48 protein-coding genes and 1 riboswitch are annotated in these 43,640 nt (G+C 71.9%); of the genes, 19 read left to right on the forward strand and 29 right to left on the reverse strand.

Annotated elements, in window-relative coordinates:
- Together KK087_RS15355 and KK087_RS15360 are read left to right on the forward strand one after the other, a co-directional pair.
- On the forward strand, nucleotides 1–872 hold an 872-nt coding region (locus KK087_RS15355; RefSeq protein WP_214566462.1), incomplete at its 5' end, for a cryptochrome/photolyase family protein.
- A complete protein-coding gene (locus tag KK087_RS15360; RefSeq protein ID WP_214566464.1) occupies nucleotides 869–2,338 on the forward strand; it encodes a serine hydrolase domain-containing protein in 1,470 nt (489 codons plus the stop codon). The genes KK087_RS15355 and KK087_RS15360, both read left to right, overlap by 4 nt.
- An 18-nt stretch (nucleotides 2,339–2,356) precedes the next feature.
- Here the strand turns inward: KK087_RS15360 and KK087_RS15365 are convergent, their stop codons facing one another.
- Nucleotides 2,357–3,328 carry a carbohydrate kinase family protein gene (locus tag KK087_RS15365; RefSeq protein WP_214545144.1) on the reverse strand — a complete coding sequence of 324 codons (972 nt, stop codon included), beginning with the start codon at nucleotides 3,326–3,328 and terminating at the stop codon, nucleotides 2,357–2,359.
- Between the two features lie 148 nt (nucleotides 3,329–3,476).
- On the opposite strand from KK087_RS15365, the gene KK087_RS15370 reads away from it, so the two are divergent.
- A complete protein-coding gene (locus KK087_RS15370) occupies nucleotides 3,477–4,058 on the forward strand; it encodes a TetR/AcrR family transcriptional regulator (protein ID WP_214566466.1) in 582 nt (193 codons plus the stop codon).
- A gap of 144 nt (nucleotides 4,059–4,202) precedes the next feature.
- Here the strand turns inward: KK087_RS15370 and KK087_RS15375 are convergent, their stop codons facing one another.
- The 5 genes from KK087_RS15375 to KK087_RS15395 all read right to left on the reverse strand — a co-directional run bounded on the left by KK087_RS15375 (nucleotide 4,203) and on the right by KK087_RS15395 (nucleotide 10,428).
- Nucleotides 4,203–4,817, reverse strand: a complete 615-nt coding sequence (locus KK087_RS15375; protein WP_214529612.1) for a superoxide dismutase — start codon at nucleotides 4,815–4,817, stop codon at nucleotides 4,203–4,205.
- Nucleotides 4,818–4,861: 44 nt separating this feature from the next.
- Nucleotides 4,862–5,371 carry a flavin reductase family protein gene (locus KK087_RS15380; RefSeq protein WP_214529613.1) on the reverse strand — a complete coding sequence of 170 codons (510 nt, stop codon included), beginning with the start codon at nucleotides 5,369–5,371 and terminating at the stop codon, nucleotides 4,862–4,864.
- A gap of 295 nt (nucleotides 5,372–5,666) precedes the next feature.
- A complete protein-coding gene (locus KK087_RS15385) occupies nucleotides 5,667–7,190 on the reverse strand; it encodes an MFS transporter (RefSeq protein WP_214566468.1) in 1,524 nt (507 codons plus the stop codon).
- A gap of 215 nt (nucleotides 7,191–7,405) precedes the next feature.
- Entirely contained in the window at nucleotides 7,406–8,413 is a 1,008-nt protein-coding gene (locus tag KK087_RS15390; RefSeq protein ID WP_214545146.1) for a LacI family DNA-binding transcriptional regulator, read from the reverse strand.
- The gene (locus KK087_RS15395; RefSeq protein ID WP_214566470.1) at nucleotides 8,392–10,428 is read right to left on the reverse strand and encodes an aldo/keto reductase; all 2,037 of its coding nucleotides are present in this window, start codon (nucleotides 10,426–10,428) and stop codon (nucleotides 8,392–8,394) included. Before KK087_RS15395 ends, KK087_RS15390 begins: the two co-directional genes overlap by 22 nt.
- Before the next feature lie 155 nt (nucleotides 10,429–10,583).
- Here KK087_RS15395 and KK087_RS15400 point away from each other — a divergent pair, with 155 nt between their 5' ends.
- Both KK087_RS15400 and KK087_RS15405 read left to right on the forward strand, forming a co-directional pair.
- A complete protein-coding gene (locus KK087_RS15400) occupies nucleotides 10,584–11,132 on the forward strand; it encodes a TetR/AcrR family transcriptional regulator (protein WP_214545148.1) in 549 nt (182 codons plus the stop codon).
- A gap of 66 nt (nucleotides 11,133–11,198) precedes the next feature.
- Nucleotides 11,199–11,369 (forward strand): hypothetical protein, encoded by a 171-nt coding sequence (locus KK087_RS15405; protein WP_017888559.1) that lies wholly within the window; start codon nucleotides 11,199–11,201, stop codon nucleotides 11,367–11,369.
- Nucleotides 11,370–11,463: 94 nt separating this feature from the next.
- Here KK087_RS15405 and ribH read toward each other — a convergent pair whose 3' ends face one another.
- From ribH to KK087_RS15430, 5 genes are all read right to left on the reverse strand, one after another.
- The gene (gene ribH / locus KK087_RS15410; protein WP_214529624.1) at nucleotides 11,464–11,943 is read right to left on the reverse strand and encodes a 6,7-dimethyl-8-ribityllumazine synthase; all 480 of its coding nucleotides are present in this window, start codon (nucleotides 11,941–11,943) and stop codon (nucleotides 11,464–11,466) included.
- Entirely contained in the window at nucleotides 11,940–12,629 is a 690-nt protein-coding gene (ribB, locus tag KK087_RS15415) for a 3,4-dihydroxy-2-butanone-4-phosphate synthase (protein WP_214566472.1), read from the reverse strand. The genes ribH and ribB overlap by 4 nt, the downstream gene beginning before the upstream one ends.
- Nucleotides 12,629–13,282: a riboflavin synthase gene (locus tag KK087_RS15420; protein WP_214545149.1), complete on the reverse strand. Its 654-nt coding sequence runs from the start codon at nucleotides 13,280–13,282 to the stop codon at nucleotides 12,629–12,631. The genes ribB and KK087_RS15420 overlap by 1 nt, the downstream gene beginning before the upstream one ends.
- Nucleotides 13,283–13,376: 94 nt before the next feature.
- A riboswitch (FMN riboswitch) is annotated at nucleotides 13,377–13,511 on the reverse strand.
- Between the two features lie 239 nt (nucleotides 13,512–13,750).
- On the reverse strand, nucleotides 13,751–15,460 hold the full coding sequence (locus tag KK087_RS15425) for a chaplin family protein (RefSeq protein WP_214566474.1): 1,710 nt from the start codon (nucleotides 15,458–15,460) through the stop codon (nucleotides 13,751–13,753).
- An 87-nt stretch (nucleotides 15,461–15,547) separates the two neighbouring features.
- Nucleotides 15,548–16,831 (reverse strand): hypothetical protein, encoded by a 1,284-nt coding sequence (locus KK087_RS15430; RefSeq protein WP_214566476.1) that lies wholly within the window; start codon nucleotides 16,829–16,831, stop codon nucleotides 15,548–15,550.
- A gap of 111 nt (nucleotides 16,832–16,942) precedes the next feature.
- Between KK087_RS15430 and KK087_RS15435 the strand changes: the two genes are divergently transcribed.
- Complete coding sequence (locus KK087_RS15435; protein WP_214566478.1) at nucleotides 16,943–17,374, forward strand: GNAT family N-acetyltransferase; 432 nt, start codon at nucleotides 16,943–16,945, stop codon at nucleotides 17,372–17,374.
- A 27-nt stretch (nucleotides 17,375–17,401) separates the two neighbouring features.
- Here KK087_RS15435 and KK087_RS17980 read toward each other — a convergent pair whose 3' ends face one another.
- Both KK087_RS17980 and KK087_RS17720 read right to left on the reverse strand, forming a co-directional pair.
- Nucleotides 17,402–17,929, reverse strand: coding sequence for an Lrp/AsnC family transcriptional regulator (locus tag KK087_RS17980; RefSeq protein WP_017888554.1), 528 nt, complete (start codon nucleotides 17,927–17,929; stop codon nucleotides 17,402–17,404).
- 9 nt (nucleotides 17,930–17,938) lie between these two features.
- On the reverse strand, nucleotides 17,939–18,505 hold the full coding sequence (locus tag KK087_RS17720) for a TetR/AcrR family transcriptional regulator (protein ID WP_214566480.1): 567 nt from the start codon (nucleotides 18,503–18,505) through the stop codon (nucleotides 17,939–17,941).
- Between the two features lie 119 nt (nucleotides 18,506–18,624).
- Between KK087_RS17720 and KK087_RS15450 the strand changes: the two genes are divergently transcribed.
- Nucleotides 18,625–20,100 (forward strand): MFS transporter, encoded by a 1,476-nt coding sequence (locus tag KK087_RS15450; RefSeq protein ID WP_214566489.1) that lies wholly within the window; start codon nucleotides 18,625–18,627, stop codon nucleotides 20,098–20,100.
- 176 nt (nucleotides 20,101–20,276) lie between these two features.
- The gene (locus KK087_RS15455; RefSeq protein WP_214566491.1) at nucleotides 20,277–20,726 is read left to right on the forward strand and encodes a phage holin family protein; all 450 of its coding nucleotides are present in this window, start codon (nucleotides 20,277–20,279) and stop codon (nucleotides 20,724–20,726) included.
- An 18-nt stretch (nucleotides 20,727–20,744) separates the two neighbouring features.
- Here KK087_RS15455 and KK087_RS15460 read toward each other — a convergent pair whose 3' ends face one another.
- Nucleotides 20,745–21,251 (reverse strand): hypothetical protein, encoded by a 507-nt coding sequence (locus KK087_RS15460; protein WP_214545290.1) that lies wholly within the window; start codon nucleotides 21,249–21,251, stop codon nucleotides 20,745–20,747.
- Nucleotides 21,252–21,291: 40 nt separating this feature from the next.
- A complete protein-coding gene (locus KK087_RS15465) occupies nucleotides 21,292–21,681 on the reverse strand; it encodes a DUF5997 family protein (protein ID WP_017888549.1) in 390 nt (129 codons plus the stop codon).
- Nucleotides 21,682–21,714: 33 nt separating this feature from the next.
- Here KK087_RS15465 and KK087_RS15470 point away from each other — a divergent pair, with 33 nt between their 5' ends.
- Entirely contained in the window at nucleotides 21,715–22,533 is an 819-nt protein-coding gene (locus KK087_RS15470; RefSeq protein WP_214529640.1) for a LysR family transcriptional regulator substrate-binding protein, read from the forward strand.
- The gene (locus KK087_RS15475) at nucleotides 22,530–23,000 is read left to right on the forward strand and encodes a GNAT family N-acetyltransferase (RefSeq protein WP_214566493.1); all 471 of its coding nucleotides are present in this window, start codon (nucleotides 22,530–22,532) and stop codon (nucleotides 22,998–23,000) included. Before KK087_RS15470 ends, KK087_RS15475 begins: the two co-directional genes overlap by 4 nt.
- Here KK087_RS15475 and KK087_RS15480 read toward each other — a convergent pair.
- From KK087_RS15480 to KK087_RS15490, 3 genes are read right to left on the reverse strand one after another with little or no spacing between them, the layout of a single operon-like run.
- Nucleotides 22,997–23,692 (reverse strand): DJ-1/PfpI family protein, encoded by a 696-nt coding sequence (locus KK087_RS15480; RefSeq protein WP_214545287.1) that lies wholly within the window; start codon nucleotides 23,690–23,692, stop codon nucleotides 22,997–22,999. The genes KK087_RS15475 and KK087_RS15480 overlap by 4 nt on opposite strands.
- 59 nt (nucleotides 23,693–23,751) lie before the next feature.
- On the reverse strand, nucleotides 23,752–24,372 hold the full coding sequence (locus KK087_RS15485; protein ID WP_214545286.1) for a DNA-3-methyladenine glycosylase I: 621 nt from the start codon (nucleotides 24,370–24,372) through the stop codon (nucleotides 23,752–23,754).
- 37 nt (nucleotides 24,373–24,409) lie between these two features.
- Complete coding sequence (locus KK087_RS15490) at nucleotides 24,410–24,826, reverse strand: VOC family protein (RefSeq protein WP_214529648.1); 417 nt, start codon at nucleotides 24,824–24,826, stop codon at nucleotides 24,410–24,412.
- A 94-nt stretch (nucleotides 24,827–24,920) separates the two neighbouring features.
- Here KK087_RS15490 and KK087_RS15495 point away from each other — a divergent pair, with 94 nt between their 5' ends.
- Nucleotides 24,921–25,451 (forward strand): DUF3800 domain-containing protein, encoded by a 531-nt coding sequence (locus KK087_RS15495; RefSeq protein ID WP_214566495.1) that lies wholly within the window; start codon nucleotides 24,921–24,923, stop codon nucleotides 25,449–25,451.
- A 221-nt stretch (nucleotides 25,452–25,672) separates the two neighbouring features.
- On the opposite strand, the gene KK087_RS15500 is transcribed toward KK087_RS15495, so the two are convergent.
- Nucleotides 25,673–26,008: a hypothetical protein gene (locus KK087_RS15500; RefSeq protein ID WP_214529652.1), complete on the reverse strand. Its 336-nt coding sequence runs from the start codon at nucleotides 26,006–26,008 to the stop codon at nucleotides 25,673–25,675.
- A 22-nt stretch (nucleotides 26,009–26,030) separates the two neighbouring features.
- Nucleotides 26,031–27,701 (reverse strand): sodium:solute symporter family protein, encoded by a 1,671-nt coding sequence (locus KK087_RS15505; RefSeq protein WP_214529653.1) that lies wholly within the window; start codon nucleotides 27,699–27,701, stop codon nucleotides 26,031–26,033.
- 143 nt (nucleotides 27,702–27,844) lie between these two features.
- On the opposite strand from KK087_RS15505, the gene aroQ reads away from it, so the two are divergent.
- Nucleotides 27,845–28,288, forward strand: a complete 444-nt coding sequence (aroQ, locus tag KK087_RS15510; protein WP_214566497.1) for a type II 3-dehydroquinate dehydratase — start codon at nucleotides 27,845–27,847, stop codon at nucleotides 28,286–28,288.
- Nucleotides 28,289–28,485: 197 nt separating this feature from the next.
- Here the strand turns inward: aroQ and KK087_RS15515 are convergent, their stop codons facing one another.
- The gene (locus tag KK087_RS15515) at nucleotides 28,486–29,082 is read right to left on the reverse strand and encodes an NAD(P)H-dependent oxidoreductase (RefSeq protein ID WP_214529655.1); all 597 of its coding nucleotides are present in this window, start codon (nucleotides 29,080–29,082) and stop codon (nucleotides 28,486–28,488) included.
- A gap of 88 nt (nucleotides 29,083–29,170) precedes the next feature.
- On the opposite strand from KK087_RS15515, the gene KK087_RS15520 reads away from it, so the two are divergent.
- Complete coding sequence (locus tag KK087_RS15520) at nucleotides 29,171–29,638, forward strand: MSMEG_6728 family protein (RefSeq protein WP_214545283.1); 468 nt, start codon at nucleotides 29,171–29,173, stop codon at nucleotides 29,636–29,638.
- 3 nt (nucleotides 29,639–29,641) lie between these two features.
- On the opposite strand, the gene KK087_RS15525 is transcribed toward KK087_RS15520, so the two are convergent.
- From KK087_RS15525 to KK087_RS15555, 7 genes are all read right to left on the reverse strand, one after another.
- Complete coding sequence (locus KK087_RS15525) at nucleotides 29,642–29,932, reverse strand: hypothetical protein (RefSeq protein WP_214529657.1); 291 nt, start codon at nucleotides 29,930–29,932, stop codon at nucleotides 29,642–29,644.
- Between the two features lie 218 nt (nucleotides 29,933–30,150).
- A complete protein-coding gene (locus KK087_RS15530) occupies nucleotides 30,151–30,417 on the reverse strand; it encodes a hypothetical protein (protein WP_146249020.1) in 267 nt (88 codons plus the stop codon).
- A gap of 79 nt (nucleotides 30,418–30,496) precedes the next feature.
- Nucleotides 30,497–31,630 carry a cysteine desulfurase family protein gene (locus KK087_RS15535; protein ID WP_214566499.1) on the reverse strand — a complete coding sequence of 378 codons (1,134 nt, stop codon included), beginning with the start codon at nucleotides 31,628–31,630 and terminating at the stop codon, nucleotides 30,497–30,499.
- Between the two features lies 1 nt (nucleotide 31,631).
- Nucleotides 31,632–32,537, reverse strand: coding sequence for a carboxylating nicotinate-nucleotide diphosphorylase (gene nadC / locus KK087_RS15540; RefSeq protein WP_214566501.1), 906 nt, complete (start codon nucleotides 32,535–32,537; stop codon nucleotides 31,632–31,634).
- The gene (locus tag KK087_RS15545) at nucleotides 32,534–34,270 is read right to left on the reverse strand and encodes an L-aspartate oxidase (RefSeq protein WP_214566503.1); all 1,737 of its coding nucleotides are present in this window, start codon (nucleotides 34,268–34,270) and stop codon (nucleotides 32,534–32,536) included. The genes nadC and KK087_RS15545 overlap by 4 nt, the downstream gene beginning before the upstream one ends.
- Nucleotides 34,271–34,301: 31 nt before the next feature.
- Nucleotides 34,302–35,573, reverse strand: a complete 1,272-nt coding sequence (nadA, locus tag KK087_RS15550; RefSeq protein ID WP_214566505.1) for a quinolinate synthase NadA — start codon at nucleotides 35,571–35,573, stop codon at nucleotides 34,302–34,304.
- 8 nt (nucleotides 35,574–35,581) lie between these two features.
- Nucleotides 35,582–36,289, reverse strand: coding sequence for an NUDIX hydrolase (locus tag KK087_RS15555; RefSeq protein WP_214529663.1), 708 nt, complete (start codon nucleotides 36,287–36,289; stop codon nucleotides 35,582–35,584).
- Between the two features lie 143 nt (nucleotides 36,290–36,432).
- Here KK087_RS15555 and KK087_RS15560 point away from each other — a divergent pair, with 143 nt between their 5' ends.
- The 3 genes from KK087_RS15560 (at nucleotide 36,433) to KK087_RS15570 (ending at nucleotide 39,707) form a co-directional block, all read left to right on the forward strand.
- Nucleotides 36,433–36,714: an acylphosphatase gene (locus tag KK087_RS15560; RefSeq protein WP_214529664.1), complete on the forward strand. Its 282-nt coding sequence runs from the start codon at nucleotides 36,433–36,435 to the stop codon at nucleotides 36,712–36,714.
- 155 nt (nucleotides 36,715–36,869) lie between these two features.
- A complete protein-coding gene (locus KK087_RS15565; RefSeq protein WP_214566507.1) occupies nucleotides 36,870–38,351 on the forward strand; it encodes an MDR family MFS transporter in 1,482 nt (493 codons plus the stop codon).
- Nucleotides 38,352–38,459: 108 nt separating this feature from the next.
- A complete protein-coding gene (locus KK087_RS15570) occupies nucleotides 38,460–39,707 on the forward strand; it encodes an FAD-binding protein (RefSeq protein WP_214566509.1) in 1,248 nt (415 codons plus the stop codon).
- Nucleotides 39,708–39,731: 24 nt separating this feature from the next.
- Here KK087_RS15570 and KK087_RS15575 read toward each other — a convergent pair whose 3' ends face one another.
- Nucleotides 39,732–40,241: a 2'-5' RNA ligase family protein gene (locus tag KK087_RS15575; protein ID WP_214566511.1), complete on the reverse strand. Its 510-nt coding sequence runs from the start codon at nucleotides 40,239–40,241 to the stop codon at nucleotides 39,732–39,734.
- Nucleotides 40,242–40,418: 177 nt separating this feature from the next.
- On the opposite strand from KK087_RS15575, the gene KK087_RS15580 reads away from it, so the two are divergent.
- Genes KK087_RS15580 through KK087_RS15590 form a run of 3 tightly spaced genes read left to right on the forward strand, consistent with a single transcriptional unit; the run spans nucleotide 40,419 to nucleotide 43,140 of the window.
- Nucleotides 40,419–41,369 carry a MetQ/NlpA family ABC transporter substrate-binding protein gene (locus KK087_RS15580; protein ID WP_214566513.1) on the forward strand — a complete coding sequence of 317 codons (951 nt, stop codon included), beginning with the start codon at nucleotides 40,419–40,421 and terminating at the stop codon, nucleotides 41,367–41,369.
- Entirely contained in the window at nucleotides 41,369–42,469 is a 1,101-nt protein-coding gene (locus KK087_RS15585; RefSeq protein ID WP_214566515.1) for a methionine ABC transporter ATP-binding protein, read from the forward strand. Before KK087_RS15580 ends, KK087_RS15585 begins: the two co-directional genes overlap by 1 nt.
- Nucleotides 42,466–43,140, forward strand: a complete 675-nt coding sequence (locus tag KK087_RS15590) for a methionine ABC transporter permease (RefSeq protein ID WP_214529670.1) — start codon at nucleotides 42,466–42,468, stop codon at nucleotides 43,138–43,140. The genes KK087_RS15585 and KK087_RS15590 overlap by 4 nt, the downstream gene beginning before the upstream one ends.
- Nucleotides 43,141–43,640 lie beyond the last annotated feature (500 nt).

Genomic DNA, 43,640 nt, shown 5'->3' on the forward strand with positions numbered 1-43,640 from the left:
TCCCGCTCGACGGCGCCGTACCGACGGTTCCAGTACACGGCGTCCGCTCCGGCATCGGCGACGCGCTCGACGACTGGGCACTGCTGCCGACGAAGCCCGACTGGGCGGGCGGGCTCCGCGATGCCTGGACCCCCGGTGAACACGGTGCACACGAGCAGCTCGAGCACTTCGTCGAGCACGCGCTCGAGGACTACGACCAGCGCGACGAGCCCGCGATGGCCGCCACGAGCAGCCTGTCCCCGTTCCTGCGGTGGGGCGAGATCAGCCCGTACCAGGTGTGGCACCGGTTGCACGAACGACTCGAGCCCGCGCAGCGGCAGAACGCCGCCGCGTTCCTCCGGCAGCTGGCCTGGCGCGAGTTCAACTGGAACGAGTACTTCCACTGCGACGACATCGCCACCGTCAACGTCCGGCGGAACTTCGACGCGTTCCCGTGGCGCGAGCCGTCGGACGACGAGCTCGACCGCTGGCGGCAGGGCCTGACCGGCTTCGACCTGGTCGACGCCGGCATGCGCGAGCTCTGGCACAGCGGGGCGATGCACAACCGGGTGCGGCTGGCGGCCGGGAGCTTCCTGGTGAAGAACCTGCTCGTCGACTGGCGCGTCGGGGAGCAGTGGTTCTGGGACACGCTGGTCGACGCCGACCCGGCGAACAACGCCGCCAACTGGCAGTGGGTCGCGGGCTCCGGCTTCGACGCTGCGCCCTACTTCCGGGTCTTCAACCCCGACCGGCAACTCGAGCGGTTCGACCCGCACCGGGAGTACGTCCACCGCTGGGTCCCAGCCGACGAACTCCGTCCGGAGCCGATGGTCGACCTGAAGGCCTCCCGGCTGCGGGCGCTCGACGCCTACGAGCAGATGAGGCGGTCATGACCGATCACCACCCCGCGTTCGCCACCGTCGTCGAACGGATCGACGCCGTCTTCCGTGCGCGCGTCGAGCAGGGCGTGGCCCCGAGCAGCGTGTGGGGCGTGTTCGACCGCTCCGGCCTCATCGCGTCCGGCGGGCACGGCGACCGCGGTGACGGCCTCCGACCCGACCCCGACACCGTGTACCGGATCGCGTCCTGCACCAAGAGCGTCACGGCCGCGACCCTGCTCACCCTCAGCGCGCAGGGCCTGCTCGACCTCGACGCTCCGATCACCGAGTTCGTGCCGGCCTTCGGCGCCGTCGCGCTGCCGACGGCGGACTCACCCGTCCCGACGGTGCGGATGCTGTTGACGATGTCGGCGGGCTTCCCCACCGACGACCCCTGGGCCGACCGGCAGGAGTCGATCTCCGACGCCGAGCTCGACGACGTCCTGCGCGGCGGTCTGCTGTTCGACTCACTCCCCGGCACCCGGTTCGCCTACTCGAACCTGGGGTACGCGCTGCTCGGGCGGGTCGTCGCCGTCATCGCGGGCCGACCGTTCACCGAGGTCGCCGCCGACACCGTGCTCCGTCCCCTCGGACTCACCGACACCGTGTTCAGCGCCGACGATTCCCGCGGGTTCGTCGTGACCGGCGTCCGACCGTACGAGGGCGACTGGGAACCCCTGCCGATGACCGGCCCCGGTGCGTTCTCGTCGATCGGCGGATTGTTCTCGACCGTTCGTGACCTGGCACGCTGGGCAACGCACCTCGGTTCGGCGTTCTCCGCCGCACCGGAACCCGGCCCGGTCTCCCCCGCCGATCGCCGGCTCATGCAGCAGGCGATGCGGGTCGTCCCACCGGCCGTCGTACCCGGCTCGGCCCGCGCGACGGCCTACGGCTTCGGGCTGTTCGTCGAGCAGGACGACCGATTCGGCGAACTCGTGTCGCACTCCGGCGGCTACCCGGGGTTCTCCGCCCACATGCGGTGGTCCGTGCGGGACGGCCTCGGGGTCGTTGCGTTCGAGAACGCCACGCAGGCCAAGGTCTCCGCCGCGGCCCAGCAGGCACACGACCTCGTGCTCGACGCTGCGCTCGCAACGGTCTCGGGATCGCCCGCTCCGGCGACGGACGCGACCGACGCGAGCACCGGGGTGGCGGCGACCAGCCGTGCGACGCGAGCCGCCCAGGCCGCCGTGACGCGCCTCCTGGCCGACTGGCGCGACGACATCGCAGACGCGATCTGCACCCCGAACGTGGCCATGGACGTCCCCTACGACCGCCGGCGGCGCGCGGTGGCCCAGGCCGTCGCGGCGGTCGGTGCGGACCTCGCGGCAGCCCCGGTCGCCGAGCACTCGGCGACACCGTCACACCTGCGCTGGTGGCTCCCGGGGACGTGCGGGCGTCTGCGCGTGGAGATCCGGCTCGCCCCCTCCGCCGCGGGACTCGTCCAGACCCTGAACGTCGTCGCCGAGCCGTCCGAGCGCTGACCACCACCGATCGGGCGCTCAGACCGGCGGCCGACCGCCCACGAACCCGAGGGCGCGCGCGGCGACCCGGGTGCCCTCGCGCACCGCGGCCCCGACCCGTACCGGGTCCGTCGCCCAGGCACGCACGAACCCGGCGACGAAGGCGTCGCCGGCCCCGATCGTGTCCACGACGGCCGCCGGTGTCGCGGGGACGCGCTGGACGCTCCGGCCCCGGCGCCCGATCAGCGCGCCGTCGGCTCCGGCTGTGACGACGACGAGGGGGACGTGCTCGGTGAGCCGACGCACGGCGGCGTCGAGATCGTCACCCCCTGCGAGTGCGAGCGCCTCCTGCTGGTCGGGGAAGAGCACGTCGACCCCGCGCAGGGCGTCGAGGAACCGGGCCGCGCCGACGGTCTCGATCACCGCCGCCGACGAGGGATCCACCGCGACGCGTGCCGGTCCGGTCCGGGCGCACGCCACGAGCTCGGCGAGCCGGTCGGCCCCACCACCGAGCATGGCGGCACCGGTGAGGTGCACGATGTCGGCGCGCGCGACGACCGAGGGCGGGACGTCGGCGGCGCTGATCTTCCCGCTCGCGGCCGGGTCCGACATCGCGGTGCGCCCGTGGTCGTTCCGGACGGAGACGACGACCCCGGTCGACGTCATCGCGTCGTAGCGCAGGTGTGCTCGGACCCCGGCGTCCTCGAGGGCGCGCTCGTGCCGGTAGACGTCGTCCACCCCGACCCTGGAGACGACGTCGACCTCGGCTCCGAGCCATCCGAGCCACGTGGCCGTGTTGCCACCGGCTCCGGTCGGCCGGTGCCGGATCTCCGCGGCGGGGTCGTGCACACCGATCCGGTGCGCCGTGGTGTGCACGAGCACACCGTCCAGGACGTCGCCGACGACCAGGAAGCGTTTTCCGGCTCCACGACGGCGGCCCGCGACCACCCGTCCGGCGCGGGTCCCCTCGGGCCGAGACGGCGGCAGTGCGCCCTCGTACGGCATGGACATCCGGAACAGTGTACTCGGAGCCGAGTTTTACTCCGTTTTTATGGGTGAAGACGGAGGTTGCACGCGGACCTTCCCGACGTGGTGCCGCTGATATACCGGCTGCTAGTATGTGGGCGGTCGCGACCACCGCCACGACGACGGAGATGTGATGCCCAGGAAGCCCGACCCCACCCGCAAGCCGGCGATCCTCGAGAAGGTCGTCGACCACTTCGGTGACACCAAGATCGAAGACGTCACCGTCAGGGGACTCGGCCGCGTCCTCGGGACGAGCGCGTACCCGGTCGTGTACCACTTCGGCTCGCGCGACGCCCTGATCGACGCGGTCGTCGAACACCTCGCGACCGCGTCTCCACCGGCACCCCTCGACCCGGCGGCCGACGCGGACGCCCTGGCCGACCACCTGGTCGCGACCTTCGGCGGGCTCGACGACCCGCACCGGGCACTGGCGGCGCGGCTCACCTTCGAACTCGGATCGGTCGAGTCCCTCGACGGACGCGACCGTCAGCACCGTGCGCACCGCTCCCACATCGCGGCGATCGGGGCCTGGTGCCGGGAACACGGCGCCGACCCCGTGCACGCGGAGCGCGCCGCCCAGCGCGCGGTGATGGCAGCGCGCGGCGCGCAGTGGAGTGCGATCGTCGACCGCGCACACACGGACGCCGATGCAGCCCTCCGCCGCATCGCCCACGACCTCGCCACGACGACCGCTCGCGCGGCCCGCGTGCGCTGAGGGCGCGCGGTGAGCACGCGCGGTGAGGGCTGGCGCAGGTGACGGACCGTACGGTCGCCAGGACCACGAACGGGAGGCACGGTGCCAGCTGGCACCGTGCCTCCCGTTCGTCAGGTGGTCACCGTGGTGACCCGCCGACGCGGATCAGAGCGTGACGAACCGCTGCGACTTCGCGTTCTCGAAACGAGCGGCGACGTTCTCCCAGTCGACGATGTTCCAGACGGCCTTGACGTAGTCCGCCTTGACGTTCAGGTAGTCGAGGTAGAAGGCGTGCTCCCACATGTCGAGCATGAAGATCGGGACGAGACCGAACGGGATGTTGCCCTGCTGGTCGAAGAGCTGGAACGTGGTGAGCTTCTGGCCCACGGTGTCCCAGGCCAGCACGGACCAGCCGGAGCCCTGGATGCCGTTGGCGACGGCGGCGAACTGCGCCTGGAACTTCTCGAACGAACCGAAGAACTCGTCGATCGCGGCGGCGAGCTCGCCCTCGGGGACCTTCGTGTCCGGGCCGAGGTTGGTCCAGAAGATCGAGTGGTTCACGTGGCCACCGAGGTGGAACGCGAGGTCCTTCTCGAGCTTGTTGACGTTCGCCAGGTTGCCCGACTCACGAGCCTCGGCGAGCTGCTCGAGCGCGGTGTTCGCACCCGTCACGTAGGTCTGGTGGTGCTTGTCGTGGTGCAGCTGCATGATCTTGCCGCTGATGTGCGGCTCGAGTGCGGCGTAGTCGTACGGCAGCTCCGGCAGGGTGTACTCAGCCATGTGAGGTCCTTTCGATCAGTGGGTTGTGGACGCAGCTCCGCGGCTCACGAGAGCCGGGAACGATCGGTGAGGGAGTGGAATTCCCGGTTGTGGTAGACGAGCGGTTCACCACGGTCGGCGCCGACGATGATGTCGAGCACCTCGGCGACGACGACGGTCGAGCTGCCGATGGGCGTCGTCGACAGCGGTCGGCAGCGCAGCGCACTCGCCGCGCTCGGCAGGTAGCGGTCGCCGGACGGCAGGGTGCCCCAGATCGGGTCGTCGGCGGCGGGGCTGCCCGTCGAGGCGAAGCGCTTGGCGAGTCCGACCCCGAGGGAGTCGACCAGGTGCACGACGAACAGTGGGGCGCCGAGCACGACCCCGGCTGAGCCGGAGTTCGTGGAGAGCGAGAAGACGAGGACGGGTGGGTCGACGGCGACGCTCGCGACGCTCGAGGCGGTGAGGCCGGTCGGACCGTCGGGGCCTTCGGCCGTGATGACGGCGACGCCGGCCGGGTGCCCGCGGAAGGCGGACTTGTACGCGTCGGCGATGGTCGCCGGTGCTTCGTCGGGCATGGTGATCGTGGTCGTTCCTTCGGGAGGGGCTGCCGTCACTCGGCGGCTGTCACCCAACGTATGACCTGAACCCTGGTTGAGGTCAACGATTCACAGGTTCGGGCGCTGCCGGGCGCGCCGTAGGGGCACTTCGTGAGCAGGAATGGTCGGGTCACCGTGCGCGACCCGACCATTCCTGCTCACGAAGCTCAGCGAAGCGAGCGACGCGAAGCGAGCGACGCGAAGTGCGCGCGGCGAAGTGCGCGACGCGAAGTGCCCGCGGCGAAGTGCCCGCGGCGCGGCGCGGCGCGTCCGCTCAGCGGCGCTTGAGCATGACGAGCGCGCCGACGGCCGCCACCACCATGAGCACCGCCGCGACACCGGCCGTGATCGTCACGCCGGAGTCGAACGCGGCCCGTGCGGACTCGAGCAGGGCCTGCCCCGCACCGCCGCCGAGCTGCCCCGCCGCGGCGACCGCGCCGCCGAGGGTCTCCTGCGCCGCGACGTGCGCCGACGAGGACAGCCCGTCGGGCACCACGACGTGGGCCCGGTAGGTCGTCGCCAGGATCGTGCCGAGGACCGCCGTGCCGAGGACGGCGCCGATCTCGTACGCCGTCTCGGACATCGCCGACGCCGCACCGGCCTTGTCGGCGGGTGCCGTCGAGATGATGAGGTCGTTCGTCACCGTCTCGGACGCCCCGATGCCGATGCCGAGCAGCACGAACGCGAAGGCCAGCGCGGCGATGGAGGCGTGGTGTCCGAGGACCGCGACGAGGGCGTACGCCGCCGCCGAGAACAGCAGCGCCACCGAGACGACCCAGCGCGGTGCGACCCGGGCGACGACCGGCACGACCGCGAGCCCGGCGACGATGGTCAGCACCGACCCGGGGATGAGCACGACCCCGGACGCGAACGGGTCGAGCCCGGCCACGAGCTGCAGGTGCTGGGCGATGAAGAACAGGAACCCGGTGAGCGAGAACATCGCCGCCAGGTTCATCAGCACGCTGCCCGTGAAGGCCGTGCTGCGGAACAGCCGCAGGTCGAGCATCGGCGTACGGGACCGCAGCTGTCGGCGGACGAACGTGATGCCGCACACGACACCGACCGCGAGCATGGCGATCGCGAGGCCGCGCTCCTCGGGGTGCACGACCGACTTGATGGCCCACGCGATCGGGGCGAGCGCGCCGAGGGACAGGAACATGCTCGGCAGGTCCACGGGCCCGGGCATCGGGTCGCGCGACTCGGGCACGCAGAACGGCACGCCGACGAGCATGAGCACCAGGATCGGCACGGCGACCAGGAACACGCTGCCCCAGTGGAAGTGCGCGAGCAGCGCGCCGCCGACGAGCGGGCCGAGCGCGTTGCCGGCCGCGAACATCGTCGACCAGACGGCGAGTGCCATCCGCCGCTCCCCCGCGTCGACGAACACGTTGCGGATGATCGACAGCGTGGCGGGCATGAGCATCGCCCCGAAGACGCCCATCGCGATCCGGGCCGCGACGAGCATCCAGGCGTCGGTCGCGAAGGCCGCGGCCACCGAGAACAGGGCGAAGCCGGTGGCACCGATCACCAGGATCCGGCGGCGTCCGATGCGGTCACCGATGCTGCCCATCACGACGAGCAGGCCGGCGAGGACGAGCGGGTACGCGTCCACGATCCAGAGCTGCGTGGTGGCATCGGGGTTGAGCGCGCGGCTGATCGAGGGCAGGGCAAAGCTCAGGATGGTGTTGTCGACCGAGATGAGCAGCACCGGCAGCATGAGCACGGCGAGCGCCAGGAACCGTCGGGCGCGGCTCCCGGTGACGCGGGTGGCGACGGGGCTGGTGAGCAGTGCGGACACGGCGGACTCCTGGGACTTCGAGCCGGACCAGGTCGACGGCGGGTGGTACGTGGGGCAGACGAGACGGGACGCGGGATGGACACGCGCCCCGTCAGGACTCCGTTAGTGTACCGTCCGGACGGTTTTGGTTGCAAGTGCAACAGATGGACAGACGGGAGGCCCGTGGCGGTCCCGCCACGGGCCTTGCAGACCGCCCACTGGTCGCGTCTTCGGACCTACGCCGATTCGCGGAGCAGCAACCGGTGTCGCACCGTGCGCTCGACGGCCGCGCCGGAGCGCGGCAGCTCCCCCGCGAGCATGCCGAGCGCGAGGTCGAGGGCCTGACCGGCGACCTCGTCGAGGTCGACCGCCAGGGTGGTGAGCGTCGGCGCGACGAGTGTCCCCAGCGGCAGCCCGTCGACGCCGACCACGCGGACGTCACCGGGGACGTCGACGCCGGCACGACGGCAGGCGGACAGCACGCCGAGGGCCAGCACGTCGTTGAAGGCCAGGACCGCGTCCACCCGCCGGTGCTCGGCGAGGATCCGCTCGGTGCACTCGGCGCCGGCCTCGGCGGTGGGTGCCGCCGCGACGACGAGGTCGGGCAGGTACCCACGTCGTCGGAGTGCCGCGACCATCCGCTCCCCGCGCTGGCTCGGCACACCGTCGGCGGCAGCGTCGAGCACGACGGGGTGCTTCACGCCGGCGTCGACGAGGTGGTCCGCGAGGTCCTCGATGGCCGCCGTCGGGTCGATCCGGACCGCGGCGCGGGTCACCGGCCCCGACGGGTCGAGCTCGACGACCGGGACCGAGCCGAGCCGTTCGATCCACTCCGGCGCCCGCGACCCGAGGTAGCCGATGACGACGTCGGTCTGGGCACCGAGGGACTCCACCATGCGGTCCGAGTCGCTCGCGAGCCCGACGTCGGCGAGCATGACGTTCCACCCGCGGGCGGCGGCCAGGCCGAGGACCGAGGACGCGAGCGCCGGCGCGTAGGGGTTCCGCAGGTCGTTGACGACGAGGCCGAGCTGGTGGTCGCCACCCGTGACGAGACCACGGCCGAAGCGCGACGGACGGTAGTCGAGTGCCGCCGCGGTGGCGAGCACCCGCTCCTTGGTCGCCGCGCTGATGCCGGACATGCCGTTCATCGCGCGGGTGACGGTCTGCCGGGACACCCCGGCGGCCGCGGCGACGTCGATGATCGTCGCGCGGCCGCCCGGGTTCAGGCGCGGAGGTCCAGCCATGCCACCTGTTCCGGGGTGAGGTCGACGGAGAGGCCCGTCATGGACGAGCGGGCCTCCGCGATCGTACGGGGGCCGAAGAGCGGGAAGGTCGGGAACGGCTGGTTGAGCACGTAGGCCAGCGCGATCGCCGTCGCGGGGACGCCGAACTGCTCGCCGAGCTCCCGTGCACGACGCAGCCGCTCGAAGTTGTCGTCCGAGTAGTAGCAGCGGACGAGCTCGGCGTCGCTGGTGTCCTCCGGGGCCGCGCGACCGGTGAAGAACCCACGTGCCTGCGACGACCACGGCAGCAGCGGGACCTGGCGTTCCTCGAGCCAGGCCTTCGACGCGGCGTCGGTCGCGTGCTCGCAGCCGTCCCACGGCACGTCGTACGCCTCGGCGAGGCCGAAGTGGTTGCTGAGGACCTCGAACCCGTGCTTGCCGTTCGCCCGGGCGTACTCGTTCGCCTCGTCGAAGCGGGCGGGGGTCCAGTTCGAGCCGCCGTAGACGCGGATGCGGCCGGCGCGGCGGTGCTCGTCGAGCACGTCGACGAACTCCCCCACGGGCACGTCGGGGTTGTCGCGGTGCATCATGTAGATGTCCGCGTAGTCGGTGCCCTGGCGCTCCAGGCTCTCCAGCAGCTGCCGGGTGAGCGACTCCGGGTCGCAGTACGGCGTGTGGGCACCCTTCGTGATGACCACGACGTCTTCGCGGAGCCCCCGGTTCTGGATCCACTTGCCGAGCCGGCCCTCGAGCACGCCGCCGCCGTAGATGTACCCGGTGTCGAAGACGTTGCCGCCCTGCTCGACGAACAGGTCGAAGATCGCGCTGGCGTGTGCCAGGTCGGGCTGGTTGTCGACGCCCATCACCAGGCGGGACATCCGCTTGCCGACGCCCGGCACCTCGCCGTACCGCATGGGGTTGCCGTCCTGCACGGCGAGCGGTCGGCCGGACACCGTCGGGATGTCCGCGGTCTCGGCCTCGAACGGGTAGCGCAGGCCGATCGCTGCACGCCACCTGTCGAGCGTGCGCGTGGTGGCGAGCGTCTCGTCGATGGTCATCTGCGGTGCCTCGACCGCGCCGGCACGCAGGGCGTCGGTCGTGGCGTCGGCTTCGCGGGCGTAGGGGCGCTCGCCCGCGAAGGACAGCGTGCGCGGCGGCTCGTCGACGGTGCGGATCTCGATGGTGGGGTCGTCACCGAGGGTCCACGGGTCGGTGAGCACGATGCGACCACGTGTGCCGTAGACCGACACGGCGTTGTCGTCCTGCACGAAGACGCCGGTGCGGACGGACGCCGTGATCCCTCCCCGGTAGGTGAGCTGGGCGACCGTCCACTCGTCGACACCGGTCGGCCCGAGGGTGCCCGTGGCGGTGAGGTCCACCGGCTCGGCGACGGCGACCCCGGTGGCGGCCTGCACGATCGCGGCGGCCATGGTCACGGGGTACCCGCCGACGTCGAGGATCCCGCCGCCCGCGGTCTCGACGTCGAACAGTCGACCGGTGCGCTCGCCCGTCCGGAACGCGAAGGAGGCGTCGACGTGGGTGACGTCACCGATCACGCCGTCACGGACCAGGTCGAGCAGCGCCGCGGTCTGCGGGTGGAAGCGGTACATGAACGCCTCGACGAGGGGCAGACCGGCCTGCCGGGCGGCGTCGGCCAGCGCCATAGCGGTGCCGTGGTTCACCGCGAGGGGCTTCTCGCAGAGGACGGCCTTGCCGGCCTCGAGGGCTGCGAGCACGAGCCGGGCGTGCCCGGTGTGCACGGTGGAGACGTAGACGGCCTCGACGCGCGGGTCGGCGAGGACCTCGTCGTAGGTGCCCGCGGTGACGCCGGTGAACCCGAACCCGGTGGCCTCGTCGGCGAAGGCCTTCGCCCGCTCGGTCGACGAGCTGCCCGCCGCCACCAGGACGCCACCGCTGGCGGGCAGCTGCGAGAGGAACCGTCGGGCGATGCCGCCGGGGCCGAGGACGGCCCATCCCGGTCGGTCGGTGGCGGTGGAGGTCGGGGTGGTGGCGGTGTTCGCCGTCTGCGCTGACATGCGGATCCTTGTCGTCTCGTGAACCTTCACGGTCGGCTCGACGCTAGTCCGAAGCGGACGGATCGGCAACGCGTGGGTCGGGATTCGTGAGCGTTCACGATCCGCGTGGGTGACCGGGCGTCCGAGCCAGCGGGAACTGCTCCTAGACTCTCGGCATGGCCAGTGCCCGCGACCGTGTCCTCGACAGCTTCGTCGCCATCGTGTGCGAGGAGGGCGAACGTCCCGCCACGCTCGACGCCGTCGCCGCCCGCGCCGGTGTCTCGAAGGGCGGGCTGCTCTACCACTTCGGCTCGAAGGCTGCGCTGGTCGAGGGGCTCTGCGAGCGACTCTCCGACCTGTCCGCGATCGACGTCGAGCGCATGCAGGAGGCCGAGGACGGCGCCGCGCGCTACTTCGTCCGCAACTGCCTGTTCGTCGGCAGCGAGCTCGACCTCGCCCTGCTCGCCGCGAGCCGTCTGCAGCAGGCCGGGTACGAGGAGGCCGGCCGCACCCTCGACGACACCGAGAACGCCTGGCTCGCGACGCTCGTCGACGCCCTCGGCGACGAGCCCACCGCGCAGGCCGTCAAGCTCCTCGGCGACGGGCTGTACCACCAGGCCTCCCTCGGGGCCGCGAGCGACGTGCGGCCCAAGCGTGGCAGCGTCGACATGGAGACACTGCTCGCCGTCGTCGACCGCCTGATCGCGACCCGACCCGGCGCGTGAACCGGCACACGCCCCGCTGGGGATAGACTGGGGAACGATCCACTCGTCGACACCCGGAGGTATCCCGTGGGCCGCGTCATCGCCGCTGTTTTCTCGATCCTGCTGCTGCTGGTGTCGATGTACCTGTTCGGGTTCGCCTTCCAGGTCGAGTCCGGCCAGGCCTTCGTCTTCATGGCCGGCGTGCTCCTGATGAGCCTCTCCTTCTTCCTGCCGATCCACGTGTTCGGCAAGCGCTAGCCAGCAGCCGCCAGCCAGCAGGCACAGCCGCTGGCCAGCAAGCGCAGAACGGCCCCGCACCTCGTCGAGAGGAGCGGGGCCGTTCTGCGTCGCGCTACGCGAGGACGCGCAGGGACCGCAGCGTGACGGCGGTGCTGATCGCGGCGTGGGCGGCCTCGGCGCCCTTGTCCTCCTTGGAGCCCGGGAGCCCCGCGCGGTCGAGCCCCTGCTGCTCGTCGTCCAGCGTCAGCACACCGAACCCGACGGGCTTGCCGGTCTCGATCGCGACGCGCGTGAGCCCGCTCGTCGCAGCGTCGGAGACGTACTCGAAGTGCGGGGTACCGCCGCGGATGATGACGCCGAGTGCGACCGCGGCGTGGAACCCGGCCTCGAGTGCGGTCTTGGCGACCACGGGCAGCTCGAAGCTGCCGGGGACGGGGATGACGTCGGCCGTGGCACCGAGTCGCTCGACCTCGCGCTGCGCCCCGGCCAGCAGGCCCGCGGCGATCGTGTCGTGCCACTGTCCGGCGATGATCGCCACCCGGATCCCGGTGCCGTCGACCTGGTCGCGGTCCGCCGCGCCTGCTCCGCTCATCGTGTCGTTCCTTCCGTGGGCGCGGCAGTCGCTGCCGCCACCCGGTCTGCCGCGTCCAGCCACTCGGCGAGCGCGGCGATGGTGATGACGGGCACGCCCTCGCGCGCCCCGAGTTCGACGAGCGCCGGCAAGCGCATCATGCTGCCGTCCTCGTCGACGATCTCGCAGATCGCCGCAGCGGGCCGGAGCCCGGCCGCGGTGACGAGCTCGATCGCTGCTTCGGTGTGTCCGGCCCGTTCGCGGACGCCGCCCGGACGGGCCCGCAGGGGCACCACGTGTCCGGGTCGGTGCAGGTCGTCGCGCACCGAGGCCGGGTCGGCGAGGACCCGTAGGGTCCGGGCACGGTCGTGCGCGCTGATCCCCGTGGTCACGCCGACGGCTGCGTCGACCGTGACGGTGTACGCGGTGCCCCGGACGTCCTCGTTGTGCGCCACCATCGGTGGGAGGTCGAGGGCGTCCGCGATCTCGGTGCTGACCGGGGCGCAGATGAACCCGGACGAGTGCGCGACCGTCCAGGCGATCCACTCCGGCGACGCGAGCTCGGCGGACAGGATGACGTCGCCCTCGTTCTCGCGGTCCTCGTCGTCCACGACGATCACCGGGCGGCCGGCCGCGATCGACGCGATCGCCGTCTCGATGCTCGACGACCCGAGAGCCTGCGGGAGTGCGCCGACCTCGGCGACCATCACCGGGCCTCCGATCCGACGGTCTCCAGCGACTGCGCCGCGGCGTCGAGCCGCAGCATGCGACGGACGTGCCGTGCCAGGACGTCGGTCTCGACGTTGACCCGGTCGCCCGGCACGCGGAGGCCGAGCGTCGTCGCCTCGAGCGTCTCGGGGATCAGGCTGACCTCGAACCAGGCGGCATCGGGCGCGGTGTCCTCCGGTGCGACGGCGCTGACGGTGAGCGAGACGCCGTCGAGCGCGATCGAGCCCTTGTCGACCACGAGCGGGCTGAGCGCCGGCGACAGCGAGAACCGCACACGTCGCCAGCCGTCGCCGTCGGACGTCTCGAGCACCGTGGCCGTGCCGTCGATGTGGCCCTGCACGATGTGCCCGCCCAGGCGGTCGCCGACCGAGGCGGCTCGCTCGAGGTTCAGCCGGTCCCCCACGCGGAGCGCACCGTGGGCGCTCATGTCGAGGGTCTGCTTCATGACGAAGGCGGTGAAGGTCTCGGGGGTCTGCTCGACGACGGTCAGGCAGACACCGCTCGTCGCGATCGAGTCGCCGTGACGGGCGTCCTGCACGACGACGGGGCCGTGCACGGTGAGCGCGACGGAGTCGCCCTGCTGCTCGACGGCGGTGACGGTGCCGAGTTCCTCGATGATGCCGGTGAACACTGGTGTCCTCTCAACGGGACTCCGGGGGCGTTCGACGATCGTCGGCATCGACGGACGGGTCGCACCCCACGGGTCGTGGGGTCGTCCTGTCCGCCCAGCGCGCCTCCCATCCGGACTTTCACCGTCGGTCCCGGAATCCCACCGGGTCAACCTCTGTCGGGTTCGCACCCGTCATCAGTTCGTGGACTGTCACCACCGGCTCGGAATTACACCGACCCCGGAGCGCTTGCGTAGTCGGAACGATACCCCAGGCCGCTGACGGCCGCGCCACGTCCGGTCGACGGTCGTAACCGAGCGTCGCACCGCCGGCGCATGCGCGCATGAGGTGCACCGGTGATCCGACAGAGCACCCGTCGATCGACTGGTGTCCTGTCGAACCATGCACGCGCACCCGATGCGTGAGCATCTTCCGACCGGCGGTCACGACGACGAGGGGCGCCACCGTGGTGACGCCCCTCGTCCCCCTGCTCAGTGCCGGCGACGGAGCACGAGCGTGCCCGCTCCGGCGAGGAGCAGCAGGAGCGCGAACCCGGCCGGCAGGACCGGCGAGCCGGCTCCCGTGTAGGCGAGCTCCGGCTGGCCGTCACCGGCTGCGGCAGTGTCCGCGACGGTCCCGGCGGTCGCCGCGACCCCCCTGGTGACAGCGGTCGTGGTGGTCACCACACCCGCCGTGGAGGCCCGGGTCGGCCCGACGACGTCGGCCGAGCCCACCGGGATGGTCACCACGCCCGGCGCAGTGCCGGTGCCGGTGCCCGTTCCGTCGGTCGGGACCGTTCCCGGCTCGTCGCCCGGGTCGGTACCGGGGTCCGTGCCCGTGTCGGTACCCGGGTCGGTACCGGGGTCCGTGCCCGGGTCGGTGCCGGGCCCAGTGCCGGGGTCGGTACCGGTGCCGGTGCCGGGGCCGGGGGTGGTGCTGCCGGGCGTGGTGCCGGTGCCGTCGCCGACGATGCCGACCCCGTTGCCTCCGATGGTGATCGGCAGGGCGATCACCGGGGTGACCTGGGTGCCGGAGCCGAGGCCGCCGTCGCCGGAGGTCGAGCCGCCGGTCGTCGGGGTCGTGCTGCCCGGGGTGGTGCCGGCCGGGGCCGTCGAACCGGTGCTCGTGCCGTCACCGAGGACACCGATGCCGTTGCCACCGATCGTCACGGGGACCGAGACCACCGGGGACACCTGCGTCCCCGAGGCCGTGCCGTCCGAACCCGAGGTCGAACCACCGGCAGTCGGAGCGGTTCCGGTACCCGTGCCCGCGACGGGCGCTGTGCCCGTCGCAGTCCCCGTCCCGAGCAGCCCGATGCCGTTGTCCGCCACCGTGACCGGGATCGAGACCACCGGGGACACCTGCGTCCCCGAGGCGGTGCCGTCCGAACCCGAGGTCGAACCACCGGCAGTCGGAGCGGTACCGGTACCCGTGCCCGCGGCGGGCGCCGTGCCCGTCGCGGTGCCGTCACCGAGGACACCGATGCCGTTGCCACCGATCGTGATCGGGACGTCGACCGGTCCGGTCACCTGGGTTCCCGAGAGCAGGCCGTCGGTGCCGGAGGTGCTGGCGGGGGCCTCGGTCGCCGGGGCTGCCGGTGCCGGAGTCGCCGTTGCCGGGGCGGTGGCGGTCGCCGTGCCGTCACCGAGGACGCCGATCCCGTTGCCGGACACCGTCACCGGTGCCGTCACGGTCGGGACGACCTGGGTGCCGGATGCCGTGCCGTCCTCGCCCGAGGTGCTCGGAGCGGGGGCGGGAGCAGCCGGGGCTGGAGCCACAGGAGCCGGCGCCGGAGCCGGCGCCGCTGCCGGGGCGGTGGTCGAGACGGCGTCGCCACCGACGGCCACGGCGTTGCCGCCCACCGTCACCGGCGCCGCGACGTCCGGCACCACCTGGGTGCCCGAGAGCGTGCCGTCCTCCCCCGAGGTGGTCGGGGCGGGGGCCGGAGCGGCCGGTGCTGCAGGAGCCGGAGCCGGAGCGGCGGGCGTGGACCCGGTCGCCGTGGAGACCGCGTCGCCGAGCACGGCGATCGCGTTGCCACCGAGGGACACCGGGGCGTCCACGGACGGGGCCACCTGGGTCCCCGAGACGGTGCCGTCAGCACCGGATGTCGTGGCCGCGTTCGCCGCAGCCGTGCCGCCGAGCGTGAGCCCGCCGACGAAGAGGGCGAACCAGAGCCCTCTCGAGACGTACTTGTTCATGGTCGTACTCCCTGATCGAGATCGTCACCGACCGCGGACGCAGCCGGGATGTGTGCGTGCCTGTCGTGGCGGACAGGCGCACCGATCTCAGTCAGGGGCGACGTCGTGCTCGCCGACGACCGATGCGGGGACCGCGTCGTCGGAGAGCGTGCCGCGAGACCCCGCGGCGAGGGAGAGCGTGTCGCCGGTCGAGCCGACGATGCCGACGGCTGCTGCGCCGCCGGAGGTCGAGGAGGCGCTGCCGCCGAGCACGCCGGCGTCGGTCGCGTCGAACGGGAGCCCGTGGCGCTCGCCGTCAGCGGGGACGAGCAGTGCGTGCCCGCCGAGGGTTGCGTCCTGCGCGTCGACGGCAGTGACGACCGGCCCGACCGTGGCCGGCGGGGTGACCCGCTCAGACGAGCGGAGCACCGTCGCGCGGTCGTCCACGACGTCGGCGGTCCGGCCGGACACGGGAGCAACGGAAGCCGGGACGGCCTGCGTCGGCACGGCACCGGGCCGGCCGGGTGCGACGCCGAGCGGGACCGACGGGACGGGCCCGGCGGACGGGGTCGAGCCACCGCCCACCGGGAGTGCGGGGACGTCGACGACGGGGTCCGTGCCTCCTGGCAGGGTGCCGCCGACCGACGGGACGACGCCCTCGACCACGTCGGGAACGGTGCCCACGGTCGTGCCGACCGAGCCGAGCGTGTCGTCGACCATGCCCGTGACCGGACCGGTCAACGTGCCGAGCGTGTCGTCGCCGAGCACCGTGCCGACCACCGGGACACTGGCGACCACGTCGTCGACCCTGTCGACGACGGCGGTCACCGGTCGCGCGTCGGTGACGCGGTCCACGGTGCCGGTGACGGGTCGCACGACGTTCGCGACGGTGTCGGTGACCGGCCGGGAGGCGCTGGTCACCTGGTCGACGACCTGGCGCACCGGGCGGGTGGCCGGGTCGGCCGCGGGGGCGGTCGTGGTCGGCTGGGCAGCCGGGGCGGTCGCGACCGGAGCGGGGCTCGACGGTGCGGGGGCTGCGGGAGCCGGGGCTGCGGGGACCGGAGCGGGCGCTGCTGCCGGGGCAGGTGGGGACGCAGGCGCCGGGGCGGGAGCTGGCGCCGGCGCCGGCGCCGGTGCCGGTGCGACTGCCTTGCGGACGGGGTCCACGGCGACACCGACGACCTTGCCGACCTCGCCGGTCACGCCCTGCACAGTCCCCCCGACGCTGCCGACGAGTCCGCGCTGCTCGGTCGGAGCGGCCGAGGTCGTGGTGGCGGAGGCCGGTCGGGCGCCGAACAGCAGGGACAGCAGCACGAGGGCCGCGAGGGTCCCGACGCCCAGCAGGACGATCCGGAGTGCGGCGCGCCAGGGTGCGCGCAACGCCTGGTCCATGCGCTCACCTCCTGATCTCGGCCGCGCACGTAGAGTGGTTGACCGGCAATGTACGCCGATCCGGTCCGGAGCACACCCTGTTTCGGAAGAAATTCTCAGGAAGGGCCGCCCGTGGTCTCGATCTTCAATGCACCGACCCGCAACCTGGACATCGTCACGCTGCACGAGATCCTCCGACTGCGGCAGGACGTCTTCGTCGTCGAGCAGGAGTGCGCGTACGGCGACATCGACGGCCGCGACCTCGAGCCGGGCACGGTGCAGTTCTGGGCAGGCAGCGGTTCGGTGGACGCGACCCTGCGCCTGCTGCGGGAGCCCGACGGCACCGAGCGCATCGGCCGGGTCGCCACCGCGATGCACGCCCGCGGGCAGGGCCTCGCCGGCCAGCTCATGGAAGCCGCGATCGCCGAGTCGCGCTCGTCGAGCATCGCGCTCGGCGCCCAGGCCCACCTCGAGCAGTGGTACGGCCGCTTCGGGTTCGTGCGCTCCGGCGACGAGTACCTGGAGGACCGGATCCCGCACGTCCCGATGACCCGGACGCGCTGACCCGGGGTCCCTGCGGGGTTCCTCGCGTCAGGCCCGCCAACGGCGTAGCTCGTCGAACGAGCGGCCCTGCGCGGCCCGGTCGGCGACGAGGCGTTCGAACACGATGTTCGTCTGCGTCGTCGCAACCGAGGGGTCACCGCTGAGCTCGTCGGCGACGAAGTCCCGGAGCTGTTCGGTCGACTCGCACGCGATGTGCACGAGGAAGTCCTTGTCCCCCGCCAGGAACGACACGTCCTGCACGACGGGCACCCGCAGCAGGCGCTTGGCGAAGTCGCGCAGCTCGTGGCGCGCCGCGGCGTGCACCCGCACGGACACCATCGCCTCGATCGAGAACCCCAGGCGGGCGACGTCGACCTCGGCTCGGTAGCCGCGGATCACGCCGGCGTCCTCGAGCGCACGGACACGGGCCAGGCAGGTCGACGGCGCGATGCCGACGGCGGCCGCGAGCCGGTTGTTCGGGATCCGGGCGTCCGCCGCGAGGGTCCAGAGGATGCGCTCGTCGACCTCGTCGAGGCGCGGAGCGGGGTCGGGGCGACGTGCGGGTCGGTCGGACACGGCTCGACGCTACCGCGGGGGCGCGAGCAGGGCGCGGAGCGCGTCCTCGAGGGCCGCCGACACGACGGCGTCGTCGGCGGACGCCAGGGGCTCCACCGCGGTGGACTGCCGGAGCATCGACATCCCGAGGACCACCGCGAGCGCGATCTCCGCCCGGACGAGCATCTCGTCGGACCCCGCCTCGCCGACCGTGCCCGCGAGTCGGTCGGCGTACCGGCGCAGGGTCTCGCGGCGGATGGCATCGGCGCCGTCGTCGCCGGAGGACCGGAGCAGGAGCATCAGCTGCAGGGAGTCGTCGTCGGTGGGGGCCCGGACGATGTGCGTGACGATGCCCGTGAGCGCCCGCTCGAGCCCCTGTTCACGCGACTCCTCAGCGCTCAGGTCGCGCACGACGCGGTCGAGGCAGGCGCGGAACAGCCCCTCCTTCGAGCCGAAGTACCGGCTGATCAGGGCGACGTTCACCCCGGCGTCCCCGGCGATGTCCCGCACGGTCGTCGCCCGGTACCCGTCGAAGGCGAACCGACGCCGGGCGGCCTGCACGAGCAGCAGTCGGGTGGCCGCGGCGTCCTTGCTCATGGTGCGCAGCCTATCGGTCCTCACAGGGATGTAAGCAAGCGTTGACATGGCCTCGCGACCGCGTACGCTCGTCATGTCAGCAATTGTTTACATCGACGACCACGACGACACGGAGCACGATGACCGACACCATGCAGAGCCCACGGACCGGCTCGCACCCCACCACGGACCCACGCCGGCCGAACAGCACGGCGATCATCGTCTACCTGTCCCTCGGCGGCCTGTCCTTCGCGGTCCTGCAGTCGCTGGTCGCCCCGGCGCTCTCGACCATCGGGCAGGACCTCGGCGCCTCCACCAGCGCGACGAGCTGGGTGCTCACCGCCTACCTGCTCTCGGCGTCGGTGCTCACGCCGATCCTCGGCCGGCTCGGGGACATGATCGGCAAGCGCAAGGTCCTGATCGTCGTGCTGTCGATCCTGCTCGTCGGCGCGGTACTCGCCGCCCTCGCACCGAACCTCGGCGTCCTGATCGTCGGGCGCGCGCTGCAGGGTGCCGCCGGCGCCGTGATGCCGTTGTCGATCGGCATCGTGCGCGACGAGCTGCCGAAGGAGAAGGTCAGCGTCACGATCGGCCTCCTGTCGGCGATCTTCGGCATCGGTGCCGGTGTCGGCATCGTCGCCGCCGGGCCCATCGTCGAGCACCTGTCCTGGCACTGGCTGTTCTGGCTCCCCGCCGTGCTCGTCGTCATCGCACTGCTCGGGGCGGTCTTCGGCATGCCGGAGTCCCCCGTCCGCAAGCCCGGCCGCCTCGACATGGCCGGCACCTTCGTCCTCGCGGTGTCGCTCGTCGCGATCCTGCTCGCCGTCAGCGAGGGCGAGACCTGGGGCTGGGGCGACGGCAAGACCGTCGGCCTGCTGGTCCTCGGCGCCGTTGCGCTGGTCGTGTTCGTCCTCGTCGAGCTCCGGGTCGCCGAGCCGCTCATCGACGTCCGCCTCTTCGCGGTCCGCGGCGTCTGGACCGCCCACGTCGTCGCACTCGTCTTCGGGTTCGCGATGTTCGGGACGTTCGTCCTCGTCCCGACGCTGCTCCAGCTGCCGACCGCGACCGGCTACGGCTTCGGCAAGGACGTCACCCAGGCAGGCCTCTTCCTGCTGCCGACCGTCGTGATGATGGTCGTCGCCGGGCCCATCGCGGGCATCCTGGTGCGCAAGGTCGGCCCGAAGCCGCCGATGCTCATCGGCGGGTTCGCCATCGTCGCGGCGTTCGTGCTGCCGGCGATAGCACACGGTGAGCTGTGGCAGGTGGTGGCCTCCGGCGTCCTGACCGGCATCGGCATCGGCATGGCCCTCGCCGCCTGCTCGAACGCGATCATCGAGAGCGTCCCCGCGAACCAGACCGGCGAGGCCATCAGCGCCAACACCGTCGTCCGGACCATCGGCTCGAGCGTCGGCACGGCCGTCATCGCGGCACTCATCACCTCGCACAGCACACCGCAGGGCCTGCCGACCGACGACGCCTTCACGATCGGCTTCTGGGTGTGCACCGCGGTCGCGGTCGTGGCCGTGCTCGCGGCGCTGGTCGCCCCGTCCATGCGCGCCCGCCGTGCCGCGGCGGCCGCGCGCGGGATCGACGACCTCGAGGAGGTCACCGGGTAGGGCCGTTGGGCCCGACCATCCGGCCAGGCCCGTCCAGCGTCGTCGACGCGGGGCGGGCCTCCCGTCCGTCGCGCAACCTGGGAACGCACCGGACGCACGCGCGTCAGCGTGACGATCATCGGACCAACCGCGTCCCGCAGGGGGACGCGGACCGCCGCGCCCGGACAGGAGACCCCATGAGCACCACCGACCACGACGACACCACCGCATCCGGCCGGCCGTCGTTCCGCGACACGGTGACCGCCGGACTCGTGCAGAAGGCCCTCGAGCCGGTGCTGCGCGCCGTGCGCGAGGAGGCCGCTGCGGCGCGTCGCGAGATCGGCGAACGCGCGAGCGGCGCGAAGACCGGGCTGGTGCTCACCGGCGTCGCCGTCGCGTTCGCCCTGACGACCCTCGTGGCGCTGGCCGGTTTCGCGGTGGCGCTGCTGGCCCTGGTGCTGCCGCTGTGGGCGGCGACCGGGATCACGTTCGTCGTGTTCGCGATCGTGACCGCGATCCTGTTCGTCGTCGGGCTGCGCGGGATCCGACGCGGTGTGCCGCCGGTGCCGAAGGACACGATCCAGGCGGCGAAGCAGCGGGTGTCGCACGCCGGGGATGCCTCGACGGACAGCGCGGCGCGCGACTGACGGGGCCGGCCGCTCCCGCTACATCGCGAGGGTCATGCCGACCACGGCGACCGTCATGGCGAAGACCTCGCCGCTCCGGACGGCACGGCGGTCCTCGCGACCCCACTCGTACCGGAGCAGCCACCCGCTGAAGGCGCAGTAGCCGATCACGCCGGCGCCGAGCACCGCGGACAGCGCGATGCCGTGCCCGCCGTGGGCACCCGCGACCCCGGTGGCGTGTCCCATGAGCAGCATCCCCGCCATCACGACGGCCGAGAGCGCGCGGTGCACGTCCATCGGCTCGCCACGGCGACCGTCGGCACGGCGGCGACGCATCACGGGCAGCGGCGCGAGCAGCAGCAGCAGGGTCGCGGCGAACAGGGTCCACACCGCGCCGGCGTCGACGACGGGCATGAGCATCGCGACGAGCATCACGCCCGCCGGCACGATCACGCCCGGACGCGGCCGGTAGCGGTCACCGACGATGCAGCACACGGACGCGAACTGCGGCACGACGAGCATGGCGTCGGCGACGGTCTCGTGCACGTGGGGCGTCCTCGGTGCGGCCAGGTGGTGCGGGGGTGGGTCAGTCCTCGGCGCGGGCAGCGGCCTTGGCGGCACGCTCCTGCTTCACGCGGGCGTTCTCGGCGTGCACGGCAGCCTGCGTCGCACGCTCGCGGACGAGCCACTCGGGCTTCTGTTCGAGCAGCGTCTTGATGTCCGCCGTGGTCAACGCGTCGTCGATCCCGGCTCGGGACAGCCCCGAGATGGAGATGCCGAGCTTCTGCGCCACGACGGGTCGCGGGTGCGGGCCGTCGCGTCGGAGGTCCTCGAGCCAGGTCGGGGGTTCGGTCCGGAGCTCGTCGAAGGCGGTCCGCGTGAGGGGAGCGCTCTGGAAGGACTCCGGAGCGGCCGTCAGCAAGATGCCGAGCTTCTTCGCAGCCGTCTCGGGCTTCATGGTCTGTTCCTGCGCCATGAGGACAAGGGTACGGCCCCTATGCTCGTCTGCATGACCGCGGCTCTCACCATCGCCTTCGTGCCGGGGGTCTCCCCCGCAAAGTGGGCCCGTGTCTGGCGGGAACGCTTCCCCTCCATCGAGCTCCGGCTGCGGCCGATCGGTGCCGACGACGTCGACGACACGCTGGCGGGCGAGGCCGACATGGTCTTCGCTCGCATGCCCGTGTCCGAGCAGCACAACGCCATCCCGCTCTGGACAGAGACGGCCGTCGTCGCGATGCCCAAGGACTCCCCCCTCGCCGAACTCGCCGAGGTGGACCTCACCGACGCCGAGGTCCACGTGATCGACGCCGGCCCGGTGCCCGCCGACATCGACGGATCGCTCGACCTGGTCGAGGCGAACGTCGGCGTCGTGGTTCTCCCCCAGTCACTGTTCCGCGCCGCCAGCCGCAAGGACCTGGTCGGTCGTCCGCTCATGAACGCCGAGGGCACGCGCATCGCGCTGGTCTGGCGGGACGAGGACGCCACCGAGACCACCGAGGAGTTCATCGGCGTGGTGCGCGGGCGGACCGCCAACAGTTCGCGGAGTCAGCCGGACCAGCCGGGAGGCACGGATCGCGACGACTCCGACGGGTCGCGTCCGGCTCGTGGTGGCACCAAGGCCGGATCAACCGGGTCCGGCGGGTCGGGTGCGTCGGGGTCCAAGGGCGGCGGCGGCGCTGGCGGCGGCGCCGGCGGCAAGGCCAAGGCGAAGTCACCCGGCAGCGGCAAGTCCGGCGCCGGCAAGAAGTCCAACACCGGCAAGGGGCCCACGCCCGGACGCGGCAAGATGCGCGGCAAGCCGAGCCGGGGTTCCAAGGGCAACCGATGACGGACACGCGGCTGGTCGTCATGCCGGCCACGCGCCTCCCGGCCTGGCTCGATCGCACGATGGCCGAGTACGTCGAGTCGCGGATGCGGGCGGGAGAGACCCGCGAGCAGGCCGAGGCGAACAAGCAGCAGTCGCTGGACCGGTGGTTCCCGGGCGGCTCGCCCGCTGACGGGCACCTCGTGTGGGACGTCACCGACCAGGACGACAGCGTGGTGGGGTACCTCTGGATCGGACCGTTCACCCCGGGCAGCGTCGAGTGGTGGGTGTTCAACGTCGAGATCGATGAGGCACACCGTCGCCGGGGCCATGCGCGTCGTGCCCTCGAACTGGGGCACCGTGCCGCCGCGGAACACGGTGCGACGAGCATCGGGCTGAACGTGTTCGGCTACAACGCGGGGGCGCAGGAGCTCTACGCGGCGCTCGGGTACCAGGTGACGTCGGCGCAGATGCGGAAGCCGCTGGTCTAGCGCAGGACGGCTGCGGCGGCGCGGGTGACGCGTTCGCCGCGTGTTTCCTCGGCTGCCGCACGGGCCCGGGCGACCACGACGGCGTCGGCGCGCTCGGCCGATCCGTGGTCGAACGGCGGTTGCGGGTCGTACTCGATCTGCAACTGGATCGCCTCGGCCGCGGGTTGTCCGGCGAGCTCGGCCGCGAGCCACAGCGCCATGTCGATGCCCGCGCTCACCCCGGCGGCGGTGACGACAGCGCCGTCCCGGGTGATTCGGGTGTCCACCGGCTGCGCGCCGAAGGCCTCGAGCATCGGCTTCGAGGCCCAGTGCGTCGTGGCCCGCTTGCCGGCGAGCAACCCGGCGGCACCGAGCACGAACGCGCCCGTGCACACCGAGGTGACCCACGTCGCCCCTTCGGCCTGGCGACGGACGAAGGCCACGACGTCCGGGTCGAGCATCGCGTCGAAGGCGCCGTCACCGCCGGGCACGACGAGCACGTCCGCGCGGGCGGCGCCGTCGGCACCCGCCCGGGCGATCGTCTGGGTCGGGACGAGTGACAGGCCGCAGTCGCTCGGGACCGGGTCGAGGGTGGCCGCGACGTACTCGACGCGTGCGCCGGGCACGCGGCTGAGGACCTGCGCCGGACCGGTCAGGTCGAGCTGGGTCAGGTGCGGGAACAGCAGGAACACGATCCGGATGTCGTCGGCCATGTCGTGACCATAGTCCCGGGCGCACGTGCGGCGTCGTCCTGCGCGTCCGTGCTCGCCCGTCAGCTCCAGACGCCGGAGGTCCCGCGCCGGTGGCTGCCGATCAGGTGGGTGTCGACGATGCCGAGCGCTTCCATCAGCGCGTACATCGTCGTCGGCCCGACGAAGGCGAAGCCGCGCTTCCGCAGCGCCTTCGACAGGGCGAGGGACTCGTCGGACTTCGTCGGGACCTCGGCGTACGAGTGGGGCTCGGGCGTCGTCGTCGGCCGGAACGACCACACGAAGTCGGCGAGCCCGCCGTCCTGCCGCAGGGCGATCGTGGCGTTCGCGTTGGTGATCGTCGCGAGGATCTTCGCGCGGTTCCGGACGATCCCGGCATCGGCCATCAGGCGGGCGACGTCGTCCTCACCGAACGCCGCGACGGTGTCGGCGTCGAAGTCCGCGAAGGCTGCACGGAACGCCGGTCGTTTCGCGAGGATCGTGCGCCAGGACAGCCCGGACTGGAACGCCTCGAGCGAGAGCCGTTCGAACACCCCGCGTTCGTCGCGGACGGGCATGCCCCATTCGTTGTCGTAGTACTCGCGCAGGAGCTCGTCCGACGAGGCCCAGACCGGGCGCGCGAGGCCGTCGTCGCCGGTGACGAGGTCGGGCACGGGCGGGGCGTCGACGGGCTCGGTGCTCATGCGACCATCCTGGCGGGCGCCGCCGACAGCGCGTGGCTCACTCGGCGGGCGGGCCGTCCTGCGTCGCCTGCTCGTCCATCCACACGTACTCCCAGCGGTGTCCGTCCGGGTCGGTGAAGCTCCGCTGGTACATGAAGCCGAGGTCCATCTCCGGGCGGTCCTCGGTGCCGCCGGCAGCGACCGCGGCGTCGACGATGCGGTGGACGTCCTCCTTCGACGGTGCGCTGAGGGAGTTGATGACCTCGATCGTGTCGGCGTCGGCGATCGTCTTGTCGGTGAACTCGGCGAACTTCGCAGTCGTCAGGATCATCACGCAGATGGCGTCACTCACCACCACGCACGCCGCGGTGTCGTCGCTGAACGCCGGGTTGATCGAGTACCCGAGTGCCTCGTAGAACGCCTTCGAGCGCTCGAGGTCCGTGACGGGCAGGTTGATGAAGACCATCGTGTCCATGGCGGTTCCTTTCGTCACGCTCAACCTGGACCCACCTGGACCAGCGCGCAACCGTTTCGTGGGGGAACCAACCGGTACACAATATGCTGGTTGGATGCGGGCGTACGTGGACGAGTCAGAACCCGGTGGAGGACGGGACCACACTGCGTACGTCCTCGCTGCGGTGATCATGCGGATCAACGGCGAGGACGAAGCCCGCGAGGCGGTTCGACGGGCGACCCCTCGGCGGATGCGGAAGCTGCACTGGTACGAGGCACTACCGAGCCAGCGCATCTCGTGGCTCGATCTCCTGCGGCATGCGGTGGCCGTCATCGTGGTCCGGTACGACGGCGCCGTGGCACGGACCGAACGCCGGCGAAGACGGTGCATCGAACGCCTCGTGCACGAACTCGAGCTGCGAAAGGTCGGACACGTGGTCCTCGAGACGCGCGGACCCGCCCGTGACAAGGATGACCGGGCGATGTTCGATGCACTCCGGGATCGCGGAGTCGGGCATGGATTGCGGTTCGAGCACCTCAACCCGTCCGAGGAGCCGCTCCTCGCGTTGGCCGACATCGCCTGCGGGGCTCATGTTGCCGGCCTCGCCGGGGACCACCGACCGACGAGCCCGATCCTGGTCTCCTGACGGACGCCCCCGGAAAGCGCAAATCCTCGGGCCCGCGCTGGCTGCAGGACATCCGAGGATCACTTTCGACCGAGCAGCACCCGATCGACATATCAATGCTACTCGCCATGCTCAGCCCCGGTCAAGGCATCCGCCGCCGAGGCCGGAAACGACGAAGTCGCTGTCGTGCGACAGCGACTTCGTCGTTCTGCGTCAGGCCGGGGACGCCCGACCGAGCGGCCTCAGGCCAGCTCGCGCCCCTCGCCCGCGGCACGCTGGTGCGCCTCGGCTTCGGCCTGGCCGATGATGTCCTCGGCGGGGACCGGGTTCAGGCGGTCCCAGAGGAAGAACAGCAGCCCGCCGACGAGCAGCGAGATCCCGACCCACAGGTTGATGTGGATGCCGCCGGTCTTCTCGGGGTCGGTGTTCCAGTGCACGATGCCGACGATCGTCGTGATGACGCCGTAGAGCACGAACAGGCCGCCGAGGATGCGGCGCAGGTCGAGCCGGCGGGTCGAGCGGACGAGGGCGGCCTTCTGCTCCTCGGTCATCGCGCCGGGGGTGGTGGTGTCACTCATGGGTGGTGATCTCCTTCGCGGATCAGAGGAACGGGAGGTACAGGACGACGCACAGCACGAGCGCGACGGTGCCGAGCAGGGCGGGCGAGCGGTACCAGGCGGTGTCGGTCGCGACGGAGTCACCGTGCAGGTCGATCTTGCCGATGCCGTAGACCAGCCCGCGCAGCTCCTTCTCGTCCTTCGGCTTGGTCAGCATCGAGACGACGAAACCGACGACCAGCACGGTGACGAACGAGATGATCGCGCCGTACAGGGTCTCCGCGGTCGCGGTGGCGAACAGGTCCGGGTTGACCAGGTACGCGATCCAGGTGATCGTCGGGGTGACGATGCCGAGGACGTACCCCCAGAGCGCGCCCTGTGTCGTCATGCGCTTCCACAGCAGGCCGAGGATGAACACGGCGAACAGCGGTGCGTTGAAGAACGAGAACAGCGTCTGCATGTACGTCATGATGTTCGACGCCTGGGCCGCGATGAACGCGGTCGCGATGCCGACCACGACGCCGACGACGGTCACCCATCGACCGGTCTTCAGGTAGTGCAGATCGGGCATGTTCGGGCGGATGTAGCGCTGCCAGATGTCGTACGTGAAGACGGTGTTGAACGACGAGACGTTCGCCGCCATGCCGGCCATGAAGGACGCCAGCAGACCGGTCACCGCGATGCCGAGCACGCCGGTCGGCAGGTACATCTGGATGAGCTTCGGGATCGCGTCGTTGTAGGTCAGCGTGCCGTCGGCGAACTGGTTGCCGACGACGGCCGCGGCGATCAGGCCGGGGATCACCACGATGGCGGGGATGAAGAGCTTCGGGATCGCTGCGATGAGCGGGGTGCGGCGGGCCGCGGACATGTTCTTCGCCGAGAACGCGCGCTGCACCTCGGTGAAGTTCGTGGTCCAGTAGCCGAAGCCGAGCACGAAGCCCAGGCCGAGCACGATCGCGAGCCAGTTGGCGCCGATCGGGTTCGTGACGTCGCCGAAGCCGGTGCCGGCCCACGCCTGCAGGTGCTGCACGCCTTGGGTCTCGGTGATGGCCTTCGACAGACCGTCCCAGCCGCCGACGCGGTGCAGGCCGACGATCGTGAGCGGGATGAGCCCGGCGATGATCACGAAGAACTGCATGACCTCGTTGTAGATCGCGCTGGAGAGGCCGCCGAGCGTGATGTAGACGAGCACGAAGCCGGCGGAGACGATGATCGCCAACCACTCAGGCCAGCCGAGCATGGCTTCGATCACGATGGCCATCGCGTAGAGGTTGATGCCCGCGATGAGCACGTTCGACACCGCGAACGCGATCGCGTTCACCAGGTGCGGGGCCTTGCCGAAGCGGCGCAGCATGAACTCCGGCACGGACCGGACCTTCGAGCCGTAGTAGAAGGGCATCATCACGAGGCCGAGGAACACCATCGCGGGCACGGCGCCGACGAGGTAGTAGTGCAGGGTCGCCATGCCGATCTGGGCACCGTTGGCCGCCATGCCGAGGATCTCGGTGGCACCGAGGTTCGCGGACACGAAGGCCAGACCCGTGATCCACGCGGGCATCGACCGCCCGGACAGGAAGAAGTCCATGCTCGTCCGGACCTGTTTGCGGGCGGTGAACCCGATCCCGATGACGACCGCGAAGTACACGATGATCATCAGGTAGTCGACCCAGCCCAGGTCGAGCCGTATCCCTGTGTTCGCTGCAGCGAGAACCATTCAACATCTCCACGTCAGTGTGTTGCAGTCGACAACTCTGCCGACCCGGACGGAGACGTTACACCGGATTGTGACCGTTCACATAGCCAGGGCATGCATCATCCGGCCCGCGCTGTGCTCCTCGTCCTCGCTAGGCTCTCGCCATGACCGACTCGTCGCGCATCCTCGTCCTCAACGGCCCGAACCTCGACATCCTCGGGCGTCGCGACCCGGAGCAGTACGGCACCGTGACGCTCGCCGAGATCGAGGCGATCGTGCACACCGAGGCGGCCGTGCACGGGCTCGAGGCCGACTTCCGCCAGACGAACCGCGAGGGCGAGCTGGTCGAGTGGCTGCACGAGGCCCTCGACGACTTCGCCGCGGTCGTCATCAACCCCGCCGCGTACGCGCACACGTCGGTCGCGCTGCACGACGCCGTCGAGGCCCTGTCGGTCCCCGTCGTCGAGGTGCACCTGTCGAACGCGTGGAAGCGCGAGCCGTTCCGCCACGTCGACCACGTCGCCACCGCCGCGACGGCGGTCATCGCCGGTGCGGGCGCCGACGGCTACCGCCTGGCGGTCGCGCACGTCGCCTCCCTGCTCGGCTGAGCCACAGACGGACGGGAGGCCCGTGGCGGCGTCGCCACGGGCCTCCCGTCCGTCTGCTGGACACGTTGGGTCGCGCCCGTTCCTTCCCATCGCACGCGCGATGCAAGGTCGTTCCGGGCGTACCTGATGAGAAGTTCTGACCAGGTACGCCCGGAGACACCAGGTACGCCCGGAAGAGCCAGGCGCGAGCGCGCCGGTCAGAAGTCGGCGGGGCGCCGCACGTCGTCGAGTCCGGCGGTGGCGAAGCCACCACGGATGAGCGGCACGGCCCGGCGCACGGCCTGGTCGATGCGGAGTTCGAGGTCGATGCTGGCGATGTCGTAGCCGCCCTCACGCTTGGTGAAGTCCCGCTCGTTCCCGAACACCCCGAGCGGCAGCGTCGTCGACTGGAAGAAGCCGAACAGGGGGCGCATCTGGTGTTCGACGAGCAGTGCGTGCCGGTCGCTGCCGCCGGTCGCGGTCAGGAGCACCGGGGTGTCGACGAGGTCGTACTGCCCGACCCAGTCGAAGAACAGCTTGAAGGCGCCAGAGTAGGCGGCTCGGAAGGCCGGGCTGCCGACCACGAGCACGTCGGCGGCCTCGACCGTCTCGAGGGCCCGTCGGGTGCGGTCGGACATCGCCTCGCGACTCGTCGCCGCACCGAGGTCGGCGAGCAGCGGGCCGATCTCGATCGTCTCGGTCCGCGCACCGTCGATCTCCTCGGACAGACGGGCCACCGTCGCCGCGACCAGGGTCGAGGTCCGCGAGGGGTCCGATGGGCTGCCGCTGACGCCGACGACCAGTTCTCCGCTCATGCGGTCGATGCTCACACGGTGCCGGGCAGGGCGGCACGTTCGTGACGACATGTGTCGGATGCCAGTCGTCCGGCGTAGCGTCCGCGCCATGCAGACGTTCCTGCCGTACGCGGACTTCCGGGCATCGGCCGAGGTCCTGGACGACCGGCGGCTCGGCAAGCAGCGGGTGGAGACCCTGCAGGTGATGCGGGCGCTCACGCTCCCCGACTACGGGTGGCAGCACCACCCGGTGACGGCGATGTGGCGCGGCTACCGGCCGGCACTGATGGCGTACCAGGAGGCGACCTGCCGGGTGTGGGCCGAGCGCGGGTACGCCGACACCTGCCTGGAGAAGACCCTGCTCGACCTGGGCCGTGTCCCGGAGGACCTGGCGGCGTACGAGCGCGGCGACGTGCCGATCCCGCCGTGGAACGACGACGAGGCCCTGCACGTGTCGCACCGGTCGAAGCTCGTGCAGAAGGCGCCGGAGCACTACCGGGAGCTGTTCCCCGACGTGCAGGACGACCTCGACTACGTCTGGCCGGGCACACCGGAACCGGCGACGCACACGGCCTGAACGTCAGGCCACGGGCACCCAGCGGCCACCCTCGCGGCGGGTGACGACGTCGGATCGGATCTCGACCACGTCCCGCAGGCCGTCGACGGTGGCGTCACGGACGGCCGCGGCGGCGCGGTCGTCCTCGGCCTCGAAGCGCACGACGGCACAGGGCACCCCGCGGAGCAGCCGGACGTCCTCGGCCTCGACGACGGCGTGCGCCCGCACCAGGCGTGCGGCAGCGGGCAGGACGGCGTCCGGTGCCGTGCCGGGAGCGAGGGCACCGATGGCCAGGGTCACGCGGTACGAGGGCATGCGACGACGCTACCGGTGGACCGGAACCCGCCGTGGGCTGCAGGGGAACCGACGCCGCTCAGGGGTGCGGACGTCGACCCACGGCGGGATCGCGGTGTACGGCGGGACACGACGACAGGGGGAACGTCGCGCCCCGCGCCGGACGCCGATCAGGGAATCGGCACCCGGTCTGGGTCCACCGCGCGGCTCGGTTCAGGGGAACCGCACGGTGGTGGACCTCAAGGGTGTTCGGTGTCCTCTCGGTACCGGTCCGTCTCGGTCGGTGCTGGCATCGACCGGTGGGCGGCTGCTGGCCGGACCATCGGGAGCAGGGCACTCCCGGCGGTCGCGAGCGCACCGACCACGGCGATGAGCCCGAGGGGGGCCGTGCCGAGGTCGTGCTGCGCTGCCAGGGCGAGCGCGACGAGGGTCGCCGGCGCCGGCAGGAGCTGCACCGCTCGGAAGCGGTCGTCCCGTCGTGTCCGGGTCATCATCGCGTTGGCCATGGCAACACTCTGGCGCAGATCGGTTGTCCGCAGAAGAGGGGACACGTACCCAGAGATGGAGTAGAACGTCTAGTACACCTCAGCCGAGGGCCCGGACCGTCGCGACGGCCTGGGCCACGGCAGCGACGACGAGCGGGACGTCGTCGGCCGTGAGTGATGCGTCGAACGTCAGGCGGAGGGCGGTCCGGGCCACGTCCTCGGGGATCCCGAGCGCCGTGAGCACGTGCGACGCCTCGGTGCTGCCAGCCGCGCACGCACTGCCCGACGACGACACGACGTCGCGCTGCTCGAGCTCGAGCAGGACGGTCTCGCCGTTGACGCCCGGGAAGCAGAACGAGGCGTGCCCGGGCAGCCGGTGCTCCCGCGACCCGGTGACGAACGCGCCGGGGACGGCTGCGAGCACCCCGTCGAGCACGGCGTCACGCACGGTGGTCGCCGCGTCGGACGCTGCTGCTGCCGAGGCCGACCCGAGTGCCGTCGCGACCGCCACGGCACCGGCCACGTCCTCCGTGCCCGACCGCCGCCCGCGCTCCTGCCCGCCACCGTGCAGCAGCGGCTCGAGCGGGACGCCGGAGCGCACGGCGAGCACACCGGTGCCCTTCGGGGCGCCGAGCTTGTGCCCGGACAGCGACAGCGCGTCGACGCCGAGGACGTCGAGCCCGATCGGCAGCCACGGCGCGGACTGCACGGCGTCGGTGTGGAACCGCGCCCCGACCTCGTGCGCCACCTCGGCGAGCGCCGGCACGTCCTGCACGGTGCCGATCTCGTTGTCGGCGTGCGCGATCGAGACGAGCGTGGTGTCCGGGCGGAGCGCTGCGCGCAGCACCGCCGGGTCGACGCGGCCGTCCGGCCCGACGGGCAGCACGGTGACGTCGAAGTCGTGGAAACGGGCGAGGTACGCGCAGCTCTCCAGCACCGCCTCGTGCTCGATGGCGCTCGTGACGACGTGCCGACCGCGGGGCGCGGCGAGGGCGATCCCCTTGATCGCGGTGTTCGCGCCCTCGGTGCCGCCGGTGGTGAAGACGACCTCGGCAGGCCGGCACCCGAGCACCCCGGCGACGGCGGCCCGTGCGGCGGTGAGTCCCCGCGCGGCCTCGTCCCCGACCCCGTGCGTCGACGAGGGGTTGCCGAACACCCCGGTCAGGTAGGGCCACATCGCCTCGAGCACCTCGCGGCGGACCGGGGTCGTGGCGGCGCGGTCCAGGTAGAACACGTCAGTCCCGCACGGGCACCGCGACGTGCTCCGTCGGCACCGCGACGTCGATGTCGAGCCCGAGGTCGAGCGCCCGCGCCGAGTGGGTCAGTGCGCCGACCGAGATGACGTCGACGCCGGTCGCCGCGATCGCCGCGACGGTGTCGAGTGACACGCCGCCCGAGGCCTCGACGAGCGCACGCCCGGCGACGATGCCGACCCCGGTCACGAGTTCGTCCGGCGTGAAGTTGTCGAGCATGATCGTGTCGACCCCGGCCGCGACGACGGGTTCGATCTGGTCGATCCGGTCCACCTCGACCTCCACGTGCACGGTGTGCCCGAGCCGCTGGCGGGCCTGGGCGACCGCGTCGCCGATGCCGATGCCGCCGGCCAGGAGCACCGCCAGGTGGTTGTCCTTGGCGAGCACGGCGTCGGACAGCGAGGTGCGGTGGTTGTGTCCGCCACCGCACCGGACGGCGTACCGCTCGAGTGCTCGGAGGCCCGGCGTCGTCTTCCGGGTGTCGACGATCCGCGCGGACGTGCCCGCGGTGGCCGCGACGTGGGCCGCGGTGGCCGTGGCGATGCCCGACATCCGCTGGACCAGGTTCAGGGCGACCCGTTCGGCCCGCAGCACGGCGCGCGCCGATCCGGTCACGGTCGCGAGGACGTCGCCCGCCACGAACCGGATGCCGTCGGCGACGTGCACCACGGCCTGGATCGACGGGTCGACGGCGTGCATCACCGCGACGAACACCGCCCCGCCGCTCAGGACGCCGGGTTCGCGCGCGCCGAGGGTCGCGGTCGCGGTCGCCTCCACGGGGATCAGGGTCTCGCTGGTGACGTCGCCCCAGGGCGCGTCCTCCTCGAGCGCGGTCTCGATCACGCGACGGAGCGCGTGCGGCGGGATGGTGCCGGGGTCGGTGGTCATGCGGGTACCTCCTGCGGGACGACTGCGGAGCCGTCGGCGCGTTCGTCCGTGTGCTCGTCGGGATGTGCGTCGGTGTGGTCGACGACCCAGCCGTACGAGGCCGGGGCGGTGGGGTCGGTGTCGGGGTGGTCGGTGCGGGCGTGCGCCCCACGCGACTCGGTGCGGGTCTCGGCGGCGAGCGCGACGAGTCGCGCCAGGTCGAGGAGCGCCAGGTCCTCGTGCTCACGCACGCCGCCGCCGGTCGGCGCGGTCAGCGCGTCGAGCTCGCGGCGCGCGCTGGCCAGCCCGACGGCGTCACGGAGCAGCCCGACGCGGTCCGTCATGACGGACTGGACCGCCTGTCGGACGGCACCGACGTCGTCGAGGCGGGTCGCGCCTCCAGGCAGGGCCGGACTGGGCCCACGCCTGCCGGTTCCGGCGCGCTGCGGAGCCTGCGGAGCGGCGTGACGGCCGAGCAGGTGGGGGGAGGCGCAGATCGCGTCGGCCGCTCGGGGCACGCTGGTGACGTGGAGACCGGCGTCCCCGCGCAGGCGGAGCAGGCCGGGTCGCGGTGCAGCGACCGCGTCCGCTGCGCGGACCGCGAAGACGAGTCCCTCGAGCAGGGAGTTCGAGGCGAGCCGGTTGGCGCCGTGGACCCCGGTGCAGGCGGCTTCACCGACGGCGAGGAGTCCGGGCAGGCTGGTGCGGCCCTCGGCGTCGGTGGCGATGCCGCCCATCGAGTAGTGCGCGGCCGGTGCGACGGGGACACCCTCGTGAGTCCAGTCGAACCCGGCGGCGCGGGTGGCCCGGGTGAGTCCGGGGAACCGCGTGACCAGGAACCCGGCGTCGAGGCCGGTGGCGTCGAGGAGGACGGGTGCGCCGCCCTGGTCGCGCACCGCGGCGGCGATGCCACGGGCGACGACGTCGCGTGGGGCGAGCTCGGCGTCCGGGTGCACGTCGGTCATGAAGCGGTTCCCGGCGGCGTCGCGGAGGACGGCGCCCTCACCGCGGACGGCTTCGGACACCAGGCCGCCGCCGGGGACGGCCAGCCGGGTCGGGTGGAACTGGACGAACTCCAGGTCGGCGAGGACGGCACCGGCGCGCCAGGCGGCGGCGACCCCGTCGCCGGTCGCGACCAGGGGGTTCGTCGTCTCGCGGTACAGGTGTCCCGCTCCCCCGGACGCGATGACGACGGCGTCCGCGTCGAGCCGGCGGGGTTCCCCGAGCAGGTCGAGGACGTCGACGCCGACGACCGCCCCGTCGCGGACGACGAGGTCGGTCAGGCTCGTGCGCTCCAGGATCGTGACGTGTCGACGGTGCAGTGCCGCGATGAGGGTGCGTTCGATGGCGGCCCCGGTCGCGTCACCGTCGGCGTGCACGACGCGCCACCGGCCGTGCGCGGCTTCACGGCCGCGGGCGAGGTCGTCGCCGTACCGGTCGAGTGTCGCCGGGTCCGACGACCGGTCGAAGGGCACCCCGAGGGCGAGCAGGTCGCGGACGCGGGCCGGGCCGTCGGTGCAGAGGACCTCGACGGCGCGGGCGTCGGCGCTGCCCGCCGCGGCGACGTGGGTGTCAGCCTGGTGCAGCGCCGCGGAGTCGTCGGCGCCGAGCGCCACCGCGATGCCGCCCTGGGCGTACGCGGTGGCGCTGTCGGCGAGCGCCCCCTTCGTCACCAGGGTGACGTCGTGCAGGGCACTGGCGCGGATCGCTGCGGTCAGCCCGGCGATGCCGGAGCCGACGATGACGACGTGCACGGTGGTCTCCCTCGTTCGTCGGGCTCGCGTGTCAGCCGCGGGGCTTGGCGGCGAGCATCCGCTCGAGCGCCACCTTGGCGTCCGCCTGCACGTCGGCGGGGACGACGATCTCGTTGAGGACCTCGCCGCGGACGAGCGCCTCGAGCACCCAGGCGAGGTAGCCCGGGTGGATCCGGTACATCGTCGAGCAGGGGCAGACGACCGGGTCGAGGCAGAAGATCGTGTGCTGCGGGTACTCGGCGGCGAGCCGGTTCACCATGTTGATCTCCGTGCCGATCGCGAAGGTGGTCGGCTCGGTGGCCGCGGCGACGGTCTTCCGGATCAGGTCGGTGCTGCCGGCGTGGTCGGCGGCGTCGACGACGGCCATCGGGCACTCCGGGTGCACGATGACCTGCACGCCCGGGTGCTCGCGGCGGGCCTGGTCGATCTGGTCGACGGTGAAGCGGCGGTGCACCGAGCAGAAGCCGTGCCAGAGGATGACCTTGGCCTCGAGCAGCTCCGCGGCTGTGTTGCCCCCACCGGGCTTCCGGGGGTTCCACATCGGCATCAGGTCGGTGCTGATGCCCATCGCCTTCGCGGTGTTGCGGCCGAGGTGCTGGTCGGGGAAGAACAGGACGCGCTGCCCGCGCTCGAACGCCCACTCGAGCACGGTCGCGGCGTTCGACGAGGTGCAGACGATGCCGCCGTTGCGACCGCAGAACGCCTTGAGGTCGGCGGCGGAGTTCATGTAGGTGACCGGGATCACGGGGGCGCGGCCGTCGGCGTCGGGCTCGGTGCCGTACACCGCGGTCAGCTCGGCCCACGCGGCCTCGACGCTGTCGATGTCGGCCATGTCCGCCATCGAGCAGCCGGCCGCCAGGTTCGGCAGGATCACGCGCTGGTCGTCGCGGGCCAGGATGTCGGCGGTCTCGGCCATGAAGTGCACGCCGCAGAACACGATCGCCTCGGCGTCGGGCTTCGTCAGGGCGGCGTTCGCGAGCTGGAACGAGTCACCGAGGAAGTCCGCGTGCCGGACGACCTCGTCGCGCTGGTAGAAGTGCCCGAGGACGACGACCCGGTCCCCGAGGGTGGCCTTCGCCCGCTCGATGCGCTCGTGGAGCTCGTCGGTCGGGGCCGTCTTGTACTCGTCGGGCAGGACACCCTGGCGCGGGGCACTCGTCGGGATGACGTCGGACATCGACGACCCCGGGCCGTACCCGGGGCGGGAGTCGAAGTCCCACGTCGGCACGGCGAGGTCGGGCGTGCAGGTGCTGCCGCCGGCCTGGCCGTTGGAGATGAGTTCGATCGTCGTGGCGATGGACACGGGGTTTCCTATCGGTTCCGCTGCTGGTGCTGATCGGCTCCGGTCTGCAGCGGGCCGTTGTCCGCGTAGGCCAGGTCGGGGTTCGAGCGGTACAGCCGGGCCGGACGGTGCCGGCCCCCGCTCGTGGTCTCGTCGGTCGGCAGGACCGCGTCGGTCTTCTCGACCTGCCGACGGAAGTTCGCGGGGTCGAGCGCTCGGCCGAGCACCGCCTCGTACACGCCCCGGAGTTCGGCGAGGGTGAAGCGGTCGCCGAGGAACGCCTGCGCGATCCGCGAGTACGACATCTTGTTGCGCAGCCGCCACAGGGCGTACTCGACGATGCGGTCGTGGTCGAAGGCGAGCGGCGGGTGCTCGTCGGCCAGGAACCACCGGACGTTCCAGTCGTCGGGCACGACGTTCGCCTCGTCCGGGTGCACGAGCGCCCAGTACACGATCGACACGACCCGGTTCGGGGAGCGTCCGACGTCGCCGAAGGCGTAGAGCTGCTCGAGGTACCGCGGCTGGACGTTCGTCGTCTCGCGCAGTCGGGCAGCTGCGGAGTCCTCGAGCCCCTCGTCGTCGCCGACCCAGCCGCCGGGGAGCGCCCAGGACCCCTCGAACGGCTCGGCGACGCGGCGGACGAGCGGCATCCACAGCGCCGGAGCCCCGGTGTCGGGGTGCGGGCGCAGGGCGACGATCACGGTGGAGACCGCGACGCGGATGCCTGCTTCGTCCATGGTGAAGATAGTGTCAATCTGACTCGAAGTGTTCGGGTTGGGATGACACTATCATTGCCGCAGCGGTCGGCTCGTCACGAGCCGGAAACAGATCGTCACGGGACCGAAAACTCCCGGGGCCACGCCGCGGACAGCGTGAGGACATGACGACGGTGACGAGGGTGCACGCCGTGGTGTCGGGGACGGTCCAGGGGGTCGGTTTCCGGTACTGGACCGCGCGGAAGGCCGACGGGCTCGACCTCGTCGGGTACGCCAGGAACCTGTTCGACGGCACGGTCGAGGTCGAGGCCGAGGGCCCGTCGGTCGCGGTCGACTCGCTCGTCGAGTGTCTCCGCACCGGTCCGCCCTCGGCGACCGTGACCGACGTCACGCTCCGGACGGTCGCGCCGCACGGTGACGCCGACGGGTTCGCCATCCTGCACTGAGCGAGCCCGACGGGAGGACGGATCGCGCGGCACCGATCGTTCACCTGCGGATGTCGGAGCGAAGCGGAATAATCGCATCCACTCAGGGGGTTGCCCTGTCTGCGCGTCCTGCGCCACACCCGTTCCACCCGTCGTGACCCACCAGGAGCACCCGCATGACCCAGGCCGTCGATTCCGCCCCGCGCACCGGGAGCGTCTCGCAGCCGTCCGCTGCCGAGACCCGACTCGTGATCGGGCTGCTGCTCGTCTCCGCGTTCGTCGTCATCCTCAACGAGACGATCATGGGTGTGGCGCTGCCCCGCCTCATGGACGACCTCCGGATCAGCGCCGCGACCGGTCAGTGGCTGACCACCGGCTTCCTGCTCACCATGGCGGTCGTCATCCCGATCACCGGGTTCCTGCTGCAGCGCTTCAACACCCGCCCGGTCTTCGTCTGGGCCATGGGGCTCTTCTCGCTCGGCACGCTGATCGCCCTGCTCGCGCCGGGCTTCACGGTCCTGCTCGTCGGCCGCATCGTGCAGGCCAGCGGCACCGCGATCATGATGCCGCTGCTCATGACGACGGTCCTGACCCTCGTCGACCCGGCCCACCGCGGCCGCATCATGGGCAACATCTCGATCGTCATCTCGGTCGCACCGGCGATCGGGCCGACCATCTCCGGGCTCATCCTCAACGCGTTCTCGTGGCGCTGGCTGTTCGGCTTCGTCCTGCCCATCGCGATCGCCGCGCTCATCCTCGGCATGGTCAAGGTGCAGAACGTCTCGACGCCGCGCAAGGCCCCGATCGACGTGCTCTCGGTGCTGCTGTCCGCCTTCGCCTTCGGCGGGATCGTCTACGGCCTCTCCAGCATCGGTGAAGCCGCCACGACCGGTCTCGCCGTCCCGGTGGGCGCGCTCGTCGTCGGCGCGGTCGCCCTCGCGGTGTTCATCGTCCGGCAGACCCGTCTGCAGCGCACCGACAGTGCCCTGCTCGACCTCCGCACCTTCCGCACGCGCGGCTTCACGGTGCCGATCGTCGCGATGGGCCTGAGCTTCATGGCGATGTTCGGCACGCTCATCCTGCTGCCGATCTACCTCGAGCGCGTCCTCGGGCTCGAGGTGCTGCAGGTCGGCCTGCTGCTGCTCCCCGGTGGGCTGCTGATGGGGCTCCTCTCCCCCATCGTCGGTCGCATCTACGACCGCCGTGGCCCGCGCGTGCTGCTCATTCCCGGTTCGATCATCGTCAGCGCCGTGCTCTGGGCGCTCTCCACCGTGGACGTCGACACCAGCGTGTGGTTCGTCCTCGGCGCACACGTGGTGCTGAGCATCGGCCTGGCCCTGACCTTCACGCCGCTGTTCACCGCGGCGCTCGGCGGGCTGCCCCCGAAGCTGTACTCGCACGGCAGCGCGGTGCTAGGCACGGCGCAGCAGCTCGCCGGGGCCGCCGGCACGGCACTCTTCGTCACGCTGCTGACGATCGGTGCGGCGACCGCTGTCGAGGGCTCCGGAGCCGACGGCCTGGCCGTGGCCACCGCCTCGGGTGTCGGCACCGCCTTCCTGGTCGGCGCGGTCATCTCACTGTTCGGCATCCTGGCCTCGGTGTTCGTCCGTCGGCCGGAACTGCCCGAGGGCGCGCCGACGCCCCCGCCCGTGCACTGACCGACGAGCCTCGCGCACTGACCGACGAGCAGGGCCGGACGCCGAACCCGTGACGGGACCGGCGCCCGGCCCACGCCCGTCTCCGGACCGCGTGGCAGGGTGGGCGCCATGCGGTCGACGACGAGCGAGCTGAACTGGTCCGGCACGGTCACGTACACGGCCGAACGGGTGGTCCGTCCGGCGTCGATCGACGAGGCAGCCCAGGTCGTGGCCGACGCCGATCGGGTGCACGGCCTCGGCACACGCCACTCGTTCAACGCCGTCGCCGACACCGCGGGCGTCCTGCTCGACCTGACCGGGATCCCGACCGACCTCGTCGTCGACGCCGAGCAGCGCACCGTGACGCTCGGCGCCGGCACCCGGTACGGCGACGTCGCGGCCGACATCGACCGCGCCGGGTTCGCCCTGCACAACACGGGTTCTCTCCCGCACATCTCGGTGGGCGGGGCCATCGCCACGGGCACCCACGGGTCCGGCACGACGCTCGGTTCGCTGTCCACCGCCGTGCGCGCGCTCGAGGTGCTCGGGCCGGACGGCACCGCGCGCACGATCGACCGGACCGACCCGGCGTTCGACGGGGCCGTGCTGCACCTCGGACTGCTCGGCATCGTGGCCCGGGTGACGCTCGACGTCGAACCGGCCTACCGGATGCGTCAGGACGTCTACGGCGCGATCCCGTGGGACACCTTCACGGCGAACGTCGCCGAGGTGCACGCCGCCGGGTACTCGGTGTGCGCGTACACGGTGTTCGGCGACGCGATCAGTGAGGTCCTGGTGAAGTCGCGCGTGCCCGACGGAGCCGACGACGTGCCCGTCCCGGACGCACTCGTCGGCGCACCCCGGCTGCCCGGCACCCCCGGTGACGACCGCCGCACCGCCCGCGACGGTTCGGTCGGCCCGTGGTGGGACCGACTGCCGCACTTCCCGATCGGATCCGTCCCGAGCCACGGGTCCGAGGTGCAGAGCGAACACTTCGTCCCCCTCCGGCACGCGGCGGCCGCCCTGGACGCGCTCCGGGGGCTGGCGGACCGGATACAGCCGCACCTGCACGTCTGCGAACTCCGGACGATGGCCGCCGACGGGTTCTGGCTCAGCCCGACCCAGGGCGAGGACGTCCTCTGCATCGCCTTCACGTGGAAGAAGCACCCGGCCGAGGTCGCCGCGCTCCTGCCCGACCTCGAGGCCCGGCTCGCGGCATTCGACGGCCGTCCGCACTGGGGCAAGATGAGCTCACTCGACCACGCGGCCATCGCCGGGCTGTACCCGCGGCTAGCGGACTTCCGCGACCTCGTCGCCCGAGCCGACCCGGAGCGGACGTTCGCATCCGCGTTCGGCGAGCGCGTGCTCGGGACCTGACCCGGGCCTCCAGGCAGTGCCCCGCTAGTCGGTCGTGAGCGCGAGCGGCGTGATCGTCCGCGTCTCACCGTCCCAGTGCCGGACGCCACCGACGTCGAGCGTCTCCGGCAGGGGCACGGCGCGCAGCGCAGCAACGGCGCTCGGCAGGTCCTCGTCACGCACGCGGCGGGCCAGCGTGACGTGCGGCGACCAGTGCCCGGGCAGCGACGTCTCGACGCCGCCGGGCGCGATCGCGTGCACCTCGCCGTGGAAGGTCGTGAGCGCCTCGTCGACGACCACCGCGCGCACGAGCACCGAACGACCGGCACCCGCGGGGAAGAGCAGGAGCCCGCCCAGCCGGATCGACGTCGGGACCGGCGTGCGGAACCCCGCCGGCACGGGCAGCGTCTCCCCGGCGGCCAGGGTGACGTGCGGGGCGTTCGACGGGGACGGGTGCCGCCCGAGGCTCGGCAGGTCGGCGTCGATCAGGGCCTGCCACGCCGACCGCACGGCGGCGTCCGACTCCGGGCCGAGGACGAGTTCGATGCTGCGCACGGTGCGAGTCAACCAAGTCCTGCCGGGACGCGTCCCGCGACGGACGCGACACGGGTCGAGTGCCGCGTAACACAGCGGAACGGAACTCGCTCCGGGGGTGGGGCGCACGTCACACTCGTCTCCACGCCGCGGACCACCGCGGCTCCCCCACACGCACGGCCCACGAGGAGCACCAGCATGTCCGCAGCCCCCGCACTGCCCGAGAAGCCGAAGGGCAAGCGCCCGATCGGCTGGATCGTCGCCGCCGCGATCGTCGTCGTGGCCATCGTCGTCGCCGTCATCGTCGGAGCCGTCCGCTCCGGGAGCAACGACGCCGGCGCCGCCGGTGACGCCGCCCCGAAGACCGTCACGATCGGTGTCGCGGACAAGTCGCTCGGCTACTGGAGCACCTACACGAAGCTCGCGAAGGAGCAGCTCAACGTCACGGTGAAGCTGACGAACTTCTCCGACTACTCGCTGCCGAACCCGGCGCTCAAGGACGGCCAGCTCGACATCAACCAGTTCCAGCACATCCAGTACCTGGCGGACTACAACGTCACCTCGAACGACGACCTGCAGCCGATCGGTTCGACCGCCGTGTACCCGCTGCCGCTCTACGCGACGAAGTACGACGAGCCCTCCGAGCTGCCCGCGAACGCGAAGGTCGCGATCCCGAACGACTCGATCAACCAGGCGCGTGCGCTCCTGATCCTGCAGGCGGCGGACCTCATCACGCTCAAGGCCGGCGGCTCGGCGTTCTCCACCGCGGACGACATCGAGACGAAGAAGGTCGACGTCCAGCCCCTCGACGCCTCGCAGACCGCGAACGCCCTGCAGCAGGGCTCGGTCGCCGCCGCCGTCGTGAACAACAACTTCGCCACCGCGGCTGGCCTGCCGATCTCGGACGCGATCTACCAGGACGACCCCTCGAGCGCGAGCGCGGCCCCGTACGTGAACGTGTTCGCCGTCCGCGACGAGGACAAGGGCAACAAGACGTACCTCGACCTGGCGGAGCTGTTCCAGGAGGACGCCGTGCAGAAGGCCTTCGCGAAGGACCTGCCCGAGGCCGTCGCCCGCGACGAGAGCGCCTCGAAGCTGCAGGACGAGCTCGCCCAGGTCGAGCAGGACGCGAAGGCGGCCAAGCAGTAGTGCCGGTCCTCGTCGAACTCCGCGGCGTCTCGAAGCACTACCGCCGCGCCGACACCGGCGAGACCGTGGTGGCCGTCGAGGACGTCTCCCTGGACGTGCACCAGGGAGAGGTCCTCGGCGTCATCGGGTACTCCGGTGCGGGCAAGTCCACCCTGGTCCGCCTGGTCAACGCGCTCGAGCTGCCGAGCTCCGGCACGGTGACCGTCGCCGGCCGTGAGCTGACGGCGATCCCCGAGCGGGACCGCCGTCTGGCGCGTCGCAACATCGGGATGATCTTCCAGCAGTTCAATCTGTTCCGCTCCCGCACGATCGCCGGCAACGTCGCGTACCCGCTCAAGGTCGCCGGTGTGCCGAAGGCGGAACGGAACCGCCGGGTCGCCGAGCTGCTCGACTTCGTCGGCCTGCTCGAGCGCGCGCACGCCTACCCGGAGCAGCTGTCCGGCGGGCAGAAGCAGCGTGTCGGCATCGCCCGTGCCCTCGCGGCGTCGCCCGACCTGTTGCTCGCCGACGAGGCGACCAGCGCCCTCGACCCGGACACCACGTCCGAGGTGCTCGCGCTGCTCCGCCGGGTCAACCGGGAGCTCGGCGTCACCATCATCGTCATCACCCACGAGATGGACGCCGTCCGCCAGATCGCCGACCGCGTCGCCGTGATGGAGCAGGGGCGGGTGGTCGAGGTCGGGGACGTCTACGACGTCTTCTCCGCGCCGAAGACCGGTGCCGCGCAGCGCTTCGTCCGCACCGCACTGCACGACCGGCCCTCCCCCGAGACGCTCCGGCGGCTACGGGACCGCCACCCCGGTCGGCTCGTCACGGTGCAGATCACCGACGAAGCCGGGCTGCAGAACCGCATCGACGCCGCCTTCCGCGCCGCCGGGGTCACCGCCGAGCTGGTCTACGGCGGGGTCGGCGAGATCCGGGAGCGCCGGATCGGCTCGCTCACCTACGAGTTGAGCGCGCCCGCCGGCGGGTCCGGCGCGGCAGTCGCGTCCGGCTCGTCCGGCGCGGCCGGCGGTTCGGATGCGTCCGGCGCCATCGACGCCGCGATCGCCGCACTCCGCGCCGACGGCGTCACGACCGACGAGGAGGCCGCCGCGTGAACAACAACTCGTTCCAGAGCGTGATCGACACGTTCGACGTCTTCTTGGCGGCCATCCGCGACACCATCGTGATGTCGCTCGTCTCGCTCGTCATCGCCGGGGTCATCGGCCTCGCGCTCGGCCTGCTGCTCTACGCGACCCGGCCCGGCAACGTGCTCGGCAACCGCACCGCCTACACGGTCCTCAACGTGTTCGTGAACCTGATCCGCCCGATCCCGTTCGTGATCTTCCTCGCCGCGATCGCGCCGCTGTCGCGAGTGGTCGTGCAGACCACGATCGGCGTCCCGGCGGTGACGTTCGCGATCTCGCTGGCGGCGGCGTTCGCGGTGTCCCGGATCGTGGAGCAGAACCTGCTGTCGGTCGACCCGGGCGTGGTCGAGGCGGCTCGGGCCTCGGGCGCGCACCCCGTCTCGATCCTGCTGACCGTGCTCATCCCCGAGGGCCTCGGCCCGCTGATCCTCGGCTACACGTTCATCTACATCGGCATCGTCGACATGACGGCGCAGGGTGCGCTGATCGGTGGCGGCGGACTCGGTGAGTACGCGATCACCTACGGCTCGCAGCGGTACGACTGGTGGGTGGTCTACGTCTCGGTGGCGGCGATCGTCGTCATCGTGCAGCTCGGCCAGTTCATCGGCAACCGCCTGGCGCGCGCGACCCTGCGTCGCTGACGTGGGCGGGCGGCCCCACCACCCTGCGTGGTGCGTGGGACCGTCGCGGGCACGTCGGAAGCCCTGCGGGTCGACCGACTGGAGGCCCGGTGCCGGTTCCTGGAACCGGCACCGGGCCTCCAGTGCGTTGCCGGCGGTGCGGGCGCACCCCGCGTCGTCCGCCGAGCGGTCACCGGCGACTCGCCACTCATGTCCGCTCAAGTTCCACGACTCGCCGGTGTCGAGGCGCCGAGGTTTCACGAACGCACGCTGCGGTCGCCGAGGTTCCGAAATCTCGGGACCTCCAGAGCAGGAGGAGCGGGACGGGACCGCAACGAGAGGGGTCGTGTGCGGGACGGTCCCCGGCGCCGCTCGATCTCGTCCCTGCGCTGTCCGGTCGCTGAGGTTCCACGACTCGCCGCACCCGATACCCCGAGATTCCGCGAACACCCGCTGCGAGCGCCGAGATGCCAACATTTCGGAATCTCGGGGCAGCGGGGCGGGCGGGAGTGGGGCGAGCG

It is taken from the genome of Curtobacterium aurantiacum, from assembly GCF_018598555.1.
GTDB lineage: Bacteria > Actinomycetota > Actinomycetes > Actinomycetales > Microbacteriaceae > Curtobacterium > Curtobacterium aurantiacum.

Bases quoted from the DNA above. Each gene is read 5' to 3' on its own strand.
- KK087_RS15360 (WP_214566464.1), top strand. From the start codon at position 869: ATGACCGATCACCACCCCGCGTTCGCCACCGTCGTCGAACGGATCGAC.
- KK087_RS15365 (WP_214545144.1), bottom strand. From the start codon at position 3,328: ATGTCCATGCCGTACGAGGGCGCACTGCCGCCGTCTCGGCCCGAGGGG.
- KK087_RS15370 (WP_214566466.1), top strand. From the start codon at position 3,477: ATGCCCAGGAAGCCCGACCCCACCCGCAAGCCGGCGATCCTCGAGAAG.
- KK087_RS15375 (WP_214529612.1), bottom strand. From the start codon at position 4,817: ATGGCTGAGTACACCCTGCCGGAGCTGCCGTACGACTACGCCGCACTC.
- KK087_RS15380 (WP_214529613.1), bottom strand. From the start codon at position 5,371: ATGCCCGACGAAGCACCGGCGACCATCGCCGACGCGTACAAGTCCGCC.
- KK087_RS15390 (WP_214545146.1), bottom strand. From the start codon at position 8,413: ATGGCTGGACCTCCGCGCCTGAACCCGGGCGGCCGCGCGACGATCATC.
- KK087_RS15395 (WP_214566470.1), bottom strand. From the start codon at position 10,428: ATGTCAGCGCAGACGGCGAACACCGCCACCACCCCGACCTCCACCGCC.
- KK087_RS15400 (WP_214545148.1), top strand. From the start codon at position 10,584: ATGGCCAGTGCCCGCGACCGTGTCCTCGACAGCTTCGTCGCCATCGTG.
- ribH (WP_214529624.1), bottom strand. From the start codon at position 11,943: ATGAGCGGAGCAGGCGCGGCGGACCGCGACCAGGTCGACGGCACCGGG.
- ribB (WP_214566472.1), bottom strand. From the start codon at position 12,629: ATGGTCGCCGAGGTCGGCGCACTCCCGCAGGCTCTCGGGTCGTCGAGC.
- KK087_RS15425 (WP_214566474.1), bottom strand. From the start codon at position 15,460: ATGAACAAGTACGTCTCGAGAGGGCTCTGGTTCGCCCTCTTCGTCGGC.
- KK087_RS15430 (WP_214566476.1), bottom strand. From the start codon at position 16,831: ATGGACCAGGCGTTGCGCGCACCCTGGCGCGCCGCACTCCGGATCGTC.
- KK087_RS17720 (WP_214566480.1), bottom strand. From the start codon at position 18,505: ATGAGCAAGGACGCCGCGGCCACCCGACTGCTGCTCGTGCAGGCCGCC.
- KK087_RS15450 (WP_214566489.1), top strand. From the start codon at position 18,625: ATGACCGACACCATGCAGAGCCCACGGACCGGCTCGCACCCCACCACG.
- KK087_RS15455 (WP_214566491.1), top strand. From the start codon at position 20,277: ATGAGCACCACCGACCACGACGACACCACCGCATCCGGCCGGCCGTCG.
- KK087_RS15465 (WP_017888549.1), bottom strand. From the start codon at position 21,681: ATGGCGCAGGAACAGACCATGAAGCCCGAGACGGCTGCGAAGAAGCTC.
- KK087_RS15470 (WP_214529640.1), top strand. From the start codon at position 21,715: ATGACCGCGGCTCTCACCATCGCCTTCGTGCCGGGGGTCTCCCCCGCA.
- KK087_RS15475 (WP_214566493.1), top strand. From the start codon at position 22,530: ATGACGGACACGCGGCTGGTCGTCATGCCGGCCACGCGCCTCCCGGCC.
- KK087_RS15480 (WP_214545287.1), bottom strand. From the start codon at position 23,692: ATGGCCGACGACATCCGGATCGTGTTCCTGCTGTTCCCGCACCTGACC.
- KK087_RS15485 (WP_214545286.1), bottom strand. From the start codon at position 24,372: ATGAGCACCGAGCCCGTCGACGCCCCGCCCGTGCCCGACCTCGTCACC.
- KK087_RS15490 (WP_214529648.1), bottom strand. From the start codon at position 24,826: ATGGACACGATGGTCTTCATCAACCTGCCCGTCACGGACCTCGAGCGC.
- KK087_RS15495 (WP_214566495.1), top strand. From the start codon at position 24,921: ATGCGGGCGTACGTGGACGAGTCAGAACCCGGTGGAGGACGGGACCAC.
- KK087_RS15500 (WP_214529652.1), bottom strand. From the start codon at position 26,008: ATGAGTGACACCACCACCCCCGGCGCGATGACCGAGGAGCAGAAGGCC.
- KK087_RS15505 (WP_214529653.1), bottom strand. From the start codon at position 27,701: ATGGTTCTCGCTGCAGCGAACACAGGGATACGGCTCGACCTGGGCTGG.
- aroQ (WP_214566497.1), top strand. From the start codon at position 27,845: ATGACCGACTCGTCGCGCATCCTCGTCCTCAACGGCCCGAACCTCGAC.
- KK087_RS15515 (WP_214529655.1), bottom strand. From the start codon at position 29,082: ATGAGCGGAGAACTGGTCGTCGGCGTCAGCGGCAGCCCATCGGACCCC.
- KK087_RS15520 (WP_214545283.1), top strand. From the start codon at position 29,171: ATGCAGACGTTCCTGCCGTACGCGGACTTCCGGGCATCGGCCGAGGTC.
- KK087_RS15525 (WP_214529657.1), bottom strand. From the start codon at position 29,932: ATGCCCTCGTACCGCGTGACCCTGGCCATCGGTGCCCTCGCTCCCGGC.
- KK087_RS15530 (WP_146249020.1), bottom strand. From the start codon at position 30,417: ATGGCCAACGCGATGATGACCCGGACACGACGGGACGACCGCTTCCGA.
- nadC (WP_214566501.1), bottom strand. From the start codon at position 32,537: ATGACCACCGACCCCGGCACCATCCCGCCGCACGCGCTCCGTCGCGTG.
- KK087_RS15555 (WP_214529663.1), bottom strand. From the start codon at position 36,289: ATGGACGAAGCAGGCATCCGCGTCGCGGTCTCCACCGTGATCGTCGCC.
- KK087_RS15560 (WP_214529664.1), top strand. From the start codon at position 36,433: ATGACGACGGTGACGAGGGTGCACGCCGTGGTGTCGGGGACGGTCCAG.
- KK087_RS15565 (WP_214566507.1), top strand. From the start codon at position 36,870: ATGACCCAGGCCGTCGATTCCGCCCCGCGCACCGGGAGCGTCTCGCAG.
- KK087_RS15570 (WP_214566509.1), top strand. From the start codon at position 38,460: ATGCGGTCGACGACGAGCGAGCTGAACTGGTCCGGCACGGTCACGTAC.
- KK087_RS15580 (WP_214566513.1), top strand. From the start codon at position 40,419: ATGTCCGCAGCCCCCGCACTGCCCGAGAAGCCGAAGGGCAAGCGCCCG.